The following is a 50,587-nucleotide window of genomic DNA, read 5'->3' on the forward strand; positions in this document are numbered from 1 at the left end:
TTCTTATCTCTTAAAAAAAACTACGAACATCGTCTATTTATTATGTTAAACGTATAAATACGCTTACAATATCGAAACTTTTCTTCTGAAACTCAAATGAAAGCTAGAGACACTCTTTCGAGATCCTCGCTAGTTTTCAACTTATAACATTGTTTTATATGTCCTCGGCTAATTAACTGTCTCTTAATCTTCCAAAGGTATAACAAAGTATGTTTGATCACCTTCTGGTATGAGAAGTTTTATACCTAAAGAAGTTTTTTCGATAATTGTACCTTGGACTGAACCCACTGTATGAAAGCCTCTCAGCACCACACTCCATGGTTTCGAAGGTTGCTTGTTTAAACTAACTGTGATCGCATCCTCTTGTTTCGTCATTGTTACGGTGAATTCTTCTTCACCCTTAACATTAGTAACCGTGGTTGTAGCACTTTTTTTCAGTTGAAACACGTGCAATTCAACATTCTCGGCATAATCATAATCTGGTCTCGAATTTTCTGCTCCAATTGCAACAACCGCATTAGGTCGTACAAATAGTGGGAGACTCAAATAATCATGTTTTTCCTTGAACCAAGTACCACCTTGAACCGTTTCATTTGTAAAATAATTCGTCCATGTTCCTTTAGGTAAATAATAGGAAACGACTCCGTCTTCATTAAAAATAGGTGCAACTAATAATGAGTCACCGAACATATATTGACGGTCTAAATGGTCACATGTGGGATCATTGGAAAATTCAAGTAGCATTGCTCGCATTATTGGTAGGCCGATATCAGCAGAATGAACGGCAGATTGATATAAATATGGCATTAATTTGCATTTTAATTTTGTGAAATGCCTGACCACTTCAACAGACTCCTCGTCGTAAAGCCACGGGACACGATATGATGTACTTCCATGCAGCCTGCTATGGCTGGAAAGTAAGCCGAAAGCCGCCCATCGTTTATATAAATCAGCTGGAGCTGTACTTTCAAATCCTCCGATATCATGGCTCCAAAAGCCAAAACCCGATAATCCTAGAGATAATCCACCACGAAGACTTTCCGCCATCGATTCATAAGTTGCGTTACAATCACCGCCCCAATGTACTGGAAATTTTTGACCTCCAGCTGTGGCTGAACGAGCAAATAATGTCGCTTCTCCCTTACCTAGCTTATCTTCCAATAATTCAAATACCTTTTTGTTATAGATAAAAGAATAATAGTTGTGCATTTTTTCAGGACTGGAACCATCATGGTAAACAACGTCCGTAGGAATTCTTTCACCAAAGTCGGTTTTAAAGCTATCTACGCCCATGTCTAATAGTTTGTTTAAATGCCCGTTGTACCAGTCACATGCCTGTGGATTTGTAAAATCTACGATTCCCATTCCTGGCTGCCACTTATCCCATTGCCAAACATCTCCGTTGGCTCTCTTTAATAAATATCCTTTTTCCACTGCTTCATCAAAAAGATGGGATTGTTGCGAAATATAAGGATTAATCCATACACATATCTTCAATCCTTTCTCCTTTAATCGAGTCAACATCCCTTGAGGATCCGGAAAAACATTTTTATCCCATTCAAAATCACACCACTTTAATGCTTCCATCCAAAAACAATCAAAATGAAAAACACTCAATGGTAAATCTCTTTCTGACATGCCATCTACAAAGCTATTAACTGTAGCTTCGTCATAGTCAGTAGTAAATGAGGTTGTCAGCCATAACCCAAAAGACCACGCAGGTGGTAAAGCTGGCTTACCAGTCAAAGAAGTATAGTTTTCTAATACTTTTTTTGTTGAACCTCCACCAATAATGAAATACTCCAATGATTCTCCTTCGACGCTAAATTGCACCTTTGATACTTTTTCAGAGGCCACTTCAAAAGAAACATTTTCAGGATGGTTTACAAATACTCCGTATCCCTGATTAGATAAATAGAAAGGAATGTTTTTATAGGATTGTTCAGAACTAGTTCCGCCATCTTTATTCCACGTGTCTACCACTTGACCATTTTTAACAAATGCAGTAAATCTTTCACCGAGACCATATACATTTTCACTAACCGATAAATCAAGTTCTTCGCGCATATATGTAGCCTTATCTACGCCAGTAACATGAGCCATCCCTTTAAATCCGCTGCCTGTTATACGTTTATGATCATTGAAGAATTGTACTCCCCAACCGTTTAATTTATCCAATTCTACTGCCAGACTTCCACTTTTTAGAGAAATTTTCTCGACCGTTTCCTGAATATCTACAGCCACATTTTCCTGAGCGTTGATTGAGAACTCAGGCCCTCTTTTTTTAATTCCTTTATGATGAACAACTTTAACACGAATCACTTCCTCCATAGGAGATGAATAGTTCACCGTTAATACCGGTAGATCAAGTTGCGCTGACCTTCTGCTTACATCTTCTGGTGTAGCTAGTACGCTTAACGATTTGTCATCATAAGAGGATTGAAATAAATAAGCTGCGCTAATAAGGTCATATCCCTCTTTAATTAACCAGTTACCATCTGTAAATTTCATAATCTCAAGACTCCTATTCTAAAGATTGGACCCTATGAAATCACAGGGTCCTTCTATTTTTAGTTGCATTATTACAGTTACTCTTCGTCCCACAATTCAATTCTTTTTTGAATCAGTTTAGTAAATTCCTGCTCCATCTCTTCCACGCCATGACCTTCTAATTCCTCCATAAAACGGTCATATACCTCATCAAATTCATCTTCGTCAGCTAAAATCGCCTCTGGTATTCGCGTCATCATTGTATCTTCCGCTCGTTGGAATGGAACAGCGATTGGTGAATCTGAGCTCCAATTTATTTCCCAACCTGCTCCCCAAGGTTTCACAGGGAATTCATCTGATGAGGGAAAGAGATCTGCCCATATTTCTGCATCATAAGCCGCCAGAACCTCTTTTTCTTTGTCTGTATAATCCTCAACTACCGTTTCCGGAGTATTAATTGTGAAAGGTTGACCTTCTGAATCCAGGACGCCATCTCCATAGTTCGGACCATATGCTGTAAAAACATTTATACCTGTTCTTTCATTAAATTTACTATCACTTAAACGCTCTTCCCGTTGTTCTTCTGTAAGATGACGATTTCCTTCATCATCATATTGATAATGTTCGCCTTCAATTCCCCAGTTGTTTAAGATTTGAGCTTCCTCTGAAGCCATCCAGTCCAGGAATTTAATAGCACGAACTGGGTCAGGGTTATCAACTGTGATCCCAATTCCCCATTCTGCTAAATAACCAGCGTCTTGAAAGTTTGCTTGTTTAAATGTGTCATCTAAGGTTACAGGGTAAATTCCGTGCATTCTTTCTTGCTTCCCGTCTTCTCGGAGAGCTGTTTGTGCATCAGCTATAGACCATTCAGCATCTATCATTCCAAGAACACGCCCAGAAGATATTTTAGAAATATACTGATCTTCCTGCTGTACAAAAGTTTCCGGATCTAGTAATCCTTCGTTGTTCATATGATTTAACCAGCGGAAATACTCACGCTCTTCTGGTCTTCGATAATGTAAAATTGCTTCTTGAGTTTCATGATCAATAAACCATTCTCCATCATCAGATCCGCCTGTGGCAAAAAAAGCGGGGTTTGTCACAGAGATAAGCATGCGCCAATCATCAGCAAGTAGAGATAATGGTATTGTCGGTTGCCCATCAATTTCCGGATACATTTCATAGTATTCCGCGATAGCATTTTCAAAGTCTTCCAATGTATTAATTTCCGGATAGCCTAACTCTTCTACGACAGCATGCTGTAACCAAAATCCATTTCCTGGAGACCAATACTCTTGATCAACGCCGTTCGTTCCTAGGAAGTAAATAGCATCATCATCCTCACTCCAAGTCATCCGATCCAAATAGTCACCATATACCTCTTTAATATTCGGTCCATGTTCTTCAATTAATGGACGTAAATCTACCATTGCTCCTGCATCCACCATTAATCCGCCATCACCTTTAGGTAAGATAAAATCAGGATAATCACCACTCGCAGCGAACAAAGAGATTCTTTCAGCAGGATCACCAAGTGCAAAATCAGCATCTAGGGATACTCCTGTAGCATTTAAAATCTCTTGACCAACTGGACTGTCCATCCCATTCCAACTTGGATTGTCATCCGCTGCAAATACTGAAAATTCGATTTCTGAGTCACTCATTTCATCATTGCTAGTCTCATTGTCGCCATCATTATTGTTCGTTGATGTTTCTTCAGAATTACTGCATGCTGGAACGAATAAAAATAAACTCACAATGATAAAAACTCCATAAAACCCCTTATACTTTCTACTCATTTGATAATCCCCCTTAAATTTTTAACTGAAATTAAAGTGTTTTAAAACGCGTAGCGTCTTTTATTAAATACAGCGTGATCTTTCGCCACAATCATTTACGTGTCAAGGGTAGATTTCCCTTGATACGCGTGGCGTAAAGATAGCTGTCAATACCTAAATTACTTCACCGCTCCAAGTGTCATCCCTTTCACAAAATATTTTTGTAAAAATGGATAGACAATTAAAATCGGTACCATCGTTACAATCGTAATTGCCATTCTCACTGATTCAGGAGAAACTCTGTTGGTCTGATCTGCAGTCCCTCTGACCGAATCCATCCCTGCCCCAGCCGAGGTAGAAGTACTTTCTAATATTTTCATTAGCTCATATTGTAAGGTTGTTAACGATTCGTTTGTACTATTGTAAATATAGGTATCAAACCACATATTCCACTGCATGACGGCAATAAACAACGCGATTGTAGCTAAGACAGGCTTACATATTGGCAAGATAATTTTCCAATAGATTGTAAAGTCATTGGCACCATCAATTTTAGCTGACTCTTGTAACGCCACTGGTAAATTATCCATAAATGATCGAATTATTATGACATTCCAAGCACTTATTAATAACGGGAAAATATAGACAGCAAATGTGTTTATCAGCTCTAAATCACGCATTAACATGTAAGTTGGAATTAATCCCCCACTAAAAAACATTGTCAACACGATAGCAATAGAAACAAACTTTTTAGCTTGAAAATCTTGGCGACTTAACGTATATGCAACCATCGAACACGCAATCAAACCGAGTACAGTTCCAATAACTGTCCTTAATACAGAATTCATAAAGCCCGTGATTAAGGTGTCATATTGCATAATCACAGCATAGTTATTTAGAGTGAATTCTCGTGGCCAAGCGTAAATCCCTCCACGGACAGTGTCTGTTGAATCATTTAGAGAAATAGCCAATACGTTTAAGAACGGGTAAAGCATGATTGTGACAATAACTCCCATAAAAATATAGTTACAAATATCAAACATTCGTTCAGGCAACGTTACTCGATCTAGTTTCATATTTTTCATCATTACTTCACCTCCGCTACATTACACTAGTATTAGACATTCGTTTAAAAAATCCATTAGCAAGTAATAACAAAATAATACTTACCATCGAATTAAAAATACCCAGCGCTGTACCGTACGAATAATTTCCCATTCCAATTCCATAATTCAACGCGTATAGCTCGAGTACCTCTGAATATTCACGAACAAGTGAGTTCCCAAGAAGAAGTTGCCTTTCAAATCCAATACTGATCATATTTCCAATAGACAGGATTAAAATAACCATGATTGTTGGCCGAATCCCAGGAAGTGTTATGTGCCAAATTCGCCTCCACCTGTTGGCACCATCTACTCTTGCAGCTTCATAAAGTTGAGGATCCACCCCAGCCATAGCTGCTAAAAATATAATGGAGTTCCAGCCCATCTCCTTCCAAATATCAGCTCCAGTCAAGATTACCCAGAACCAGTGTCCTTGAGCCATAAATTGGATTGGAGACTCGATGATGTTAAGACTCACTAACAAGTCGTTTATAATTCCTCCATCAGTAGATAGCATCTTCGTAACAATCCCAGCTACAACTACCCACGACACGAAATGAGGTAAGTAGGAAATTGTTTGAACTGATCTTTTGAATAGAGAATCTTTTAATTCGTTTAAAGATACTGCGAAAATGATCGGGATTGTAAAGCCTACAATCAGTAACATTAAACTCATGACAAGTGTGTTTCGTAACACTAAATAAAAATGAGGATCTTGAAATAAGGTAATAAAATGCTTGAAACCTACCCATTCTTGTTCGGTAATTGATCTTCCGGGCCGGAAATCTTGAAAGGCCATCGTCCATCCCCATACAGGTAGATAATTAAATACAAATATCCATACTACAAAAGGAATAGACATTAAATAAAGAATTTTTTGGTTTTTCATCGTTTTCCAGAAGTTTTTCTTATTGTCTGGAACCCAAAGATTTGGTTGCGCTTTCTTTTTTCCGATTTCCACGTTATCCCCCCCTTCCACAACTTAATTATAGCTAGTTGCATCCTGCTTAAATACCTGAAGGATTACTACTAAAATCATATAAAAATTACTTTATGTACACGGTTACATTACCTTTACAATGCAATTCTCCATGCAAAATCATCACTTTCAACTCGCTTTTTTTCTACTTTGTTGCTTTTGTTATCAAGGAAGGTTGTTTGGAAGAATTATCGCTCGCTTTCCGTGGATGATCCGCGAGCCTCCTCGAGCGAGCAAACAAACGCTCTGCGGGGTCTCGCTTGGATCATTCTTCCACAGGAGTCTCACGAATTCTTCCATACAACATTTTTTAGAAAGGCAGTTTACGTAATTGTTATTGTTTCTGAAAAAGATCGAAGTAGCGAAGGCGGCGACTCCTGCGGGAAAGCAACTGCTGAAGACCCCACAGGGCGAACTTTCCCGAGGTGGCTGAAGTCGTTGCCCGCGGAAAGCGTCCGCCTAGAGCGGATTCGATCCTCTCTGTTTAACGAAAAAACAATCTTTAAAAAAACCATCTAAAAGTTAGAACTTTTAGATGGCCACCGGCTAATAAAACACCTATTCAATTTTTGCCTGTTTATTTCTTCGATAAGCAGACGGAGAAGTTCCTACGTATTTCTTAAATTTACTATGAAAATAATCAACGTTATTGTACCCAATAATTTCTGCAACCTGATAAACCTTTTTACCTTCTATCAACAGTCTTTTAGCGTTCATAATACGCACTTTATCTAGATACGTATTAAAGTATTCACCCGTGTATTTTTTAAATAACTTACCTAAATACGCGCTGTTGTAATTTAACAAGTCAGCCAACTTATCTAATTTCAAGTTTTCATTATATCTACTATCAATAAGAACTAATAATCTCTTTAATTGGTCATCCGTATTAGCATCGTACTCCATTTTGTTATAGACGCTAACTACTAAAGCGCTTACAAAACTTTGTAGATCTATCATACTTTTTTGTTGATAAACCTCCAATACTTTTTCTAGAACGCTTGAAATGTAAGCTGCTTTTTCAGGCTTGGATATCAGTAATTTATTTAATGCAGTTGTTAACACATAAACATAGCTCCTTTTCACTTCATCTTCGGAATATATCTCCTCTGCAAGATACGCAATTTCTGAAATAATGGTTTCTATTGAATCTTCTATGCCTATATCTAACGCAAAATATAATTTATCGATGCTTTCATCCATGTCTACACACTTATTATTTTGTCGTTTAATTACTTCCTTTCCTTCTGATAATAATTCGTCCTTGGGAAAGAAAAATTTGTTATGAATTAATTGTGTTGCCATATTATAAGAAACATTAATTTCACTTATATCAGTCACAGGTTTTCCTGATGCTACAGTGAAACTCACATGAATAGAATTCAACATGTCCTTAATTTCACCAAAAAGTAATAAACGTTCCTTTTTGTTATTTAACTTACTCTCCATTAAAACTGCCACGTAGGGTTCATTGCTAAAAACGATTCCTTTATGATTCGTTTTTATGATCTTTTGTATCTTACTTTTTATTGTTATTATCGTCGAGTCATGTTCGTTCATTTCTTCTAGTCGAATTAATAGTATCTCATATTTGTCCCATTCCAAATCAAACTGCTTAGCCTCAAATATTACTTCGCTAGAAGCCCTTTCTTTTTTCAAAAGCATCGATAAAATAAATGAATCACGTTTTCTTTCAGCATCGATTACCGTTAGTTGAGTCACTTTTTGTTGCTTTTCCAGTTCTTTTTTAACCTTATTCAAATAATCTACTAATTCCTCTTCATCGATCGGTTTTAATAAATATCCTGCAGCATTGCTTTGAATCGCTTTTTTGGCATAATCAAAGTCAGCATACCCGCTCAGTATTAAACACTGAATAGTATGGTCAATTTCGTGTAAGTTTTTTAATAACTCTAATCCATCCATTCCTGGCATCCTAATATCAGATATTATTACATCAGGAGATAATTCTCTGTATTTATCCAAAGCAGTGTATCCGTCATTTGCTACAGCTGTTATTTCAAAGCCATAATCCTCCCATGGTATAATCGCTCTCATGCCTTCTCTGACTGTTGGCTCATCGTCCACAACCAATACTTTGTACATAATTCGCCTCCCCTTAGATTAGAAGCCAAAGTTCTTTTCATTTCCAAACTTCCTCTGCTACTTTTGAACAGGTATATAAAAAGAAATACAGGTCCCTTTTAAATATTCACTTTCAATGACAAGGCCTTTTCCGTAGGTCAACATAAGACGTTCGTGAACATTTCTTAATCCAATACGGTTCTCTGCTCTATCTCTTTCTTCCTTTAATGAATGGGAGATCTCCTTTACCTTTTCATTTTTAATTCCTACGCCATTATCAATCACACGTACAAGGATAAGGTTATCTATTACACTTGTTTCAACGATAATCCTCCCCCCTTCCGCTTTATTTTCTAAACCATGTATAACCGCATTTTCCACAAGCGGTTGAATACTTAATGGAGGTATTCTACAATTTTTGGACTCCTGATCAATACGCAACTCAAATTCTATTCGTTCACTAAAACGAAAATTTTGGATTTCAAGATATGCCGTTACCATCTCAATCTCTTGCTTTAAAGGAATCATACCCCCACCTACTTCTAAGCTTGTACGTAGTAATTTCCCCAATTTCTTGACAGCATGTGCTATTTCCTTTTCACCATTGATATGAGCCCTCATTCGAATGGTCTCTAATGTGTTAAAAAGGAAATGAGGGTTGATTTGACTTGCTAACATTTTAAATTTAATTTCATCCTGACGCTTCTCCAACATTCTTTTCTCATTATTTTTCTCTTCCACTTCTTCTAGCAGCTCTTTAATACTAACTGTCATCGTATTAAATTGTTCTGATAATTTTCCTATCTCATCCTCTCCATCTACTATTAAACTGGTCGATAGATTCCCTTTGGCGACCTTATCAATATGATTGCTTAATATCGAAAGTCGTTTAGATATAAGGTGAGAAAAGCTGTAAATTAAAATAAGTGCCACAAAAAAGCTAAAGGAAATAATTATGATACCTAACCTGCTTAATCTGTTTGCATCTTGAACAATCTCCGCGTCAGTAATAGTAGATACGATTCTAAGATCATTAAGACTGTTTTCAACACTGATGTTTTCAACAATGACATAAGATGGCTCATCAAAGATTACATCACGGAACGTTCCCAATTCCTCGTTAATAAGTTTCGTTGAAAATGTGTCTTCCTCTAAGTTAGAGTTTATTAAGTCAGTCCTATTTGCGGCGACAATATTATTATTTGAATCTACAATCATAGTTGGCAGTGTTTCTTGAGATAGAATCCAATTTAAATAGTTTGTATTCACATCGATAACCAAAACTCCAAAAGTTCCATGCTCAATAGAATGAATGACTCTCGTTAAACTTAAACCTTTTTGGTTATCCTTCATTTCGTTTTCGATAAGGCTCCAGTTCAATAATCCTTTTCCAGAAACAGCAGTCTGATACCAATCAGTTAATTTTGTATCCTCCGTTATAGGGACAAAACTCCAATTGTTTAGCATTGTTTCGTTATTGTAGTAAAAACGAACATCTGCTATCTCCGTGTAATTTTGTTTATAAAGTTGCAAGGTTGGATAATTTTCATATGCAACGACAACCTCATATATTGATTCGTACTGTCTATTCGTCATTTCCTTTAATCTTTGATCTAATAGGATATAATTTGAAACATAAATCGGGGGGGCAAGAGCCTCTGACACAAGTGTCTTAACTCTTGCTACATCTGAATTTGCTGCATCCACGGCTTTATCTACTGCCATATTTCTTAATTCATAGGTTAAAAATAGACCTGTTATTAAAACAGGTACAAATACGACAATAATAAAGGATAAAATAAGCTTACTTCGTATCTTCATGTTGTTTATTTTAGTAATAACATAATTTTTCATCAGCATTTCTCCATAGCTCTTCATTAGTAGGCAATAAAAGGAAACGCTTACATTTAAAATAAATTCATATACTTTATTGTACATGAAAAAAACATATAAGATACAGTCTATATTATTCTTAAAATCATATAGTAATTTGAAGTTTTGTTAATTTCTTCGATTTTAAGTTAAGTAGAATAGTATAATTATTTACTCTCCGTACTATTGTATTTTCTGAGTCTATCACTTTAGAAATCCCTTGCCTCAGACATAATTCTATTTCCTGATCCTTTCCTGATAATAAGGAAATACTAACTTTCTTGTTTAACAAATCCCACTCTAAATTTTCCACCTTTACTTGTCCTCTTCCCAAAATACCAGTAATAGAGCCCCTGGCTATCTCCTCAGGTAGTGCCGGCAATAATTCCACAACCCCCGGATACGTATATACAAGCATTTCCATCACTAGAGTAGGAAGACTGCAGTTAGCGTCGACATTGTATACTTCTCTTCCGGGATTATGTGAGGTTACAAGACTGGAATGGATGTAATCTCCTTCTTCAAGGAGAAATTTCATATTTTCTAATACGATACGTGAATTTTTTTGTCTGGCAGCAACGATCCCACAATGCATCACACCATGTGCAGAGTCATTACCTCGTTTTCTTTTTTGTAGCGCAATTTCAGCTGCTTTAAACAACCTTGGATTTTCAGATGGTGTTATTTCATGACCTGGCCAGACTGGGTACAGGTGTGATATATGACGATGATCATATTTATCATGTAAGTCTTTGTGACTCCATTCTTTTAGTGCTCCGTCTTCATTTATCATATAATCCGGTAACTGCTCTAACTGCTCTCTCCACTTCTGTACATTATCTTTCTCAATATCCAATTCAGTACATGTGCTTATTAAATTTGTTAAAAGTTCTTTCGTTGCAGCGATATCCATCGTTGCATTAATGGCCGCTTGGCTTTCTTGCCACCCCTTTGCTAGCAATTCATTTTCTATAATCGGTGTATTTTCAGGAGAATATGACGGAACAAACATCACTTTCCCATTTTCATCATATTCTGTTAAAAAGTCTTCATAAAATAAAGCGATTTCTTTCATAAGCGGTAACGTTCTATGAATAAAAAACTCCCGATCCCCACTTATTTGATACCATTCAAAAAAGGGCATGACTAACCATTGAGCAGCGGCAGTCCAAAAACCTAGTGGCCAATCTTTATTAAAATGAGTATGAATATTATGATTTCCGTCTGTTCGTGCCCCCGCTAAAAAACCTCGACAACCATATAGCGTTTTCGCATTAACTTTCCAGTCTGGTGAAATCTTTTCAATAAGTTTAAAATACCCTTCTAAAGCTTCTCGCATATTTCCTATTCCTCCGCCTGAAACAGCAAGATTGACGTTAGCATCAGTAGTGAAATCACCACTCCACGGTGGTCTCCAGTCTCCTGTCCACAATCCAACTAAATTTGGTGGATTGTCACCCGATGCACTAATAAATACATACCGTCCCATATCGAACATTTTTTGCAATAATCGTTGATTCAATTCTTCTTTCGGTTCGGCAAGTAACTCTTCGGTAGTTATATCCATTTCTGTATCTTCACATATTGAGAAAGTCATTCTTCGAAACATCTCTCCATGTTCTTTAACATGTGCCGATTTTAATGTTTGATAATCTTTATTGGCTATGGAAAGGAGTTCTTCTTTTAACGAAGCCAATGTATCTCTAACATCCCTCTCATAATCATCGATTGGAGTAACTTTAGTTAAGATTATCACTTCTCTTGTATCTCTAATAAGAATTTTTTCATTTTCGGTTATCACACTGCCTCCTCCTTTTGTGAGAATGAGTGAAGTACCGCCATATCCTTTTTTAGTTTTTAAGTAGTTACAAGTAAAAGAAATAAATACATCGTCTGTGGATACCTTTTTATCTTTAGCACTTCCTTCAAGAACAAGATCATCGACATACAGTTCTCCATTTAACAAAGCATTTTGATTTGATTTCAATTGAAGGACCATCACATCATGAGTACGTGAAATAAATTGTTTCCTTACCATTTCCCCTCGGTTATCTTCCCACTGTACAGCCACCTCGCCTGTTTCAAAATCAACCGTTCGCATGTAATCTGTCACGTATCCTTCCTTGGCAAGATCTAATTTCAATGCATATGCAGGATGGTATGCATCTGTAAAGAGAAGGGGATGTCCGGATTTATTAGAAAATAAATCTGCTGCATCTTGAAACTTACCTTTTTTCATCATTGCTCTAATCTTCTTTAAGTAAGGGGATAAATCGTTATTTTGAACAATATGATCATTAAAAGGCTCATATAGCTTTTCGTGATTTAAAATAATCGTTTCCTCTAAAGGATCACCAAATACCAAGGCTCCCATCTTTCCATTCCCTGTAACTAAGGCTTCCTCCCAACACACTGCCGCTTCCTTACTTTTAAGCCCTCTCGCTGGTGTTTTCACTATTCCCTCTTGCATACACTTAACCCCTCTCTGCTATACTTTATTTCTAATTAAAACTCCTAATCCATGAAAGCACTTTCATAATAACACATCAAAAAAAAAGATATTACCCTTATAATTATTGGTTTTATTATATGAAAATCAGTTAATAAAAATCTTGCGACTAACAAAATGAAGCACGTGCCTATTCGACCTTTTAAAACGTCTTCTTTCCCTCATGCGATTTCAGCTTCCGTTTCTTTTTCTGAGTCATCAAAGTGTCAACCTCAAGTTGCTCATAATTTCTAAGCTAGATTACCTTTATCTGGTAACGTATATTGAGTCTTGAAATACTTTTGATCTCATTCCCTTCCTATTAAAAAATCTTTCAATTCGAACATTAATGTCGACAATAAATTTTTTTGTTTATTAAAACTTATTGTCGACATAAGATATATTGTTATCACATAGTACATAAAAAAAAAGCAACCACTTTTTGTGATTACTTCTTTTTCTTTTTTAAAGTTTTATTGAATTCTTCTTTTGTTATTCCACCCAAATCTTTCTTTAAAATTTGAGAGAATAACCCCTTCCCTATTTCACCAGAACTTTTTGAAACCCTAGTTCTAAGGATCTCACCATTAGGAAGTTCTTTTTCGTATATATCATCCCTACTCCCATGTCTCACAAAAATCCATCCATCATTAAGTAAAAACTTTCTGAAATCCTTCCAACTAGCCACGTTTAATAACGTTAACCTTTACTGCTTCAACATCATCCTGAATAAGAATATTCATAATATATGGAAAGTGGGATTTGCGATTAGTGGAATGGAAATATCTTGTGAAATTGTTATAATAGTCCTCTGCGTACTCTTTCATTTGTATAGCGATATCATCAATAAAATCATCAACAGTATCCCCATAGCCAGTAATATCAAGTTCTTTAACGCTTCCGTATATAGTCCCATCATTATCCTTGTGATAATCCACTGTAACTACCTTATCATCAATTAGTGATAATAAATGTTCTAATGAAAAATTAAACATCACATCACGATGACGTTGTATTCCATGTGGTTTTTCGTGTACAACACTATCAATAAATCGACTGAAATCGGCTCTAGCCTTTGACGCCGAAATGATACCTTGCATTATCATCCTCTCCTTTCACCTCCTATTATATTATATCCGTACAAAACGTACAATATGTACATTTTGTAAAAACTTTTTCTTCTCTCTTTTTACCTTTATCTTTGATAAGCTGAAAGCAACAATATATACGAAAACAGCCTATAAAAAAAGTACCCTACCAGTATAGGCAGCGCACTTCTTTCATTATACTTACACCCCATATATAGCTTCTTTCCTAGCTTGCTCCCCCACCATTGATTACCAGATGTAACCAACGCCTTTTCATTAGACCTGAAATTATGGGAAGAAAGGATTTTCACCTTCTTTCACTTCCGTTCGTAATCTTTCTTGCCTTATTACACTCTTACAGTTTACCCATTAGGCATAATCCTTCTTTCATGTTAAATTACATAAAAGGTGGTAGTATAGAACATTAAAGCAACGGAGTTCGAGGTATGTGAAAGGAGGATTCTTAAAATGTGTCAAAAGCAACTTTCAACAAAACAGATATCCGTCCATAATATTATATTGATTTTAGGAATTATCTTCATTGCATTTAACCTGCGACCTGCAATCACATCTGTAGGACCATTAATCAGTATGATACGAGTGGAATTAGGAATATCAAACACTCTAGCAGGTTCTCTAACTACCCTTCCCCTATTAGCATTTGGGGTATTTTCTCTAGTTGCTCCTAAAATGGGCCGTAAATTCGGAAATGAGCGAACAATTTTCTTTGCTTTTCTCACTATCTTCACTGGCATCCTCCTTCGTTCCACAGGTTTAATAACTGCCTTATTCATCGGAACTGCTATTTTAGGGCTAGGAATAGCTATCTGTAATGTGATAATATCTGGTATTATTAAAGACAAATTCCCCGAAAAACTAGGAATGATGACTGGCATTTACATTACTTCTATGTCCATTATGGCTGCTCTTGCCTCTGGTTTAGCTGTTCCTTTGGCTGAAAACTATAGCCTCGGCTGGGAGAAATCTCTTGGTGTATGGGCACTTTTACCCTTGATTGGGATACTTATTTGGCTCCCCCAATTAAAAAACAAACACACAAAAATAAAAAGCTCTGTTAGTGTAAAAAGTTCTATTTGGCGTTCTTCACTTGCCTGGCAAGTGACACTTTTTATGGGATTTCAATCCTGTATTTTTTATTGTCTGATCTCGTGGCTTCCTGAAATCTTATACAGTCGAGGGATTGATATTGCTACTGGAGGCTGGCTCTTAACAGTCATGCAATTTGCAGGCCTTCCTGCAACTCTGTTAATACCTGTTCTTGCAAGTCGCATTTCTAATCAACGTCCGATTGTGGCGAGCATTGCTATTCTGTACCTTGTCGGTTTTACCGGAATTTTTTTAAGTGGGAATATGATCTTAGTCGTAGCCTTTATTATTGCATTAGGTGTGGCACAAGGGGCGGGAATTAGTCTTGCTCTAACTTTATTCGCTTTACGAGCCGAAAACGCAGAAGGTGCAGCTAATTTATCCGGTATGGCACAGTCCGGCGGATATTCATTAGCAGCAATAGGTCCATTTTTTATGGGATATTTATTTGATTCTTTTCAAACATGGACTCCAGCTTTTGTGATGTTTGGAATTCTATGTATCGGATTACTCATTGCTGGTCTTGGAGCAGGCCGAGATTTATATATATTGCAATCTGAACAAAAACAAGCAAAGATGAAAGCTTAATTTTTCTAGAAATTAGAGGGTAACGTAAAAGTCACCCTCGTTTCATTAGATTGTTTTTGTCGGAAAATAATAGACTTCCCGTTTGATCAGCAAGCTAGCAATAATAAACGCTAAAAGGGATAATATAACAGGGACCACCACGGCATGAACGCCAAACAGGTCACCATACTCACTATTAAATCGAAAGATGATAATGTAAGAAACGAGTCCTGTAATCATTGAAGCGATAGCCCCGTATTTATTACTGTACTTCCAATAAAGACCAAGTACGATTGGCCATATAAACGCCGCTTCTAATCCCCCAAATGCAAATAGATTTAAGTAAATCAATAATTCCGGAGGGTTAATCGCTAAAAGAAACACGATAATACCTAGAAATGCAGTCACACCCATACTTACTTTCTTCACATGGCTATACGTTGCTTTTGGCTTCATATAATTAATATACACATCCTTAACAATCGAAGAACTTACTAGTAAAAGCAGGGAGTCCACTGTTGACATCATTGCTGCAAGCGGAGCAGCCAAAACCAAACCAGCAAGCCAACCCGGTAAAACCTCCAGTGCGATTAACGGGATAACCTGATCCGCCACCTCAATACCGGGTAGAACTGGACGCGCAAACACACCAATTAAATGCATATTTAACATGATAAAACCAACAACAACCGTGCCAATCATTAACGCACGGTGCATCGACTTCGAATCCCGATAGGACATCGCACGAACGGCGACTTGAGGTAAACCAACAACCCCTACCCCAACTAAAATCCAGAAAGAAGACACGTAAAGACTGGTGAGTTGACCTTCATTACCATAAGGCGTGATGAGATTCGGATTTTCAACCATTAAATCATTAAAAATCTGATCCAACCCGCCACCGGCGATAACCACACCGATTAAGAGGATGAGTGTTCCACCAAACATGACGAATCCTTGAAGAGTATCTGTAAATGCTACTGCACGGAATCCGCCAATAATTACGTAGATTAACACAGCAATGGCAAACACGAATAAAGCTGTTTCATACGTTAATCCTGTTAAGGACTGAATTAAGTAGGCCCCACCAATCCATTGCGCTGCCATTGCAGCGAATAAAAAAACAATGATACTAAGCGCAGAAACCAATACAACAATCGTGCTTTTATATCGTTCTCTTAAAAAGTCAATCAATGTAATTGCTTTATACCTGCGAGCAACAATTGCGAACTTCTTCCCTAATATTAGCAGGACAAAATAACCCGTCGCAACTTGTGTCATTGCAAGTAAGACCCATCCTAAACCAATCGTATACGCAGCTCCTGGTCCCCCAAGAAAGCTTGAAGCACTTCCATACGTAGCGACCATTGTCATCGCTAGAACGAGCCCGCCAAGTTCCCGGCCTCCAAGAAAATAATCACTTAAAAAAGAAGTGGATTTAGCCATTCTCCGGTTGGACCAAACCCCTATAAGAAAAATAACTACTAAAAATAGAATTAAAGGCAATAACACATCCCAATTCATGATGAATGCCCTCCATTCCCCATGTCATCTTCATCTTCCAATGACATGTCAACAAGTACAAATTTGACAACGATAAAAACAAGGATAACCATCACAATAAAACCGACAATACAGCTCCAAAAAAACCAAGCCGGAAATCCAAATACGTATGTATATTCCTCGGGGACTTTCGATCCCATTGTGTAAGCAAAACCATACCACCATAGAATATTTACCAGTGCAAGTATAACCCCGATCCACGCCTCGCGGTGAGCAATTTTAAAACGGCGTTCTGTTCTCCGCTCCGGTATATTATTCATCATCACTGCCTCCCTGATTTTCAACATTCTACAATTGAAATAATCGTTCTTATTCATTTACATACTAAAGAATTTTCTTTCAATGAGCAACTTCTCTTACCTTGCAGATACCGAACGCGTTTCGTTGTCACCTTTTTTTCAATCTAGTATAATAAATCGATAATAGGACAGTTCAGGGTGGAAGTTTTTTAGAAACTGTTGTTTTGGAAGAGTGAGAAAGATAATGAGAGGGGATTTTTTATGAATATTACTGTCATTGGCGGGGGACTTGCTGGTGTTTTTGCAGCTAAAACTCTTATTGAAAAAGGAGAAACAGTAACAATTATAGAAAAAAGCAGAAGTATTGGCGGTCGTATGGCTACAAGACGTATAGGAGAAGGACGAGCAGATCACGGTGCCCAATTTTTCACTGTCCGTTCGGTAGAACTCGAAAAGCTAACGGAAGAATGGTTTGAGAAGAAGTGGATCAAACGATGGTTTGGAGACGATTACCCAAGATATTCAGGTATGGAAGGGATGAACTCGTTCATTAAAAAAATCGCTCAAAATCTGCCTGTCACTCTTCAGGAACGTGTCGATCATATAGAAGCTAAAGACACGGAACTAATTCTATCGACTAACACAGGAAAAAAATACACCAGTGATGCTGTTGTATTAACAGCACCTGTTCCTCAAGCATTAGAATTGCTAGAAAAATCGCCAATTCACTTAACAAATCAAGATAAGAATTCCCTTGCTGCTTCAAAATTTAAACCTTGCTTCGTCGGATTACTCACACTAAAGAAACCTGTTTCTATAGGTGAGAATGGTATAATTTCTGATCACGTACCTGCTGGTGTCGATAAAATCGTAGCAAACGATCAAAAAGGAATATCCCACTCGCCAATCTTATCTGTCTATATGAACGGTGATTGGAGTAGAGATCACTTTGCCCTAAAAGATGACGAGGTGCTTAACGAAATAGTAGCTATTCTCTCGCCAGACCTTATTGAATCTAATAATCTATCAGCCTATCAATTAAAACGTTGGCGCTACGCGGAAGCAACACACGTTTACAGAGAACCTTTCTTAAAACTGGAAAATTACCCGATCTTCATTGCAGGCGACAGTTTTTTAACAAAAAATGATACTAGTGGCCGAACGAGAATCGAGAGTGCTATTCTATCGGGCATTCGAGTCGGAGAGGCCACTTTTCGGGATTCACGTTATTGAATTAATAAATAAGTTATGGAAGCGAACTCTTTATAACTTCGTTACCGTTGTCCTTCAACCCACCCGCACTTAATCGCTTTTACCAGTGCATCTGTGCGGTCTCTTGCACAAGTTTTTTTAATAAGTCGACATACAATGGTACTAATCGTTGACTCAGCAAAATAAAGTTTTTCAGCGATATTTTTATTATTTTTGCCATCAAGGATCAATTGTAGAACAATTTGCTCATTCTTTGATAATTGCAGGTCAACCTTATCTTTAATAAGAACAAGCTGTTTAATGGGCATACTTTTGTATTTAATATGATCTATCTCATTCACGATATCTTTATGAAAGTCCGCCTCTAAAAAAATTCCTGTATTTAATAAAGTTTGCAACACTTTTGAATAATTATCCTTTAAATAAGGTAATGAAACTAACCCGCTTACTGGAAATGATAAAGTAGTAAGTAACTGTTTATGAAGAGGATTTTTACTTATAAGTAAAATATGACAGTCTTCTTTCCTTTTAAGTTCATGTATTTTTTCTAATAGTAAATTCAGTGAATATTTATCGTCATTATCAAACGAAAAGAAAATCCAATCTTCTTTAGTGTCCTTCTGTTGTTTTAATGTAAGGGCAATAATTTCTTCAGAAATTTTCCCTCTTAAACTTCCAGACAAAATTTCGGAGCTTTGATCATAGTAGATGATTCTAGATTTAAGTGATTGTACTTCTCTTTTTTTAGTAAGATTCATGCTGAAATTCCCTCCTTAAGTAAAATACTAGTTAACGTCATTCATTACTCAGAGCAACTAAATTATATAGTATTTAAGTACTTATTTATGGAACACAAAAACCCCACCAAAAAGAATGGTGGGGTATGAAAATAAGGCTACTCATTTTCAAGAGAGTCCAACTCTTTTCGGTAACCCGGCTGTCATAGCTTTTATAAAGCCTTAGACCCGAAGCTTTGCGTCCTTATTTTTCAATAAGTTTGCCATTATCGAAGTTTATCGAATTATAGGTAATAGGTATTAAGTAAAATTATAGTCTTTTTTCGATAAAATGTAAACGTTATATGAGAGAAACATCGTCTTAAATAGATGAACAAAGCCTCTCAAAAGTTAATTTCCAACTAATTGAAAGGCTTTGTTCAGTTTAAAGATAAATTATTCGGTGTCGTAAATCTCTGATTCTGTTAAGTGACCTTCTTTAATTATTGTGTCTTCAATGTTATCTGACGTAACAGCAATCGGATCTAATAAAATAGAAGGAACCTCGATTTGACCGTTGTCAGTTAGTGAATCTGTCCCAATTTCTTCACCGGCAGCAATCTGCATCGCCAGTTCAGCAGCTCTATTGGCAATCAAATCAATTGATTTATACACTGTCATAGTTTGTGTGCCCTCAACAATTCGTTGAACACCATCAAGTTCAGCATCTTGACCGGATATTGCAATCTCTCCTACTTGATTACCAATAGCTTCAACAACCCCACCAGCAGTACCATCATTTGCCGCAATAACCGCATCAAGTTGACTATTACTACTATCCAAAAAAGTAGTTAGCTGATCGCGAGCTGCATCTGGATCCCAACCAGGAGTATAGCTGTCGTAAACAAGGTTCACCGCCCCTGAATCAAGATAAGGCTTTAGCACATTCATAGCACCTTCTCGAAATAATAATGCATTGTTATCCGATTCAGCTCCCCCTACATAAGCAAAATTCCCTTCCTCTGTCTGATTAAGAATTTCCTGTGCCTGCAATTCACCGACTTTTACATTATCAAACGATAAATAGTAGTCAAGATCAGCACCTGTAATAAGACGGTCATAAGAAATGACTTTTATCCCAGCATCATGGGCCAAATTCACAATTTCACTTGCCCCTTCTGAATCAGTTGGTACGACTACAAGTACATCCACTCCTTCATTTATCAATAGTTGTGCTTGCTGAATTTGTACTTCCTGATTTCCATTGGCAGCCAAAGTTTTTACTGATCCACCTAACTCTTCTACTGCTTTCTCTAATGCTTCCTTGTCTCGATACCATCTTTCCTCTCGTAACGTATCGATCGCAAAACCTACATAAACATCTTCTGGATTTGTCAGAAGTTTTCCCTCTGATGCTTCGGCAGATTCGGATTGAGGATTCTGCGAACTACATGCACTCAATACGAATAACATACTCAATGACAACATCCTGATAAAGAACGTATATTTATATTTTCTTTCTCGCATTTAATTTCCTCCACCCTCTTTTTTCTGTTGGCTCTTTGGTGTCCGTAACCTCACGTTGCTGCTCATCTATTTGGAAGTGGCTTATAACACCATTCATTCTTTCCACCATTTTCGAGAGTTCACTTGCACCCGAGGAGACTTTATTTATAGCATTCTGCTGTTCAATTACTGAAGCAGATATCTCTTCGGATCCGGCAGCTGATTCTTCTGAAATAGCAGCAATATGCTCAACAGAATTGCTAATTTCTTCACTTGTCTCATTAAAAGAAGAAAGAGCAGCAGAAATATCATTCACTCGTTCAACCATGTTAGATACCTTTTCTTTAATATCTGAGAAGTACTTTCCGGAAGTCTCAATTTGATCTTTCCCTTTGTTTACTTCCTGGAAGCCAGAAGTCAAATCGAAAACCATCTCCGCTGTATCTTCTTTAATTGTATCGACTATCTCTTTAATACTTCCTACCGATGTTGTTACCTCTTCTGCCAATTTACGAACTTCATCAGCGACAACAGCAAAACCTTTCCCTGCCTCTCCGGCTCTAGCAGCTTCAATTGAAGCATTGAGAGCAAGAAGATTCGTTTGGTCAGCTATGGAACTAATTACACTGACAATTTTTGATATTGATGTTGTTTGTTGCTCAAGATTATTTATTTTATTTACTGATTGTTCGACCATATCATTAATCCTTGTCATTTGTTCTAAAGAATCCTTCATCTGTAAATCTCCATCTAAGGAGACAGTATAGACTTCCTCGGAAAACGTTGCGAGTCTCTCCCCAATCTCATTGGCATGAATAATTTCTTTGTTAAGAGACTGAGTGCGTTCTGAAATGACAGATGCCTCGTTTGCTTGATTGGTCGCACCCGATGCCAGTTCTTCAATCGTAAGTGCTATTTGCTCACTGCCTTCTTTTACTTCACCTGATGTCGAAGTAAAAGTTTGCACTTGGCCATCCACAGAGTTTGCTAGTGTCGAAACTTCTACAATCATTTTCTTTAAACTAACGCCCATTTCGTTAATCGACTTAGATAAAAGACCAATTTCATCTTTGCTGTGAGCATCCAACTTCGAAACATTTAAATTCCCTCTAGCAATTTGGTCACTAGTTTCAACGACGCGTGCCATTCTGTGTCTAATATTCCGGCTAATAAAGTAGATTAGTGTCGTTGATATCACAATGGAAACGAGAACTGAAATAATTAAAATTAAAATTGTACGGCCTATATTACTTTGAGCGTGCTCAATTGAAGTGGTATTCGAGGTAACTGCTTCACCCATTAAACCTTCTCCCAGATCAATAGTCTCTTCTTTCAGAGTATTTGCAGTTGCTTGTAATTCTGTAAAAGTTTCTGTATTAATTTGTTGCACATTCGGAACAATCTCACTAAAGTAATACTCATCCAGTGCATGATTATTTTCAATAATTTGATGAAACATATCAATCTGTTCATCGTTGTCTAGATTTTCCCGAAGAAGTTTCGCTGTTTCAACGAACTCTTCACTTAAAGCAAGGTATGTAACTAAATTTTCATCCTGTTCCGTAATTATGTACTCAGGAATATTCAAATATTTTGCTTGATAAAGTGACATTAATTCCGAAACGTCAATAACCATATCGTTCTTTTCCCGTGTATCTTGAATAGACTCACTCGTATCTGACAATAGCCAATACGTAATCATTAAAGACGATATAAACGTCAACATAACTACCGCAAACACTGCCGTGTATTTGCCGCCAATCGAGCGATCTCCCCATAACTTCTGTCTCATCCTGTTGTCCCCCGTCCCTAAATTTCCTTTTAATATTCCTTTTATTGTTTTAAATCGACAAGATCAACAATACTTTAGTACCGCATCTTAGTCAATGATTAATTTACAAATAAATGTAAATGACGACGCTTTAACTAAAATTTGTTATAAATCCCGGTTTATTGGTAAAATCCTACCAATGCTATTATCCAATTGAAATTTTCTTAGTTTCTTTAAATCCTTGTGTTCTAGAGATACTCGAAGAACCAAAAGGAAACCACTAGTATTTTTTATTCCTCTTCATGTATCATGAAGAAAAGCAGCAACATCCATGAAACCAGATAACATTAGAAAAATAATTTAAGAAAAACGCATAGCGTCAAAAAAACTAAGGGGATAAATATCAATGACGACCATATTAGTAATTGAAGACGAAGAAGCCATTAACCATGTTCTGCGCGTTTTTTTACAGCGAGAAGGTTGGCATGTTATTCAAGCATTCAGCGGAAACGAGGGAATCGATGCCTATTATGATCATCACCCAGATTTAATCTTACTGGATGTGATGCTTCCTGACCGAGATGGTTGGAGCGTCCTTCATGAAGTTCGTGAAGAAAGTCAGTGCCCTATTTTAATGCTGACTGCTCTCGGTGACGTGCAGCACCGACTAACAGGATTGAACAGTGGCGCTGATGATTACATCACGAAACCTTTTATTGCCGATGAAGTTGTCGCTCGAGTTCATGCCGTCCTTAGGCGTGTAACTACCCCGTCGGAAGAAAGAGATAATTCTACCTTTACCTACGGAGAACTCACGATAAACGAATCCACTAGAGACGTTCGTATTGGAGGAAATATTGTGGCCATCCTTCCAAGAGATTTTAAGCTTCTTCTTTATTTGGCAAGAAATCCAAACCAAACATTGACGCGCGAGCAACTTTTAGAAAATGTTTGGGGTCAGGACTACGAAGGCACAGATCGAGCTGTTGATTTATCCGTCAAGCGGATCCGGCAAGCATTGAAAGATTGGTCAGATGACGAAGGTGAACTAACGACAGTAAGGGGAATGGGGTATCAGTTCCGTGTCTACACGAAAAAATAAACGTATCCCACTGCTCCAACATTGGACAAGACGTTATTTAATGACCCTTGTTGTCGGACTTATTGTAATCGGGATTATTTCTGCTCTTTGGATTCGCCACACTACTATAGAAAACCGGATTGATTTAACACGGTTTATTGCAGAACAAACCGCAGCACAAGTTGTTAATTTACAAGAAGATGAGACAACCCTGGAGGACACTCCAGAAATTAATCCTCAATTTCGAGAAGAAACAGAGATTTTTGTTGTGGATCCAGGAGGTTACACGCTTTCTCCATATAACCGTCAAGGTGGTCTCTCCATTCGAAGATTCCCTACGACGATATTGGATAGCGAAGAGGATGTTCAAGTTGTTGATTTAACGAACGAAGGAGACCGTTTCTATGTCGTGAAGGCCCCTATTGAAGATCAAGACGTTCTTTTTGGCTGGGTGCTTGTTTTACAAAAAGAAGAGTTTGTCACTTCTGTCCAACAAGAATATCGCCAACTCACCATGATGCTTTTAAGTATGGCGGTTCTTGGATGGGCGGCAATCTACTTTCAATTACGCCGATTAGTTACACCGATTAAATATGTCTCAAATGGTGCTCGCAAAATTAAAGAAGGTACGTATCAAAAAATGGCACTCACTCCAGAATCTATTAAAGAGGAAGAAGTCTATGATTTAGTGGAATCCTTTAATGAGATGGCCAATCGTCTTGAACAGTTGGAAGAAACGAGGACGGCACTGCTAGCCGGCGTGACACATGAATTAAAAACACCCGTCACCTCGATTAGCGGGTTGTTGCAAGCACTTGACCAGGGCGTTGTTCAAGGAGAGGAAGCGAAATCTTTTGTGAAGTATTCATTAAAGGAAACGGAAAAACTACAAACAATGGTCGAGGATTTACTCGTTTTCAATTCTTTAGCCGTCGATGCTATTCCGATGAGGAAAGAGCCGCTGCTTATCGCCGATGAAATCAAAGATGCCGTTAATCAATGGCGGGTAAATCGTACACAGTGTGAAGTAAGACTCGACATTTCTGAAGAGGTATTGGATGTCGAGGTTGATCTTGATATCGTGCGTTTCCAGCAAATCCTAACAAATTTAATGAATAATGGTGAACAAGCGATGTCTGGAAAGAATCATGGAACAATGTTTATTCATGTTTTTGTCCGTGACAAGAATGTATTTGTGCAAGTTTCAGATGAAGGGATCGGAATACCCTCTAATGAACAGGAGTTAATTTTTGAGCGCTTCTTCCGAGGTGAAGGGAAAAAGTATCAGACAAGAGGACTTGGACTTGGTTTGGCCTTGAGTCGAATGCTTGCTGAGGGGCTTGGCGGTAACCTGACACTGACTTCGAGTGGTGATGAGGGTACTGTATTCACATTATCCCTACCAATTGCATCAGGTGAAGAAAAGTAATTTGCGTTAATAAAGTTTAGTCGCGTAATGACAGTTGCGCTGCTAAACTTTTTTTATTTGCCTCTGTTATGATGATTTTTCAATATCGTCATTCATTTTTTAACAGAGTCTTTTAGTAAAAATGGAAAATTTACTTTTTCACACTTTTTGAGATTTCCGACATCTAGCCGACATAATCGAAGTCTATTATTAGAATCAGTTAAGAAATGCATTGAAAAAAGAAAGGGGATTTTATATATGAGTAACTATGATGAGTATAAAGATGAAGAAACGGAAAAATCAAATCCGTCAGAGAGGGAAACGATTGAGACCTTAGTAGTCCCTGAGAAAAAACAAAAATCAGCTGGATGGCTTCGTACCTATATTTTCCCTACAGGAAGTGGTTTTATTGGAGCAACAATAGCAGTATTAATTTTGTTTCAAACGGAGATTGTCGGCCCTGTTACAGCAGAAGAAAACCCGGATTCCACCAATGAAACAGCAGAACAGTCATTAGAAGCAACAGAACTATCTAGTATGTCAGGAGACGCCTTGATAATTGAAGATGTCATCGAAAGTGCTTCAAAGTCAATCGTAGGAATCGTTAATATCCAGCAAGAATCTTGGCAAACACCTACTGGTCAAACAGCGCAGTCGGAAGAAGGCATAGCAGCCGGAACTGGTTCCGGTGTCATTATCGATACAAACGAAGATTACACATATATTGTTACGAATAACCATGTTACCGAAGGCGCAAATGAGATTGAAGTTTCTCTTGAAAATGGTGAGACGAGAATTGGCGAAGTAGTTGGTTCAGACACGTTAACCGATTTAAGTGTTGTTCAAGTCGAATCCTCTGAAGATGACATTGCCATGAAGTTCGGTGATTCTTCTGCGTTACGAGTTGGCGAAGAAGTATTAGCTATCGGAAATCCACTAGGGTTGGAACTTTCTAAAACAGTCACACAAGGAATTATCAGTGCGATCGATCGTTCGCTTGAAATTGATACATCCGCTGGGGCATGGGATTTATCAGTAGTTCAAACGGATGCAGCCATTAATCCAGGTAACAGTGGTGGAGCACTTATAAATAGTACAGGTGAGTTGATCGGCATAAATAGCTTGAAAATAACCGACAGCGGCATAGAAGGTTTAGGTTTTGCTATACCTAGTGATGAAGTGCAGCCAATTATCGAAGAGTTAATCGCAAACGGTTCGATCGCTCGCCCTTACTTAGGAATTGGTTTAACTGATGTAGCTGAAATTCCCCCCTTTTATATAGAAGAACGTGGGCTTGAAGTGGAAGAGGGCGTATTAATAACTGCCGTCGAAGAGGGTTCTGCAGCTCAAACAGCGGGTCTTGCAGTAGAAGATATCATTCTTTCCATTGAAGGCGAAGCTATATCAAATTCTGCTGATTTAAGAAAAAGTTTGTATAGTGCGTATTCGATAGGGGATGAAATCAGTATAACTATCCTCCGCGATCAAACAGAACAAACGGTCAAGCTCACCTTAACGAGTAATCAGGTAGATGATGAGATAAAAATTAACTAAGAAAAACGCTAAGCGTGTTTTATTAAATACAGCGTGATCTTTCGCCACCCCCGAGTAGCACCTACGTAGTGCGTGTAGGTGCTACTCGAAAGGAGGTGGGTTTCCCTTGATACTTGTGGCTTAAAGATAGCTGTCATTTTATACTTTCTTATCTGTTAAAAAGAGTTTGTTCAAATAGGTATGTGCAATGGCTACACACGCTGCATTGCTTAGAGGATTCCATATAATCAACAAAGCTTACGAAAACAGGCTAATATAAAAAAAGTACTATTAAAAAGGAGTTTTGAGATGTCGTCAACAAATAAAAAGTTACTTGGTTTAGGGTCATTACTACTCATTATCACCATTGGATCTTTGCTAGTTTTTATGAATCAACAAAATGTCGTAGCATCGGTAGACGGGGAAAAGATAACGAAAGATGAACTTACGGAGTTCTTAATGGATTCTTATGGTACCCAAGCTGCAGAAACGTTGGTCACAAGTCGTCTCATCGAAAAAGAGGCAGATGCAAATGAAGTAATTGTTACTGACGAGGAAATTGAAACGGAACTAACTACTTACATCGAACAATATGGTGGCGAAGAAGCATTCGCGACAACACTTGAAACTAGCGGATTATCAATGGATTCGTTCGAAGAAGAAATTAGTCAATATTTAAAAAGTGAAAAGCTGGTTGCTGAATGGGTTGATTTTACCGATGAAGAACTCAAAACTTATTTTGAAGAAAACCGGGCACTGTTTGATGTGCAAGAACAAGTACAAGCAAGTCATATTCTAGTAGAAGATTTAGAAACGGCGGAAGAAGTTGCGAAAAAAATTGAGGATGGAGAAGACTTTAGTGAGCTAGCAGCTGAATATTCAACAGATACATCTAACGCAGATTCTGGTGGAGAACTAGGTTACTTTGCGAGAGGCGCCATGGTAACGGAATTTGATGATGTTGCGTTTGAAATGGAAACAGGCGATATCAGCGAGCCTGTTGAAACTGAATTTGGTTTTCATATCATTAAGATGACAGATTATGTAGAAGAAAAAACAGTCGAATACAGCGATGTTAAAGACGATGTTTATGCTGCTTTATTGGAAGAGCAATTTAGCACACAATACAGTGCATGGATGACGGAAATAATGAGTAAGTATGAGATTGAGTATACTCTTTAAATCCGAGCAGAGTTTATGCGGGATAATGTTATAGGTTGTCCAAAAAGGTTTTTTGAACCTTTTTGGACAACCTATTTGTTTGAGAGCAAGCGATGAAACAACGTGTTCCTATTAAGGAACACGTTTCTTTTCATCCCTTTTTTAACTAAACATCACATACCCCTTTACCGATTTCTGCAAATAAGAAATACTAAAGGTATCACAAAGTAATCACACCATTAATATTGTTTTCCTTAGTATCTTATTCACTATTAAGCGATGCCAATGATATCAATACAAAAGTATTTTCAAGGAGGTGAGTGTCAAGAGAATGAATAGTTATTTGGCTTTTGATAATAGCGGTGAATTAGAACGACACCTTCATTAGATTGATCAAGTGTTTCATGTCGAAGCAGATACTTGTTACTTTAAGAATATGCTGGATTAGTTGGTGCATTTGCTTTTTTTCGTCAAAAGCACCTTGAAAAAGAGTAGTTCACGATTATAAATTATGCAATGATTCGTATGTTGCTTTCCCCAAGGTTTCAATTAAATAAAGAACAGGTAGTTGTGTTGTAATATTCGCTTTTTCAATGAACTCAGTATTTATATAATACGGAAGAGGGTAATCAGACAATTGTGCGACAGTACACGTTTTCGTATTCGTTATACTAACGATCACCGCTCCCTCCTCACGTAATCGGTGAAGCTGTGAAATAATATGAGGAGTCTCTCCCGAAACGGATAACACAATTACAATACTGTTTTTCATGTATTTTCCATGCACTGGAAAGAATGGGTCATTGATTGCTAGTGAGAATTTCTCTAAACTCGAAAAATACCGTGCCCCGTATTCTGCCAGTATCCCTGAACTACCTGTTCCAAGAAAAATTAAGTGTTCAGATTTAGCAATAAGATTTGCAATATCCTGAATCTGGCTTTGGTAATCTGTCTTCAATGTACGCTCAAGAAATTCATTCATCGTCTCATAGGAGTTATGAATAAAGTTCGTTTCCTTCTTTGATAAATATATCTTCAACTTTGTTTTAAATTCAGAAAACCCATCGCAGTCAAGTTTTCTACAGAATCGCACAATGGTCGTAGGGGAAACGTGAGTAGATTCAGCCAGTTCACGTATTCTCATAAGCGTGACTTTTTCACTATTCGCCAAAATAAATTGATACAACTGGGCATCCAATTCAGAAAATCTTGCAAGTTGTTTCGTAGTAAACATAACAGTCAACGTCCTTTATCCACGTATTCTTTCCGCTATTATCTATTATACAAATGATTTTGTACTTATGATAGAAAAGTAAATTATAAAAAAGAAGGGGTTTTTAAAATGACTGAAAATAACAGCGTTAAAATTGTAACAATTGGCGGAGGATCTAGTTATACTCCAGAGCTTATTGAAGGATTTATTAAGCGATATGACTCACTACCCGTTCGTGAGCTTTGGCTTGTAGATATTCCTGAAGGGGAAGAAAAGTTAAACATCGTAGGTGCTCTCGCAAAACGCATGGTTAAAGAAGCAGGCGTTCCTATGGAAATTCATTTAACACTAAACAGGCAAGAAGCTTTGATAGATGCAGACTTTGTTACTACTCAGTTCCGTGTAGGCTTGCTTCAAGCTCGTGCAAAAGATGAGCGTATTCCTTTAAAACACGGTGTGATCGGACAAGAAACAAATGGGCCAGGTGGTCTTTTTAAAGGTTTACGTACAATTCCAGTTATTTTAGATATCGTCAAGGATATGGAAACACATTGCCCTGATGCTTGGTTAATCAACTTTACCAATCCTGCAGGAATGGTTACAGAAGCGATCTTCCGCCATTCAAACTGGAAAAAGGTTGTTGGATTATGTAACGTGCCCGTCGGTATGAAAATGGGTATTGCAAAAGCATTAGACGTTGAACCTGAAAGAGTAGAGGTCGATTTTGCTGGCTTGAATCATATGATCTATGGTCTCAATATTTATTTAGATGGAAAAAGTGTCACAGAAACAGTTATTGAGAAAATAACTTCAGGAGATTCGTCCATTACAATGCAAAATATCTCTGATTTAGGCTGGGAACCAGGATTTTTGAAAGCCCTGAACATCCTCCCATGCCCGTACCACCGTTATTACTATAAAACAGATGAAATGCTTGCAGAAGAGACAAAAGAAGCAAGTGAAAAAGGAACGAGAGCTGAAGTTGTACAAAAGCTTGAAACCGAGTTATTTGAACTTTATAAAGATGTTAACTTAAGCAAAAAGCCAGAGCAACTTGAACAACGAGGCGGCGCATACTATAGCGATGCTGCATGTAATCTAATCGATTCAATTTATAATGACCGTGGAGACGTTCAGCCTGTCAATACTTTAAACAAAGGAGCAATTGGAAGCATTTCCGATGATTCTGCCGTTGAAATAAGTTCTATTATTACAAAAAATGGTCCGAAGCCAATTGCTATTGGCGATCTTCCAGTATCTGTTCGGGGACTTGTTCAGCAAATAAAGTCTTTTGAGAGAGTAGCTGCAGAAGCAGCAGTTTCAGGAGACTACGATAAAGCCCTTCTTGCCATGACAATTAATCCACTCGTTCCTTCCGACACTGTAGCCAAAGTTATTTTAGATGAAATGCTTGAAGCTCATAAAGAGCATCTCCCTCAGTTCTTTACTAAGAGTGCTGCCGAGCCTCAAGTAGTTAAAAACTAGATCATTAAACAATCGAGTAGGAGTACTAACTCCCGACCTCTCGCCTTCTTGACTCAGAACTTTAACCCTATATACACACGTGCCTAGGCACCAAAAAAAGGCAATGGAGATTTCTCTCCATTGCCTTTTCAGCTATTATCTTTGTCCTATCCTATTCTTCATCCTTCTTTTTTCGTTCTCTTTCAATGACACCTTCTAGTAAATCTAGTAACTCTTCTCTTCTACTATCATCTTTCTTGTTACGAGGTTGTTGCGTTTCTTGTTCCTCGTTTAATAATGGTTCTTTCTCTTCTTCGTCTAACTCTATCTCTATATTTTGCTCTTCTACATCATACTCATATTCTTTCTCAGGTAATTCTCGATAGTAATCAGACACATCTTGTTCTTCATCTTGATAACTTTCTGACGGTAAAGCATATTTTTGTTGTTCTAATTCTTTTTGTTTATTACTTCTGTCATCAATTAAATATGCCGGAATTAATTGACCATCAGGAGTGACATACTTTTTATTCAAGTTTCGAGTTTCTTTATCAAAGAAACTGTAGACAACTGGAATAAATAACAATGTTAAGAAAGTTGAGCTTATTAAACCACCGATAACTGTTATTGCCATTGGCTGTTGAATTTCTGAACCTTCTCCAAGTCCTAATGCTAAAGGCACAAGTCCAAGTATTGTAGTAATGGATGTCATTAGAATCGGACGAGCACGATCTTTCACTGCCTCAACCATTGCATCGTAACTGCGCATGCCAGATTCTTTCAGTTTATTCATGTAATCGACTAACACAATCGCATTGTTTACAACGATTCCAGCCAATACAATCAGCCCTATAAATGCCATGACACTTAATGGAGTTAAGGTTAATGTCAACCCTAGAGCCACACCTATAATTACTAATGGGACACTAAACATAATGACAAGTGGATATTTAAATGACTCAAATTGCGCTGCAAGCACTAAATAGACAAACACAAGAGCCAGTAACAGAGCTAATGTCAGGTCACTCATCGCACCTTCCACTAATTCCTGATCACCTGTGAAATCTACAGAAGTTTCCGTAGGAATGTCAAGGTCATCAATTGTCGTCTCTGCCAAATCCGACATTTCGCCGAGATTATATTCATTTCCGTATTTAAGTGTAAACTGGACAGAAGCCTGTTGATTAATCCTGTTAATCGTAATCGGCCCTTCTCCTTCTTCTACATCAACCACTTCATTAAGAGCCACATACTCTCCAGCATCATTTCGGAGCAATAAATTTTCTACGTCCTCAATGTTCGAAGTGAATTCTTCTGCATACCTAACGTGTACTTCATAAATATCATCTGATTCTGTCACGATTTGTGTGGCAGTTGCACCATTCATTTTCTCATTTAACATTTGAGCAATTTGAGCTGGTACAAAACCATTTTCTCTCGCGGCTGCATCATCAACATTAAATTGAATTTCCGTGACCGTATCTGTTAAATCACTTGTAACTTCATTAAATTCACTCATATCTTGAAATTCTGCAAGTATTTTGTTCGACTCTTCCTCTAAACGAGTTGGATCAGAGTCTAACACGTTAAACGATATCGTATTTGGTGCACTTCCCATTAACGACTGCTGTTCAACAGATACTTCCGCATCCGGTGCTGCTCGTTCTACATCTCTGCGAATCGAATCGGCAAAATCCGCTGTTGATATGTCTCTGTCCTCTAAAGCTTCCATCGTGATGAATATGGAAGCTTCATTCGAACTGGAACCTCCCAATATCGCAGCTTCACCACCACCGGATCCAACAGTACTCATATAGTGTAAAATATCATCTTCTTCGTCTAAAATATTCTCAATATTTTCAACTGAAGCAGATGTCTCTTCAAGAGGTGTGCCATTCTCCATTTCAACACCAATTTCGAAATATCCTTCATCTGTAGCTGGAATAAACTCGACTCCTACTTGCGAAACACCAAACGCTCCGGCAACTAAAAGTAAGAATGTTATTCCCATTACTCCTAAGCGATGCTTTAAAGCCCATTTCACCGAACTGCCGACAGTTTTGATAAACTTACTGTCTTGACGCTTTTGTTCGATATTTTCGGTTGGAGTTTTTAAAAACTTACTAGCCAACATCGGAACTACTGTTAATGCTACTAGTAGTGATGCTAGTAAACTAAAGGATACAGTAAGTGCAAATTCCATAAAAATATTTCCAACTATTCCTGAAATAAATATAACAGGTAGGAAAACAGAAATTGTCGTCAATGTAGATGCTGTAATTGCACCACCGACTTCTTTCGTACCATCAAATGCAGCTTTTTTAGGGTCTTTTCTCATAGATAAGTGCCTGTATATGTTTTCAATAACAACAATTGAGTTGTCTACAAGCATACCAATTCCTAATGCCAGACCACCTAATGTCATAATATTTAATGACATGTCAGCGAAGTACAATAGCACAAAGGTTACAATCACTGAGAATGGAATAGCAAGTCCTACGATCAATGGTGTCTTGACGCTTCTTAAAAATGCAAAGAGTACTAAGACCGCAAATAATCCACCTAGAATTAATGCAGAAGACACACTGGAAATCGCTTCTTCCACGTAGTCACCCTGATCAAAAAGCATTGCTACTTCAAGATCACTATATTTTTCATCTTCTAATAGGAACTCTAACTCCTCATTAAATTGCGAAGAGATTTCTGCCATGTTGCCATCTGATTGCTGTTGAACACTCATCATAATGGCTGACTCTTGATTTGTTCTCGTAATCGCTCCTGAGTTTTCTGCTAATAAATCGACAGAAGCAACATCTGCTACGGTTACATCATCTCCTGTTTCTGCATCCACAGTGAGGACAATGTTTTCAATATCTTCTGTACTAGTCATTTCAAATAGCACTCGAGTCGTATATTGCAGATCGCCACTTTCAACGATTCCTCCAGGAGACGTTACATTATGCGCTTGAATCATTTGCACAACATTCGATTGATCAAGACCAAATTCCTCTAATGCGTCCTGATCCAGCTGTACTTGAATTTCATCACCCTCTTGTCCTGTCATATCGATAGAAGCTATCCCATCTAACTTTGATAACTCCATACTTAAATCATCTGCTAATTCATCAAACTCTCCTTCCTCACCAAGTGAAGACAATGAAAGTTGAATAATTGGTAACTGAGACGGATCAAACTTCAAGAAAGTTGGTGAACCCGCATCGGATGGTAATACTGCCTGGCTCATTGAGCTTGTTATATCATTTTCCACATCGTCCATCGACGTTGCCCATGAAAATTCCAAAATCGTCATAGAAGAACCTTCCATTGATATGGAACTAATATTATTTAAACCAGGTACAGTTGCCAAACTTGTTTCCAACGGGCGAGAAACTTTATCCAGTACTTCCTCAGGTCCCGCATCCGGGTAACTCGTCACAACAGCGCCTATCGGCGGATCAATATCCGGCATTAATTTCAACGGAATATTCGTTAGCGAGATTGCTCCCAACAGTAAAAACAAAATCATTGTTACAACAGTAAAGACTGGTCTTTTAATCGAAAACTTGGTGATATTCACTCATGTTCCTCCTTATGTTCTACAATGATATTTAAAAATTTATGAAAGCTTTTTTTAAAACTAAGTAAATCTTCTTCTTCCATTTTTGATAAGTACTTAACAAAAACATTGGACTTAATTGCATCCATTTCGTTCAATATTTCTCTTCCTTTTGGACCTATCTTGATTAATGTTGTTCGGCGATTCGAAAGCTGGATTTCCCGTATCACAATGTCTTGTTGTTCAAACTTGGCAATAATTTGACTCACTGCACTTGGAGAGATCGAAAGATAACTTGCCAGATCTTTTACGTGCTTAATATCTTTTTTCTCAATTAAAAACAAAATCATTTGTTGATTATGAGATAGATTGATTACACTTTTCCCTATTTCACAATTAATCTCGCTGCCAATTTCATGTCTTAAGAAAAGGGTGATATCCAAAACAACATCTTCTAATTCCTTTATTATTTTTTGTCTCTCCACTAACACCCCACCCTATAGTTAAGTTCTTAAACACTTTAGCTACTTAATAAAGATAACATGTCAATATGAACTGAATATGAACAAAGTAATTTTTTTAGAAATGGCATAACATCTTGAATTCACCTTCAAAAAAACAACAAAACTATAAAAATAGACTGCTTCCCCTAGTAGAGTTTAGCAGTCGTCATTAAAACCTATTATCCACTTGTTGGAATCGTCACCGTAAATGTGGATCCTCTACCTTCCTTACTCTCTACATCTATCGAACAATGGTTAATCGATAGAATTCTTTTTACGATAGCTAATCCTAAGCCATTCCCTTCCACACTTGTTCTCGCTTTATCTACCTTATAAAACCTGTCAAAAAGGTATGGAATTTCTTCCTTAGGAATTCCCTTTCCTTTGTCAGTGATAGATACTTTTGTCTCGCTCTCTTTCTCCGTCATGGAAATTGTAATAATACTATGTTGAGAAGAGTATTTAATGGCGTTCGTTAATAGATTTACCCATACTTGTTCAAATAAATCTTCATCACCCGTCACTTCTTTTCGGCCCATGTCGAGATGAATTTGAATATCTTTCTTTTTCCAAAGAGGCTCTGTCGTAAGAACCGATCTTCTAATTTGCTCATCGAGTTTAAATGTAACAGGGTGAAATGGATGGTATTCAGAATCGAGTGAAGCAAGCTGTAATAAATTTTCACTTAATCTGGATAAACGATCGGTTTCTTGATAAATAATATCCAAATATTCTTTTTGATTTTTGACTGGCACAACCTCATCCCGGATAGCCTTCGTAAAACCTTTAATAGAAGTCAGTGGAGATTGAATTTCATGAGAGACGTTACTCACAAAATCATCCCTCATTTTATCAATTTTCTCTAATTCAGATGCCATATAGTTGAAGCTTGTAATTAATTCACCTACTTCATCTTTGTTCTTACTCTTTAATCGAACCGAGAGATTACCCGTTGCCATTTCCTTTGCTGCATTCGTTAGCTTCTTTATCGGATTAACGAAATATCGGGAAGCAAATAAAAATAACATGCTTCCGATAAACAGCACTAGGAATAACGTGCCAACGATAATTTTTCTGAATCCATTAACCTCTTCTTCATAATTCATATGAATAAACATCGCATGTTGCTCATTTGATATCTCAATGGGAATGCCTACTGTTCTCGTTGCTTCTTTTTTTATATACGGGAGTATGGTTGGAGGCATCTCAGAATTCAAAAAAGTCTCTTGTGTTTCCTTATCCACTGTAAAAGAAAAATCCGTTGGCGAATAAGTTACCCCCTCTTCATTGACTAACATTAAATCAAAATTAAACTCTCCCAATGTTTCGATCAATTCGGGAATACTTTCTGGTTCCGTTATTTCAATAAGCTGAGCTACACCGGTGGCAATTTTAGTGACTTCCTCATCAAAAATAACTTCTTCATTTACAAACAAGGAAGTGATGAAGTAGGAGGCAAGAATGCTTATAATCACGACACTAATAAACGTAATGATAGTTCGTATGTAGAGACTTTTTGTAATCAATTATATTTCCTCCAACCGGTATCCTAACCCTCTTACAGTTGTAATTTTAACATCTGTAATTGGTCCTAAATTTTTCCTTAGGCGTTTGATGTGAACGTCAACGGTTCGATCATCACCTTCGTAATCATATCCCCAAATTTTCTCGATTAATTGAGCACGTGTAAATATTTTCCCTGGTGAACTTGCCAGTTCTGAGAGCAGTTCACATTCCTTTCTTTTTAATGACACTGTTCCTTCGGGAGACTGGACAGTTAATTTCTCAATATCTATCGTAGCTGAACCTACTTTAATGCCATTATTTGATATAGAATTAGATCGCTTTAGTAATGCCTTCACTCTCAGAATTAGCTCTACCGGGTCAAAGGGTTTCACCAAGTAATCATCCGTCCCGGCGCTAAATCCCCTGACTTTATCCTGCAATTCCCCTTTTGCAGTTACCATCAGAATCGGGATCGTTAGAAAGGGTCGAATATCTTCTGTGAGCTCGATGCCGTCAATACGAGGCATCATCACATCAACAATTGCCAGGTCTATTTTCTCATGAGATAAAAGATCCAAAGCTTCTTGTCCGTCATATGCTTCTAATACAAAGAAATTACTATTTTCAAGATATAACCTCATCAATTTTCGAATATGTGCATCATCATCGACCACTAAAATTCTGTTCATAATAATCCTCCGTTTTATCTCTAAATAAATGAAACGACCACGATAGTGCGAGAGCCATGTCTTTATGCTAGCCCTCTTCGTTTCTAGTATTTCTTTCTGTTCCTCTATTCCTTAAGAAGTATACTCTACTTCTAATTATATTTCTGTATACCTTTTCACTGCAACTTTAATATTTTAGCCACACATTCTTCATTTAAATTAGATTATTTAAATCACTTCACTACCATTAAGGCTAATGATTCTATACACTAATAGATGCAGGTATTAAAAGGAGGCGAATTTATGATCAAAGGAATCGGTCATTTAGCGTTAACTGTTAAAGACATGGATAGATCTTTGAAATTCTATTGTGAAGTACTTGGTTTTGAAAGGGCTTTCGAGATTAAGGATGATCAAAATAATCCTTGGATAGAGTACATCAAAGTTGCTCCTGGACAATTTATTGAGTTATTTTACGGTGGACTTCGAAAACCAGAAAGTATCGATCATGCAATTGGAGTGGATCACCTTTGCCTTGAAGTTCATGATATTCACGAAATTGCCAATCATTTAATACAACAAGGCATCACATTAGATGTTGAACCACAAAGAGGAAAAGACCATAACTATCAATGCTGGGTAAAAGATCCTGATGGGAATAAAATTGAATTTATGCAGCTAGATCCATCCTCCCCGCATATGAATTGTTAGTTAAATAGGTTAACAATTCAATATATATTTAAGGCCAGAGTTAAATGAACATAAGTGCAGAATTCTTAAATTAAACAAGGAGTGTTATATATATGAAAAAAGTAGTTGTCACAGGTGGGAGCGGTCTACTTGGTCAGTGGGTTGTAAAGGAATTTCTTGAACAAGGGTACGAGGTTATTAACTCGGATTTTAAAAAACCAGAAGAGCCTTTATGTCAGACAGTAACAACAGATTTAACCAACCTCGGTGAAGTTTATGGTGTTTTACAGGGAGCAGATGCAGTTGTTCACTTAGCTGCTATTCCTCAAGCATACCTTGTTTCAAACGAACGTACATTTGAAAATAACGTGATGTCTACATACAACATCCTAGAAGCCGCAGAAGGGTTAGGTATTAAAAAAGTTGTTCTGGCTTCCAGTGAATCATCTTACGGAATTTGTTTTGCTAAAAACCCGCTTGAGCCTAAGTATGTGCCAATGGATGAAGATCACCCACAGTTGCCAGAAGACAGTTACGGGTTGTCTAAAATTGTAAACGAACAAACTGCAGAAGCAATTAATCGTCGATCTGGTATGCAAGTTGTTTCCTTCCGCTTAGGTAATGTGATTTCACCTGAGATGTATGCTAATTTCCCTTCGTTTATCCATGATGCTACACAAAGAGATCGTATTCTTTGGAGTTACATCGATACAAGAGATGCAGCAACAGCATGCGTCAAAGCTGTTGAAGTTGATGGTCTAGGTGCAGTAGCTCTTAACTTGGCCGCTGATGAAACAAGTATGGATATTAAAAGTCGCGATCTTATGAAAAATCGCTTTCCAAGAACAGAAATAAGAGGTTCAATTGATGGATTTGAGTCACTATTAAATAGTGATAAAGCCAAGCAATTGCTTGGATGGAACCCTATTCATGTATGGCGTGACTACGTGAACGTTTAACTAAGAAAAAACGCGTAGAGTCTTTTATTAAATACGGCGTAATCTTTCGCCACCCCGAGTAGCACCTACGTAGTGCGTGTAGGTGCTACTCGAAAGGAGGGTGGTTTTCCCTTGACAAGCGTGGCGTAAAGATAGCTGTCAACTTATACGCTTTTCTATTAAAAATAGAAAGCTACTATGGACGAAGAATCCATAGTAGCTTTCCTTTTATTGTTTTCGCAGTCTATTCAAATACTTTCACTTTCTCTATTTAATCTTCACATGATGAATCAGTCCACCTCGGCTTGCAAAGATGATACTATCATTATAAATGGCCGGCGAGGCTTCTATGTTGTAACCGAAATTCTTCGCAGTCAGCACTTTTCCCGTATCGCCATCGATAATATGAACATTCCCCGTAGAGTCCGCTTGAACAAGGAATCCGTTTCCGGCTTTATCATAGACGGCTACAGCCGAACTCCAAGCATATTGCTCCATATGCCATCTCCACTTTTCTTCTCCGGTCTGTCGATCCAATGCCACCATGATACCCTCATTAGTACTTCTATGGCGAGCAATCGTGAACACGATTAAATCTCCCATGTTTCCCTTACCTAAAACTGGCGTTGCTAGCACGCCTCCATTCACATCCGGATTATAAAATGCCGGGTAGCTCTTTTCCCATATTACTTCCCCGGTCAGTCCATGAATTTTTCTCAGATAAGCATTCCCATTTCGACCTTGAATATCCACTTCAGAAGCAGTGTACAGATGTGGAGTATCATCTACCACATCGACAACAATAGATGCGTCTGTATCATCTAATGAAGGAAGCCCCCATACCGGATGGTTGTTCTCTAAATCAATGGATACTATAGAACCTCCATTATCAGCAAAATAAGCAATATTTTTGAAAATCGCAACAGAGTTTTCGATTCCTTGATAATCATTTCCTTCAATCTTATACCGCATGTTACTGATCTCAGGATCGATTGCAATTGTTCCTTGCTCTTTATCAAAATCAGTGTTTAAAGCAACATTGTAAAATACGCCATTCTCGCCGCCTACGACTAATGAGTCAGAGTGTCTATTTATCAAGGCAGACCCATCAAAAGCTCCCCAATCACGATACGCAAATTCATCTCGACCAGGAATATAATGAAGTAACTTACTGTCTATCAGACTAAATATATAAAAACCGAATTTTTCATGTTGCGGAATCCCATCCCCGAGATATAAAAGGGGATAGCCTCGACTGTCGATCGACAACGAGCCTTTAATCGGATTTTTAATCGCAATAGGATTTCTTGTTTGTTCTCCTGTTTCTAAATCTATAAAATACACATGCCCATCAAGCGAGCCTTGTATAACTTCTACAAAATTATCTTTTTCCTTGAATTTTTCTTTTATATTCATTTGTTGCTTAATCTCATTATCCCACTTTACAATTGCTGGTTGCCCAGTCCATCCAGCGCCCCCACCCCAATCAGGATTAGCACTAGTTGTAAAGTCCCATTGCTCCTCTAACTCCATTTCAGTAGCACTTATCGTTCCATAAGAAGGTGAATCGCGTAGTGGACCTCCTCTGAAAGTCAGAACGCCTTCCACCTCCGTGTAAACTTCCGGAAAAATAATATCCTCGGGAGATCTCTGTTCAAGTTCCTTTTCTCCATTAACTTCAAAATGAATGTTCTCGTGACGATAACTTTCTATATCGATTGCTTCAAAAAGTACTTCCATCGGTTCTTCAGACTGATCTTCTGTATCTTCTTCCACTGGTTCGTCTAAACTTTCTTCAACAATCACATTGCCACTTTGCTGCTTGTCCACATTTTCGTTATTATCCTCGGAAACCACTACCTCGTCAGAATTGCTACAAGCCGCTCCTATTAATATCCATGAACAAACAAGGTATAAACAACATCTTTTCACATAACACCATCCTTAAAACACCGATTCTCATCAATGTATCACAGGTGTAATGGATTAATTGTCAAAATTTAACACAAGTTACGGTGAAGATTTTAGCTCTTTTTGGAGAAATGTAATATTACAGTTAAATTCTTTAAATAAACTATTCATGTTCACGCAAAAGCTCTCCACCATATTAATTGGTAGAGAGCAATACTTCCATATTTATATAATAGTTAAACCTTTTCTTTCGCACCTTCTCGCTCAAAAGTGATAATTGCATTTCCACTGCCTGAAGATTGAGCGTAGCTGTGGAAGAATGGCTTATAATCGTCTCCTAAAACACCAAGCAACATGGCTAGATGACGTCCACCGCCCTCTACACCCGCTACCCGCGCATATTGAGGAAGCATTTCTTCGATAGACTTCATATCTTTATTCATCACATAATCGATAAACTGTTTATCTAACGCTTGCTCTGATATCGTTGGCATATGATGACGTCCACGAACGAGATTATGAGCAAGCGCTCCACTAAATACAAAGACTATTCTCTTATCCGTTTTATCTAACTCTTCTCTAATTGCCTGGCCCCACTTCATTGTTTCTTCCAAACTGGCTGCCTGTGTAATAGATAGATTTACAACCGGGATGTCTTCTTTTGGAATAAAATACTTTAAAGGTACTACTGTACCATAATCCCAAACATACGTTGGATCCTTTACTGGAATTACTGGAAGACGGGCATGTTTTCCGGCCCGTACCATTGCTTCTCCAAGCTCCTGATCACCGGGGTAATTATAAGGTACATCTGAAATAATATCCGGACATTCAAATGCAGTTAATACACCCTTATGCGTTGGCAGTACATCTACATAATGATGAAATGTAGAAATCCAATGACACGAAACAATTACAATGGCATCAGGTTTAAGTTCTGCAATTTGTTCCCCGATTTCATCCATGTTAGTCACCATTTCTTGCTGAAAATCAGGAACATTCTCTCGATGACTAATACTAGGTACGTGAGCCGCCAATACACCCAATTCAATCGTCATGCAATATTACCTCCTAATTTTTCGTTCAATCATTGGACTATTTAGAGGCATTTCTCTTAGAAACAGATTCTCCTGCTATTCCCCAATGAGTCTTCGGAATTTCGGTAACAATCACTCTCACAGTTTCCTTTGGTACATCTAATGTATTTGACATTGTAGCTGTTATTTCGGAAATCACCTTTTCAATCTTTTCTTTTGGACGCCCTTCCATAATGTTAACGTTTACAATAGGCATTAAAACCTTCCCTTCAAAAATGCTATACGTTCAATTATATTCTATTACCGGTAAATTTGTATTGTTTTTACAGAAAATTTAGAAAAAATAATGTAATATCCCACTCATGTTTCATAAAAGATCACAGTATTCTTTTTTATTCCTTCACAGAAAAAGAAACTTCTCCTAAACCATCTAATTTCGCTGAAACAACATCGCCGTTTGATAATTGGACTGCACCTGTAATGCCACCCGTCAGAATGATTTGCCCATCTTTTAGCTTATCACCTTTTCGATGAAGCATGTTTGCTAACATGGCGACAGAATTGGCAGGATGACCGACTACTGCTGCACCTGCACCTAGATCTCTTATTTCCCCATTAATTGTTAAGGTTGTTCCGACTAAATCTAGTTCTAACTCTTCGGGCTTTCGAATGAGGTTACCAAAAACAACTTTTGAAGATGAAGCATTGTCCGCAATAACATCCGGTAAAGTGAAGTTAAAATTTTCATATCTGCTGTCGATTATTTCCAGAGCTGACACCACATGTTCTGTAGCTGCTAAAACTTGAGCCCCTGTTATGCCGGGACCTTCAATATCTTTGCCTAGGATAAACGCAATTTCGGCTTCCACCTTAGGATGAATAAAATCTGATAATGAAATAGCCGTTCCATCTTGAACAACCATATTGTCAAAAATATAACCGTAAATAGGATCTTCTACATTCATCTGCTTCATTTTAGCTCTGCTTGTTAATCCCATTTTTGGTCCAACAATCGAATGCCCTTGTTCAAGCTTTAAGGTAACTAGCTCTTGTTGAATCTCATATGCTTCTTCTACTGTTAAATCCGGAACTTTATTTGCTGTTATTTTTACAACATCCTGTCTTTCAAGCTCTGCATCTAGTAAGAACTTAGCAATCTCTGTTTTATTCAACCTTCTCACTCTCCCATTATGCGTTTACAATTTTTTGTCTTTTAGCAATTTCCGATGCGACATCAATAATCATGTCTTCTTGGCCCCCAACAACTTTTCGCTTGCCAAGCTCAATTAAAATATCACGAGAATCAATATCGAATTGTTTAGCCGCACGTTGTGCATGAAGTAAAAAGCTTGAGTATACACCTGCGTACCCCATTACAAGGCTATCTTTAGCAATTTCTTGAGGTTTTTTCAGAATTGGTGCTACAATATTTTCAGCCAAATCCATCATTTTATATAAATCGACCCCTGTGTTAAGCCCCATTCTTTCCAAAACAGCAATCAACACTTCCGTTTGTGTATTCCCTGCTCCCGCTCCTAAACAACGAATGCTTCCGTCAATCCTGGTAGCACCTTCTTCAATAGCCACAAGAGTGTTAGCCATTGCCAGAGATAGATTATTATGACCGTGAAAACCAATATTTACTGTTAGTTCTTGGCGCATTGCCCTAATACGTTCACGTACTTCATAAGGTAATAACGCACCTGCAGAGTCAACAACATATACGGTGTCTGCGCCGTAGCTTTCCATTAATTTGGCTTGCTCGACTAATTTAGCAACTGGGGCCATGTGAGACATCATCAAGAATCCTACTGTTTCCATTCCAAGCTCTTTTGCCAGGTTAATATGTTGTGGAGACACATCGGCTTCTGTTACGTGAGTCGCCACTCTTGCCATTTTCGCTCCGATATCTGCCGCTTGCCTTAAGTCTTTCATAGTTCCGACACCTGGTAACAAAAGCACTGCAACTTTAGCTTGCTTACTTACAGAAACAGCAGCTTCGATCAACTTCATTTCATCGGTCAATGATGTTCCAAATTGCTGAGACGAACCTCCCAATCCATCACCGTGAGAAACTTCAATATAAGGCACATTTGCTTCATCTAGTGCTTTGCTCACTGCCGTTACTTGTTCCAATGTATATTGATGTCCAATGGCATGACTACCATCACGTAAAGCAACTTCGGTAATCGTTATGTCACGACTTTTAGTCATAGCGAAAAATCCTTTCCTACTAGTATTAGTTAAAATTCTATCTATTGGTGACCGTTGAGTTTTTTCTTGGCAAACTCTTCTGCCACTTTTACTGCTGCAGCTGTCATAATATCCAAGTTACCTGAGTACTTAGGCAAATAGTCTCCAGCACCTTCCACTTCTATAAAGACGGTCACTCTATTTCCCTCTATGATTGGTTCTGTGCGTAAATGATATCCTGGAACGTACGATTGAACGGACGCTTCCATTTCTTTGATTGATTCTCTAACTTTATCTTCATCCATTGCTCCTTCTTCTACTAATGCGTAAACCGTATCTCTCATTAATATAGGTGGCTCAGCTGGATTTAAAATAATAATTGCTTTCCCTTTTTTTGCCCCACCAACCTTTTCAATTCCAAGTGAAGTAGTTTGCGTGAATTCATCAATATTTGCTCTTGTTCCAGGCCCGGCACTCTTACTGGAGATGGTCGCTACAATCTCAGCATAATCAACAGAACAAACTCTATTAACCGCGTGAACCATCGGTATAGTCGCTTGGCCACCACAAGTAATCAGATTGATGTTTTCCGCATCTAAATGCTCCCCAAGGTTAACAGTAGGTACGACAAACGGTCCCCTAGCCGCCGGAGTCAAGTCTAAAACTTGCTTCCCTTCCGCCTTAAGTAGCTTGGCGTGACGTACATGTGCTTTAGCGGAAGTTGCATCGAAAAAAATCTCAGCAAGACTTTCGTTCATCTTTAAAAAGTCTTCCAATCCATCTGTGAACGTTTTGTACCCTCTTTCCTTTGCTCTTTTAACACCATCTGAATCTGGATCAATACCTATTAAGGCTGTTAGTTGAAGAGTTTCAGAACGTTCAAGTTTTAGCATTAAGTCCGTCCCTATGTTCCCTGTCCCTATGATGGCTACTTTTACTTTCTCCATATAATTCCCCTTCCAATAAGTGATCGCATTTTCAAACCCTTAAACGAGTTAGTGTTATGAAGAAAAACGAACAGACACTTCACCCAGGTGTGCAATTTTTGCCGTAAATACATCTCCGGGTTCAGCATTCACCGCAGCGGAAAGAGCACCTGAAAGTATAACTTCCCCTTTGTTCAGCGTGATATCAAATTCACTCAATTTGTTTGCCAGCCATGCCACACAATTAGCAGGATGACCCATAACAGCTGCCCCGACTCCCGTATTGACAACTTCACCGTTTTTTAATAACACCATTCCAACTTGTGAAAGATCAATCTTGTCAATCCTCTTAGGTGTACCCCCTAAAACATAAAGTCCACTAGATGCGTTATCCGCTATCGTATCCGGTAATTTGATTTTCCAGTCTTTCACACGACTGTCGACAATTTCAAGCGCCGGCAAAATGTAATCTGTTGCTTGTAATACCTCCAATGCTGTCACATTTGGTCCTTTTAATTCTTTGTTTAAGACAAAGGCTATTTCGCCTTCTACTTTTGGTTGCATTACACGTTCAAAGGAAACTTCGCTTCCGTTTTCAACCACCATCCCATGGAGTAAATGACCATAATCTGGTTCATCGACTCCCAGCAATTCCTGCATAGCTACCGATGTTAATCCAATTTTTTTACCGACAATTTGCTGGCCTGATTGTTGTTTTTGTTTAATTATTTCTAATTGAACAGCATAGGCATCTGTTGTTGAAAAAGACGGATTTTCATCCGTTAAAGCTGCTATTCCAACTCTTTCTTTTTCAGCTATAAGTAATCTATTTGCATAAGATTCCGTTATATCCATTAAATGATCCTCCTTCTACTTCTTAATATTTAATACATACATTTTTCAGTTCACTGTAAAAATCAAAACTATGCATTCCACCTTCACGGCCAATACCGCTTTGTTTTAACCCACCAAACGGAGTTCGCAGATCTCTAAGAAACCAAGTATTTACCCAGATAATTCCTGCCTCGACAGAATCAGCCACTCGATGTGCTCGACGTAAATCATTCGTCCAAATAGTAGCACTTAGACCATATTCAGAATCATTGACCTGTGCGATGACTTCATCTTCAAGATCAAAAGGTGTAACTGTTACAACTGGTCCGAATATTTCCTCACGGATACATCGTGCATTCCTGTCTAATCCTGTAATGATCGTAGGTTCTAGATAATAACCTTTTTCAAAGCCTTCTGGTCTTTTTCCGCCAACGATTATATTCCCGCCTTCTTCTTTCGCTAATTCTATAAAACTCAAAACCCGCTCGTAATGCTCTTTACCAATCATTGCACCTGTATTCGTATTCTCATCGAATGGATCACCCACAACAAGTTTTTCTGCTCGTGCTTTGAATTTTTCGATAAATTCATCATAGGCAGGTCTTTCTACATAAATCCTTGAGCCACAAAGGCAAACTTGACCTTGGTTGATAAAACTGGATTTGATTGTTGTATCAAGAACTTCATCAATATCTGAATCAGCAAAAATGATATTAGGGTTTTTCCCGCCTAATTCATAAGACAGCTTTTTTAACGTAGGTGCTGCAGCTTTCATTATTGCTGTACCAGTTGTTGTTTCACCTGTAAATGTAATGGCATCAACATCAGGATGTTCTGTTAAAGCAGCTCCTGCGGAATTTGGTCCAAATCCGTGAACAACATTAACTACACCATCAGGAATTCCTGCCTCTTTACAAATTTCTGCTAAGACAGTGGCTGTCATCGGCGTCCACTCTGCTGGTTTCATGACAGCCGTATTTCCCGCTGCCAAACAAGGTGCAAGCTTCCAAGTAAGTAACAGCAAAGGTAAATTCCAAGGATTTATTAATCCTACAACTCCAACTGGTTTCCGTACTGCATAGTTCATTGCTAGATCGTCATGTTGGTAAGCTTCGGTCCCGACACTAGTCATGTAATCAGCAAAAAAATGAAAATTATAGGCTGCTCTCGGAATATCAACTGAACGTGATAACCAGATTGGCTTTCCAGTATCTAGTGATTCCAATTGAGCTAATTCTTCTTTTCGTTCTAATATAAGATCTCCTACCTTACGAAGAATTTTAGACCGTTCCGTTACCGGCATTGTTTTCCATCTTCCTTTAAGAGCTCTCCTTGCTGAAGAAACAGCTAAATCAATATCTTCTTTCCCACCTTCTGCAACAGATCCTAAAATATCTTCATTTGCAGGATTAATATTTTCAAATGTTTTTTTACTGAGTGATTCCCGATACTGACCATTAATAAAGTGCTGACAATCAATACCTACTGAAGTTAACGCTTTCATATTTTTCCCTCCATTTAATGTTCTCTATTTATTAAACTAAGAATATCTTATAATTGTTCCTTATAAAACACGTTTGTTCTTTTATACGAAACAAAATAATATTTTTTATAATATTTAAATTATTCATACTTTTTTAACCACTTGTGATATAGTAATTTTATACACTATAAAAGACTTATATTCCTCTATACGCAACAAATATTAATCAGGAGTGGTGCCGATGTCGGAAGTAGAAACGAAGAAGAAAGATTATAACTTGTCTTCTGTGAAAAATGCTTTGCGTATTCTAAAAAGTTTTTCAATGGATGACTCCGAAAAAAAGGTAACTGATTTAGCGAACTCATTGGGATTAGGAAAAAGTACGGTCAGTCGTTTAATGTCTACTCTAGCCAGTGAAGGTTTTGTAGAAAAAAACCCTGAAAACAATCGTTACCGGTTAGGACTATCCATTTTGTCGCTTGCCAGTGTCTGTACGTCTAATTTTGAAATTCACAAAGAAGCAATGCCTGTCTTACATCAATTGGTAGAAAAAACTGGAGAGACCTCTCATTTAGCCATTCTCGATGAGCTTGATGTTATTTATCTGCACAAATATGAAAGTAAGCATCATGTACGTGCTTTTACACATATTGGTAGAAGAAATCCTGCTTACTGTACAAGTTCCGGAAAAGTCTTGTTAGCTTTTAATGATGAATACATTATTAAAAAAACACTTGAAAAAGGCTTGGAACCTTACACAAAAAATACGATTATTGATCCAGATATCTTTCTTCGAACCCTTGAAGAGATTCGAAATGACGGATACGCGATCAGTAGAGAGGAGTTTTCCGAAGGCGTTGTTTCTATTGCAGCCCCCGTTAGAGATTATACTGGCCAGGTGATTGCCTCGGTTAATATTGTCGGGCCCATTCAGCGAGTTAATAACCATTCCATTCCATCTCATATAAAAAGAGTAGTAGAAGCCGGGAAAACCATTTCGGAAAGATTAGGTTATATAAGATTTAACTAATACTAATAAAAGGGAGAGAATATTGATGCATGATTTTCATACTCATTTCGTTCCTGAAGATGTCATAACCTGGATTAAAGACAACAAGAAAACGTTACAGGCAAAATGGATTCATAAGGACCCTGCTAAAGAAGACTTTCTGTCTATTAATGACAAATGGGCATTCGAGCTAAAATACGAGTTCATTCATGCAAACTTATATCTTGACCAAATGAATAGTGCTGGTGTCACTCATGCAGTTATTTCACCAATTCCACAATTATTTTTATATGACTTCCCTGCTGAAATCACAAGTGAGCTTTGCTCTGTTTACAATAACTCTCTTGCTAATTGGGTCGAATCAAGCAGAGGACAATTATCCGCTTTAGCAACCGTCTCCCTGAATAACCCCACACAAGCAGTACACGATCTAAAAGATGCTATGAGACAAGGGTTAAAAGGAGCAATCATTGGACCTGGATTAAACGGACAGTTATTGTCAAATCCTCATTTTTCTCCCTTTTGGGAGGAAGCTAACAGTCAAGAAGCCATTATTTTTATTCATCCTTTATTAAGTGAAGATCCACGTCTAAAACAGCGGATGATGCCAAATTTAATTGGTGTTCCTTGGGAAACAACTATATGCGCAACGGACATTTTATTAAGTGGTCTGTTGGATCAATACAGTAAAGTGAAAATACTTTTAGCACATGGTGGTGGGTTTTTACCTTATCAGATTGGCCGATTAAACAAAGGGTATGAACAATGGCCTCTAGTCTCTAACAATTTAAACAAACAACCAATCGAGTATTTAAGAGATTTTTGGTATGATAACGTTCTTTGGAACTCTTCTAGCTTAGAATATTTAGCAAAAACAGTTGGTGAAGACCGCATTGTGCCAGGATCTGATTTCCCCTTTGATCTTTCTGCTTGGCCGCCGGAGAAAAAATTCTCAAAAGGAACAACCGCATTATTAGGTAAATAAAAGTTGCTATTAAATAAAATGTAAGGGTAGTTATGATAACCCTTACATTTTATTTATTCATACATTCAAATTTGGCCGTAAGATACCTTCCCATTCCAAGAGAAAACATATTACACAGAGATTGAGGATCCCTCCCACTCTAATGGTAAACCAACATAATTTTCAGCAAGACTCTTTAAAGTTCCCGAGATAAAACACATACTATATTGGCTAAAATCCCAATTTATAATACGACCAACTGCAGTTGAATAAATCACCGCATTAAATTAGGCAAAGTCATAACTATTTGAGGGAAAATAACTAGAAGAATAGTAAAGATAATCATAGTAATCAGCATTGGAGTAACCCCCCTAAAGATTGTTTGTATAGGGATGTCTTTATTAACACCATTTATGACATAAACACTGATTCCTAATGGCGGAGTAATTACCCCCATATTAAATACCATTATCATAATGATACCGAACCATATCCCGTCAAATCCTAACTGAATAATTAGCGGGTAAACAATAGGAAGTGTCAATACTAAAATTGCTATGCCTTCCAAAAATAATCCTAAAATAAAATAGATTACTAAGATGATGCCAATAATAACAAATGGCGATACATCTAAACCGATAACCATTGAAGTTACTGCCGTAGGAACTCTACTCATTGCCAAGAATTGTCCAAATAAAGTTGCACCTATCAAAATAATGAAAATCATTGAAGTTAAACGTATCGTCTCTTCTAAAGAAGCAAATAATCCTTTCCAGCCAAGACGTTTTGTTAAAATTGAAAATAACAATGCTCCAAATGCACCTACTCCCCCAGCTTCAGTCGGTGTAAAGAAACCAAAGTAGATACCCCCAATACTTAGCAAGAAAATAAGACCAAAAGGCCAGATTTTGCTTAATGATTTTATTTTCATCTGAAAAGATGAAGGGCTTTGTTGATTTGGTGCAAGTGATGGCTTTCTTCTAACCTGAATATAAACAGTCAGCATAAATAAAAATGCTAGGATTATACCTGGAATTAAACCGGCAATTAACAATGTTCCAACAGGTTCCATGGTTAACACACCATATAAAATTAGAATAACACTAGGAGGGATTAAAACACCAAGTGTTCCGCCTGCCGCTACACATCCAGAGGATAAACCTGGATGATAGTTGTAGTCTTTCATTTCTGGAAGCGCAACTTTAGCTAGAGTTGCTGTTGTTGCATTGACTGATCCTGATATGGATGAAAAGATTGCTGCTGCGCCAATCGTTGCCATCCCAATGCCCCCTCTGATATGTCCGACCCAGTGATCAACAGCTTTAAACAAGTCCTTAGCCAGACCACTATAAGATAGAAACATCCCCATTAGAATAAACATTGGCATGACACTTAAACTCCCTCAGTTAGATTCTATTTACTCACAAATGCTCGCTTATTCGCAGGATTTCAGACCACTTCTAAGAACAATGACGGATGAATGGAATGAGTTTTGATAATAAAGGCTACATGAAGGCATGCGGGAATAGAGGAGTCAATAGTAGCTCCATTTATTTCCATAATATACTGCACGCATCTCCACGCCGCCCCTGGAGGCTATCCCTCCCATGTCTCAACGGGTCATTTGCCCTTTCATTCCTTCGTCATGCCTATCCAAGGGGTGGAGGCCGGTTTTGCTGCGCAAACGGGTCAGTGCCCTTAGGTACAACGGTATCCAGTACTCCGCGCTTTCTCTGTAATCCTACGAATAAGCCAACATTCAAGAATTATTAAACTACTTTTAATTACTTTAAAGCCTTACTTAGTTTACGATTAGAATTAAGCTGCTATAGGTGCTAATGGTTGTACTTTCTGAGAACAATATGATTCATGATTTTTAGATATTGCCACCAATATTCTTGCTAATTTCCCCACGAGTTTCATGATAGATTTCATTTTTTTC

The 50,587-nt window shown here is 37.7% G+C and carries 38 protein-coding genes, 1 pseudogene and 1 riboswitch; of the genes and pseudogenes, 11 read left to right on the plus strand and 28 right to left on the minus strand.

The window, feature by feature from the left end; translation table 11 throughout:
* Positions 1-183: 183 nt before the first annotated feature.
* The 9 genes from yicI to CEF18_RS16075 form a co-directional block, all read right to left on the minus strand.
* On the minus strand, positions 184-2,511 hold the full coding sequence (gene yicI, locus CEF18_RS16030) for an alpha-xylosidase (RefSeq protein ID WP_110937392.1): 2,328 nt from the start codon (positions 2,509-2,511) through the stop codon (positions 184-186).
* Between the two features lie 77 nt (positions 2,512-2,588).
* The gene (locus tag CEF18_RS16035; RefSeq protein ID WP_110937393.1) at positions 2,589-4,292 is read right to left on the minus strand and encodes an ABC transporter substrate-binding protein; all 1,704 of its coding nucleotides are present in this window, start codon (positions 4,290-4,292) and stop codon (positions 2,589-2,591) included.
* Between the two features lie 158 nt (positions 4,293-4,450).
* Positions 4,451-5,359 carry a carbohydrate ABC transporter permease gene (locus CEF18_RS16040; RefSeq protein ID WP_223292331.1) on the minus strand — a complete coding sequence of 303 codons (909 nt, stop codon included), beginning with the start codon at positions 5,357-5,359 and terminating at the stop codon, positions 4,451-4,453.
* Positions 5,360-5,372: 13 nt separating this feature from the next.
* A complete protein-coding gene (locus CEF18_RS16045; protein ID WP_110937733.1) occupies positions 5,373-6,263 on the minus strand; it encodes an ABC transporter permease in 891 nt (296 codons plus the stop codon).
* Positions 6,264-6,911: 648 nt separating this feature from the next.
* The gene (locus CEF18_RS16055) at positions 6,912-8,459 is read right to left on the minus strand and encodes a response regulator transcription factor (RefSeq protein ID WP_110937395.1); all 1,548 of its coding nucleotides are present in this window, start codon (positions 8,457-8,459) and stop codon (positions 6,912-6,914) included.
* Positions 8,460-8,516: 57 nt separating this feature from the next.
* Entirely contained in the window at positions 8,517-10,292 is a 1,776-nt protein-coding gene (locus CEF18_RS16060) for a sensor histidine kinase (RefSeq protein WP_110937396.1), read from the minus strand.
* Positions 10,293-10,416: 124 nt separating this feature from the next.
* Positions 10,417-12,780: a glycosyl hydrolase family 95 catalytic domain-containing protein gene (locus CEF18_RS16065; RefSeq protein ID WP_110937397.1), complete on the minus strand. Its 2,364-nt coding sequence runs from the start codon at positions 12,778-12,780 to the stop codon at positions 10,417-10,419.
* 466 nt (positions 12,781-13,246) lie between these two features.
* The gene (locus tag CEF18_RS16070; protein ID WP_110937398.1) at positions 13,247-13,486 is read right to left on the minus strand and encodes a type II toxin-antitoxin system HicA family toxin; all 240 of its coding nucleotides are present in this window, start codon (positions 13,484-13,486) and stop codon (positions 13,247-13,249) included.
* Positions 13,479-13,898, minus strand: a complete 420-nt coding sequence (locus CEF18_RS16075) for a hypothetical protein (protein ID WP_183041065.1) — start codon at positions 13,896-13,898, stop codon at positions 13,479-13,481. Before CEF18_RS16075 ends, CEF18_RS16070 begins: the two co-directional genes overlap by 8 nt.
* 456 nt (positions 13,899-14,354) lie before the next feature.
* Between CEF18_RS16075 and CEF18_RS16080 the strand changes: the two genes are divergently transcribed.
* Positions 14,355-15,581: a CynX/NimT family MFS transporter gene (locus CEF18_RS16080; protein WP_110937400.1), complete on the plus strand. Its 1,227-nt coding sequence runs from the start codon at positions 14,355-14,357 to the stop codon at positions 15,579-15,581.
* Positions 15,582-15,626: 45 nt separating this feature from the next.
* Here the strand turns inward: CEF18_RS16080 and panF are convergent, their stop codons facing one another.
* A complete protein-coding gene (gene panF / locus CEF18_RS16085) occupies positions 15,627-17,084 on the minus strand; it encodes a sodium/pantothenate symporter (protein WP_110937401.1) in 1,458 nt (485 codons plus the stop codon).
* A complete protein-coding gene (locus CEF18_RS16090; protein ID WP_110937402.1) occupies positions 17,081-17,383 on the minus strand; it encodes a YhdT family protein in 303 nt (100 codons plus the stop codon). The genes panF and CEF18_RS16090 overlap by 4 nt, the downstream gene beginning before the upstream one ends.
* Positions 17,384-17,623: 240 nt before the next feature.
* Here CEF18_RS16090 and CEF18_RS16095 point away from each other — a divergent pair, with 240 nt between their 5' ends.
* Complete coding sequence (locus CEF18_RS16095) at positions 17,624-18,595, plus strand: NAD(P)/FAD-dependent oxidoreductase (protein WP_110937403.1); 972 nt, start codon at positions 17,624-17,626, stop codon at positions 18,593-18,595.
* A gap of 41 nt (positions 18,596-18,636) precedes the next feature.
* On the opposite strand, the gene CEF18_RS16100 is transcribed toward CEF18_RS16095, so the two are convergent.
* From CEF18_RS16100 to CEF18_RS16110, 3 genes are all read right to left on the minus strand, one after another.
* Complete coding sequence (locus CEF18_RS16100) at positions 18,637-19,332, minus strand: response regulator transcription factor (RefSeq protein WP_110937404.1); 696 nt, start codon at positions 19,330-19,332, stop codon at positions 18,637-18,639.
* A gap of 166 nt (positions 19,333-19,498) precedes the next feature.
* A riboswitch (cyclic di-GMP riboswitch) is annotated at positions 19,499-19,586 on the minus strand.
* Between the two features lie 160 nt (positions 19,587-19,746).
* Positions 19,747-20,817, minus strand: a complete 1,071-nt coding sequence (locus CEF18_RS16105) for a sugar ABC transporter substrate-binding protein (RefSeq protein WP_110937405.1) — start codon at positions 20,815-20,817, stop codon at positions 19,747-19,749.
* Positions 20,798-22,588 carry a methyl-accepting chemotaxis protein gene (locus tag CEF18_RS16110; RefSeq protein ID WP_110937406.1) on the minus strand — a complete coding sequence of 597 codons (1,791 nt, stop codon included), beginning with the start codon at positions 22,586-22,588 and terminating at the stop codon, positions 20,798-20,800. The genes CEF18_RS16105 and CEF18_RS16110 overlap by 20 nt, the downstream gene beginning before the upstream one ends.
* Positions 22,589-22,973: 385 nt before the next feature.
* On the opposite strand from CEF18_RS16110, the gene CEF18_RS16115 reads away from it, so the two are divergent.
* From CEF18_RS16115 to CEF18_RS16130, 4 genes are all read left to right on the plus strand, one after another.
* Positions 22,974-23,669 carry a response regulator transcription factor gene (locus CEF18_RS16115; protein WP_110937407.1) on the plus strand — a complete coding sequence of 232 codons (696 nt, stop codon included), beginning with the start codon at positions 22,974-22,976 and terminating at the stop codon, positions 23,667-23,669.
* Positions 23,650-25,077 carry a HAMP domain-containing sensor histidine kinase gene (locus tag CEF18_RS16120; protein WP_110937408.1) on the plus strand — a complete coding sequence of 476 codons (1,428 nt, stop codon included), beginning with the start codon at positions 23,650-23,652 and terminating at the stop codon, positions 25,075-25,077. Before CEF18_RS16115 ends, CEF18_RS16120 begins: the two co-directional genes overlap by 20 nt.
* 237 nt (positions 25,078-25,314) lie before the next feature.
* On the plus strand, positions 25,315-26,610 hold the full coding sequence (locus CEF18_RS16125) for a S1C family serine protease (protein WP_110937409.1): 1,296 nt from the start codon (positions 25,315-25,317) through the stop codon (positions 26,608-26,610).
* 288 nt (positions 26,611-26,898) lie between these two features.
* Positions 26,899-27,771 (plus strand): peptidylprolyl isomerase, encoded by an 873-nt coding sequence (locus CEF18_RS16130; RefSeq protein ID WP_110937410.1) that lies wholly within the window; start codon positions 26,899-26,901, stop codon positions 27,769-27,771.
* 481 nt (positions 27,772-28,252) lie between these two features.
* Here CEF18_RS16130 and CEF18_RS16135 read toward each other — a convergent pair whose 3' ends face one another.
* Positions 28,253-28,984, minus strand: a complete 732-nt coding sequence (locus CEF18_RS16135) for a MurR/RpiR family transcriptional regulator (protein WP_110937411.1) — start codon at positions 28,982-28,984, stop codon at positions 28,253-28,255.
* Between the two features lie 108 nt (positions 28,985-29,092).
* Between CEF18_RS16135 and CEF18_RS16140 the strand changes: the two genes are divergently transcribed.
* Positions 29,093-30,448 carry a 6-phospho-beta-glucosidase gene (locus CEF18_RS16140; protein WP_110937412.1) on the plus strand — a complete coding sequence of 452 codons (1,356 nt, stop codon included), beginning with the start codon at positions 29,093-29,095 and terminating at the stop codon, positions 30,446-30,448.
* A gap of 151 nt (positions 30,449-30,599) precedes the next feature.
* On the opposite strand, the gene CEF18_RS16145 is transcribed toward CEF18_RS16140, so the two are convergent.
* From CEF18_RS16145 to CEF18_RS16160, 4 genes are all read right to left on the minus strand, one after another.
* Complete coding sequence (locus tag CEF18_RS16145) at positions 30,600-34,004, minus strand: efflux RND transporter permease subunit (protein ID WP_110937413.1); 3,405 nt, start codon at positions 34,002-34,004, stop codon at positions 30,600-30,602.
* Positions 34,001-34,468: a MarR family transcriptional regulator gene (locus CEF18_RS16150; RefSeq protein ID WP_110937414.1), complete on the minus strand. Its 468-nt coding sequence runs from the start codon at positions 34,466-34,468 to the stop codon at positions 34,001-34,003. The genes CEF18_RS16145 and CEF18_RS16150 overlap by 4 nt, the downstream gene beginning before the upstream one ends.
* Before the next feature lie 197 nt (positions 34,469-34,665).
* A complete protein-coding gene (locus CEF18_RS16155; protein ID WP_110937415.1) occupies positions 34,666-36,012 on the minus strand; it encodes a HAMP domain-containing sensor histidine kinase in 1,347 nt (448 codons plus the stop codon).
* Positions 36,013-36,681 carry a response regulator transcription factor gene (locus CEF18_RS16160; RefSeq protein ID WP_110937416.1) on the minus strand — a complete coding sequence of 223 codons (669 nt, stop codon included), beginning with the start codon at positions 36,679-36,681 and terminating at the stop codon, positions 36,013-36,015.
* Between the two features lie 282 nt (positions 36,682-36,963).
* On the opposite strand from CEF18_RS16160, the gene CEF18_RS16165 reads away from it, so the two are divergent.
* Together CEF18_RS16165 and CEF18_RS16170 are read left to right on the plus strand one after the other, a co-directional pair.
* On the plus strand, positions 36,964-37,371 hold the full coding sequence (locus CEF18_RS16165) for a VOC family protein (RefSeq protein WP_110937417.1): 408 nt from the start codon (positions 36,964-36,966) through the stop codon (positions 37,369-37,371).
* Between the two features lie 92 nt (positions 37,372-37,463).
* Positions 37,464-38,309: an NAD-dependent epimerase/dehydratase family protein gene (locus tag CEF18_RS16170; protein WP_110937418.1), complete on the plus strand. Its 846-nt coding sequence runs from the start codon at positions 37,464-37,466 to the stop codon at positions 38,307-38,309.
* A gap of 246 nt (positions 38,310-38,555) precedes the next feature.
* On the opposite strand, the gene CEF18_RS16175 is transcribed toward CEF18_RS16170, so the two are convergent.
* The 8 genes from CEF18_RS16175 to CEF18_RS16210 all read right to left on the minus strand — a co-directional run bounded on the left by CEF18_RS16175 (position 38,556) and on the right by CEF18_RS16210 (position 46,693).
* The gene (locus CEF18_RS16175; protein ID WP_110937419.1) at positions 38,556-40,220 is read right to left on the minus strand and encodes an outer membrane protein assembly factor BamB family protein; all 1,665 of its coding nucleotides are present in this window, start codon (positions 40,218-40,220) and stop codon (positions 38,556-38,558) included.
* Between the two features lie 215 nt (positions 40,221-40,435).
* Positions 40,436-41,257: a DODA-type extradiol aromatic ring-opening family dioxygenase gene (locus tag CEF18_RS16180; protein WP_110937420.1), complete on the minus strand. Its 822-nt coding sequence runs from the start codon at positions 41,255-41,257 to the stop codon at positions 40,436-40,438.
* A 37-nt stretch (positions 41,258-41,294) separates the two neighbouring features.
* Complete coding sequence (locus CEF18_RS16185; protein ID WP_110937421.1) at positions 41,295-41,492, minus strand: 4-oxalocrotonate tautomerase; 198 nt, start codon at positions 41,490-41,492, stop codon at positions 41,295-41,297.
* A 136-nt stretch (positions 41,493-41,628) separates the two neighbouring features.
* Positions 41,629-42,408, minus strand: coding sequence for a 2-keto-4-pentenoate hydratase (locus tag CEF18_RS16190; RefSeq protein ID WP_223292332.1), 780 nt, complete (start codon positions 42,406-42,408; stop codon positions 41,629-41,631).
* Between the two features lie 16 nt (positions 42,409-42,424).
* Positions 42,425-43,450 (minus strand): 4-hydroxy-2-oxovalerate aldolase, encoded by a 1,026-nt coding sequence (gene dmpG / locus CEF18_RS16195; protein ID WP_110937423.1) that lies wholly within the window; start codon positions 43,448-43,450, stop codon positions 42,425-42,427.
* Between the two features lie 41 nt (positions 43,451-43,491).
* A complete protein-coding gene (locus CEF18_RS16200) occupies positions 43,492-44,376 on the minus strand; it encodes an acetaldehyde dehydrogenase (acetylating) (RefSeq protein ID WP_110937424.1) in 885 nt (294 codons plus the stop codon).
* A gap of 54 nt (positions 44,377-44,430) precedes the next feature.
* The gene (locus CEF18_RS16205) at positions 44,431-45,210 is read right to left on the minus strand and encodes a 2-keto-4-pentenoate hydratase (RefSeq protein ID WP_110937425.1); all 780 of its coding nucleotides are present in this window, start codon (positions 45,208-45,210) and stop codon (positions 44,431-44,433) included.
* A gap of 22 nt (positions 45,211-45,232) precedes the next feature.
* Positions 45,233-46,693, minus strand: a complete 1,461-nt coding sequence (locus CEF18_RS16210) for an aldehyde dehydrogenase (protein ID WP_110937426.1) — start codon at positions 46,691-46,693, stop codon at positions 45,233-45,235.
* Positions 46,694-46,913: 220 nt separating this feature from the next.
* Here CEF18_RS16210 and CEF18_RS16215 point away from each other — a divergent pair, with 220 nt between their 5' ends.
* A complete protein-coding gene (locus CEF18_RS16215) occupies positions 46,914-47,702 on the plus strand; it encodes an IclR family transcriptional regulator (protein ID WP_110937427.1) in 789 nt (262 codons plus the stop codon).
* A 25-nt stretch (positions 47,703-47,727) separates the two neighbouring features.
* Complete coding sequence (locus tag CEF18_RS16220; RefSeq protein ID WP_110937428.1) at positions 47,728-48,666, plus strand: amidohydrolase family protein; 939 nt, start codon at positions 47,728-47,730, stop codon at positions 48,664-48,666.
* 253 nt (positions 48,667-48,919) lie between these two features.
* Here the strand turns inward: CEF18_RS16220 and CEF18_RS16225 are convergent.
* Positions 48,920-50,044, minus strand: a pseudogene (locus CEF18_RS16225) (TRAP transporter large permease); the annotation flags it as partial.
* Positions 50,045-50,587: the final 543 nt, after the last annotated feature.

The organism is Salipaludibacillus neizhouensis, from assembly GCF_002886185.1.
GTDB classification, from domain to species: Bacteria; Bacillota; Bacilli; order Bacillales; family Salisediminibacteriaceae; genus Salipaludibacillus; species Salipaludibacillus neizhouensis.

Coding starts and splice junctions, on each gene's coding strand:
- yicI (WP_110937392.1), bottom strand. CDS start 2,511: ATGAAATTTACAGATGGTAACTGGTTAATTAAAGAGGGATATGACCTT.
- CEF18_RS16035 (WP_110937393.1), bottom strand. CDS start 4,292: ATGAGTAGAAAGTATAAGGGGTTTTATGGAGTTTTTATCATTGTGAGT.
- CEF18_RS16040 (WP_223292331.1), bottom strand. CDS start 5,359: ATGATGAAAAATATGAAACTAGATCGAGTAACGTTGCCTGAACGAATG.
- CEF18_RS16045 (WP_110937733.1), bottom strand. CDS start 6,263: ATGAAAAACCAAAAAATTCTTTATTTAATGTCTATTCCTTTTGTAGTA.
- CEF18_RS16055 (WP_110937395.1), bottom strand. CDS start 8,459: ATGTACAAAGTATTGGTTGTGGACGATGAGCCAACAGTCAGAGAAGGC.
- CEF18_RS16060 (WP_110937396.1), bottom strand. CDS start 10,292: ATGAAAAATTATGTTATTACTAAAATAAACAACATGAAGATACGAAGT.
- CEF18_RS16065 (WP_110937397.1), bottom strand. CDS start 12,780: ATGCAAGAGGGAATAGTGAAAACACCAGCGAGAGGGCTTAAAAGTAAG.
- CEF18_RS16075 (WP_183041065.1), bottom strand. CDS start 13,898: ATGCAAGGTATCATTTCGGCGTCAAAGGCTAGAGCCGATTTCAGTCGA.
- CEF18_RS16080 (WP_110937400.1), top strand. CDS start 14,355: ATGTGTCAAAAGCAACTTTCAACAAAACAGATATCCGTCCATAATATT.
- panF (WP_110937401.1), bottom strand. CDS start 17,084: ATGAATTGGGATGTGTTATTGCCTTTAATTCTATTTTTAGTAGTTATT.
- CEF18_RS16090 (WP_110937402.1), bottom strand. CDS start 17,383: ATGAATAATATACCGGAGCGGAGAACAGAACGCCGTTTTAAAATTGCT.
- CEF18_RS16095 (WP_110937403.1), top strand. CDS start 17,624: ATGAATATTACTGTCATTGGCGGGGGACTTGCTGGTGTTTTTGCAGCT.
- CEF18_RS16100 (WP_110937404.1), bottom strand. CDS start 19,332: ATGAATCTTACTAAAAAAAGAGAAGTACAATCACTTAAATCTAGAATC.
- CEF18_RS16105 (WP_110937405.1), bottom strand. CDS start 20,817: ATGCGAGAAAGAAAATATAAATATACGTTCTTTATCAGGATGTTGTCA.
- CEF18_RS16110 (WP_110937406.1), bottom strand. CDS start 22,588: ATGAGACAGAAGTTATGGGGAGATCGCTCGATTGGCGGCAAATACACG.
- CEF18_RS16115 (WP_110937407.1), top strand. CDS start 22,974: ATGACGACCATATTAGTAATTGAAGACGAAGAAGCCATTAACCATGTT.
- CEF18_RS16125 (WP_110937409.1), top strand. CDS start 25,315: ATGAGTAACTATGATGAGTATAAAGATGAAGAAACGGAAAAATCAAAT.
- CEF18_RS16130 (WP_110937410.1), top strand. CDS start 26,899: ATGTCGTCAACAAATAAAAAGTTACTTGGTTTAGGGTCATTACTACTC.
- CEF18_RS16135 (WP_110937411.1), bottom strand. CDS start 28,984: ATGTTTACTACGAAACAACTTGCAAGATTTTCTGAATTGGATGCCCAG.
- CEF18_RS16140 (WP_110937412.1), top strand. CDS start 29,093: ATGACTGAAAATAACAGCGTTAAAATTGTAACAATTGGCGGAGGATCT.
- CEF18_RS16160 (WP_110937416.1), bottom strand. CDS start 36,681: ATGAACAGAATTTTAGTGGTCGATGATGATGCACATATTCGAAAATTG.
- CEF18_RS16165 (WP_110937417.1), top strand. CDS start 36,964: ATGATCAAAGGAATCGGTCATTTAGCGTTAACTGTTAAAGACATGGAT.
- CEF18_RS16170 (WP_110937418.1), top strand. CDS start 37,464: ATGAAAAAAGTAGTTGTCACAGGTGGGAGCGGTCTACTTGGTCAGTGG.
- CEF18_RS16180 (WP_110937420.1), bottom strand. CDS start 41,257: ATGACGATTGAATTGGGTGTATTGGCGGCTCACGTACCTAGTATTAGT.
- CEF18_RS16185 (WP_110937421.1), bottom strand. CDS start 41,492: ATGCCTATTGTAAACGTTAACATTATGGAAGGGCGTCCAAAAGAAAAG.
- dmpG (WP_110937423.1), bottom strand. CDS start 43,450: ATGACTAAAAGTCGTGACATAACGATTACCGAAGTTGCTTTACGTGAT.
- CEF18_RS16200 (WP_110937424.1), bottom strand. CDS start 44,376: ATGGAGAAAGTAAAAGTAGCCATCATAGGGACAGGGAACATAGGGACG.
- CEF18_RS16205 (WP_110937425.1), bottom strand. CDS start 45,210: ATGGATATAACGGAATCTTATGCAAATAGATTACTTATAGCTGAAAAA.
- CEF18_RS16210 (WP_110937426.1), bottom strand. CDS start 46,693: ATGAAAGCGTTAACTTCAGTAGGTATTGATTGTCAGCACTTTATTAAT.
- CEF18_RS16215 (WP_110937427.1), top strand. CDS start 46,914: ATGTCGGAAGTAGAAACGAAGAAGAAAGATTATAACTTGTCTTCTGTG.
- CEF18_RS16220 (WP_110937428.1), top strand. CDS start 47,728: ATGCATGATTTTCATACTCATTTCGTTCCTGAAGATGTCATAACCTGG.